At 71.3% G+C, this 57671-nt stretch carries 48 protein-coding genes and 1 pseudogene; 32 read left to right on the top strand and 17 right to left on the bottom strand.

What is annotated here, in order from left to right; translation table 11 throughout:
- Positions 1 to 317 precede the first annotated feature (317 nt).
- Positions 318 to 1226: an RNA polymerase sigma factor SigF gene (locus tag LE548_RS24320; RefSeq protein ID WP_225099071.1), complete on the bottom strand. Its 909-nt coding sequence runs from the start codon at positions 1224 to 1226 to the stop codon at positions 318 to 320.
- A gap of 251 nt (positions 1227 to 1477) precedes the next feature.
- Here LE548_RS24320 and LE548_RS24315 point away from each other — a divergent pair, with 251 nt between their 5' ends.
- The 6 genes from LE548_RS24315 to LE548_RS24290 all read left to right on the top strand — a co-directional run bounded on the left by LE548_RS24315 (position 1478) and on the right by LE548_RS24290 (position 7132).
- The gene (locus tag LE548_RS24315; protein ID WP_225099234.1) at positions 1478 to 1855 is read left to right on the top strand and encodes an STAS domain-containing protein; all 378 of its coding nucleotides are present in this window, start codon (positions 1478 to 1480) and stop codon (positions 1853 to 1855) included.
- A 274-nt stretch (positions 1856 to 2129) separates the two neighbouring features.
- Complete coding sequence (locus LE548_RS24310) at positions 2130 to 2834, top strand: ATP-binding protein (RefSeq protein ID WP_225099070.1); 705 nt, start codon at positions 2130 to 2132, stop codon at positions 2832 to 2834.
- 306 nt (positions 2835 to 3140) lie between these two features.
- Positions 3141 to 3842, top strand: coding sequence for an LPXTG cell wall anchor domain-containing protein (locus LE548_RS24305; protein ID WP_225099069.1), 702 nt, complete (start codon positions 3141 to 3143; stop codon positions 3840 to 3842).
- Positions 3843 to 3915: 73 nt separating this feature from the next.
- Complete coding sequence (locus tag LE548_RS24300) at positions 3916 to 4788, top strand: hypothetical protein (RefSeq protein WP_225099233.1); 873 nt, start codon at positions 3916 to 3918, stop codon at positions 4786 to 4788.
- Complete coding sequence (locus tag LE548_RS24295) at positions 4785 to 5867, top strand: hypothetical protein (RefSeq protein WP_225099068.1); 1083 nt, start codon at positions 4785 to 4787, stop codon at positions 5865 to 5867. Before LE548_RS24300 ends, LE548_RS24295 begins: the two co-directional genes overlap by 4 nt.
- The gene (locus LE548_RS24290) at positions 5864 to 7132 is read left to right on the top strand and encodes a hypothetical protein (RefSeq protein ID WP_225099067.1); all 1269 of its coding nucleotides are present in this window, start codon (positions 5864 to 5866) and stop codon (positions 7130 to 7132) included. Before LE548_RS24295 ends, LE548_RS24290 begins: the two co-directional genes overlap by 4 nt.
- Before the next feature lie 224 nt (positions 7133 to 7356).
- Here LE548_RS24290 and LE548_RS24285 read toward each other — a convergent pair whose 3' ends face one another.
- On the bottom strand, positions 7357 to 8862 hold the full coding sequence (locus LE548_RS24285; RefSeq protein ID WP_225099066.1) for an oligopeptide:H+ symporter: 1506 nt from the start codon (positions 8860 to 8862) through the stop codon (positions 7357 to 7359).
- Positions 8863 to 9353: 491 nt separating this feature from the next.
- Between LE548_RS24285 and LE548_RS24280 the strand changes: the two genes are divergently transcribed.
- Both LE548_RS24280 and LE548_RS24275 read left to right on the top strand, forming a co-directional pair.
- The gene (locus LE548_RS24280; RefSeq protein WP_020940464.1) at positions 9354 to 10031 is read left to right on the top strand and encodes a response regulator transcription factor; all 678 of its coding nucleotides are present in this window, start codon (positions 9354 to 9356) and stop codon (positions 10029 to 10031) included.
- A 40-nt stretch (positions 10032 to 10071) separates the two neighbouring features.
- Positions 10072 to 11343: an ATP-binding protein gene (locus tag LE548_RS24275; protein ID WP_225099065.1), complete on the top strand. Its 1272-nt coding sequence runs from the start codon at positions 10072 to 10074 to the stop codon at positions 11341 to 11343.
- A gap of 32 nt (positions 11344 to 11375) precedes the next feature.
- Here the strand turns inward: LE548_RS24275 and LE548_RS24270 are convergent, their stop codons facing one another.
- Positions 11376 to 11879 (bottom strand): GtrA family protein, encoded by a 504-nt coding sequence (locus LE548_RS24270; protein ID WP_225099064.1) that lies wholly within the window; start codon positions 11877 to 11879, stop codon positions 11376 to 11378.
- 182 nt (positions 11880 to 12061) lie between these two features.
- Here LE548_RS24270 and LE548_RS24265 point away from each other — a divergent pair, with 182 nt between their 5' ends.
- The 3 genes from LE548_RS24265 to LE548_RS24255 are packed head-to-tail and all read left to right on the top strand — an operon-like array spanning position 12062 to position 14922.
- Entirely contained in the window at positions 12062 to 13201 is a 1140-nt protein-coding gene (locus tag LE548_RS24265; RefSeq protein WP_225099063.1) for a 5-(carboxyamino)imidazole ribonucleotide synthase, read from the top strand.
- On the top strand, positions 13198 to 13731 hold the full coding sequence (purE, locus tag LE548_RS24260; protein WP_225099062.1) for a 5-(carboxyamino)imidazole ribonucleotide mutase: 534 nt from the start codon (positions 13198 to 13200) through the stop codon (positions 13729 to 13731). The genes LE548_RS24265 and purE overlap by 4 nt, the downstream gene beginning before the upstream one ends.
- A gap of 6 nt (positions 13732 to 13737) precedes the next feature.
- Positions 13738 to 14922: a dipeptidase gene (locus LE548_RS24255; RefSeq protein ID WP_225099061.1), complete on the top strand. Its 1185-nt coding sequence runs from the start codon at positions 13738 to 13740 to the stop codon at positions 14920 to 14922.
- Here LE548_RS24255 and LE548_RS24250 read toward each other — a convergent pair.
- Positions 14865 to 16010: an alkene reductase gene (locus LE548_RS24250; RefSeq protein WP_225099060.1), complete on the bottom strand. Its 1146-nt coding sequence runs from the start codon at positions 16008 to 16010 to the stop codon at positions 14865 to 14867. The genes LE548_RS24255 and LE548_RS24250 overlap by 58 nt on opposite strands.
- A 61-nt stretch (positions 16011 to 16071) precedes the next feature.
- Here LE548_RS24250 and LE548_RS24245 point away from each other — a divergent pair, with 61 nt between their 5' ends.
- Entirely contained in the window at positions 16072 to 16431 is a 360-nt protein-coding gene (locus tag LE548_RS24245) for a MerR family transcriptional regulator (RefSeq protein WP_225099059.1), read from the top strand.
- Between the two features lie 111 nt (positions 16432 to 16542).
- Entirely contained in the window at positions 16543 to 17652 is a 1110-nt protein-coding gene (locus tag LE548_RS24240) for a dipeptidase (RefSeq protein ID WP_225099058.1), read from the top strand.
- Between the two features lie 123 nt (positions 17653 to 17775).
- Here the strand turns inward: LE548_RS24240 and LE548_RS24235 are convergent, their stop codons facing one another.
- Complete coding sequence (locus LE548_RS24235; RefSeq protein ID WP_225099057.1) at positions 17776 to 19119, bottom strand: UDP-glucose/GDP-mannose dehydrogenase family protein; 1344 nt, start codon at positions 19117 to 19119, stop codon at positions 17776 to 17778.
- A gap of 188 nt (positions 19120 to 19307) precedes the next feature.
- On the opposite strand from LE548_RS24235, the gene LE548_RS24230 reads away from it, so the two are divergent.
- The 3 genes from LE548_RS24230 (at position 19308) to LE548_RS24220 (ending at position 22715) form a co-directional block, all read left to right on the top strand.
- Entirely contained in the window at positions 19308 to 20465 is a 1158-nt protein-coding gene (locus LE548_RS24230; RefSeq protein WP_308030514.1) for an acyl-CoA dehydrogenase family protein, read from the top strand.
- A gap of 242 nt (positions 20466 to 20707) precedes the next feature.
- On the top strand, positions 20708 to 22297 hold the full coding sequence (locus LE548_RS24225) for a PQQ-binding-like beta-propeller repeat protein (RefSeq protein WP_225099056.1): 1590 nt from the start codon (positions 20708 to 20710) through the stop codon (positions 22295 to 22297).
- Between the two features lie 58 nt (positions 22298 to 22355).
- On the top strand, positions 22356 to 22715 hold the full coding sequence (locus LE548_RS24220; RefSeq protein WP_225099055.1) for a four-helix bundle copper-binding protein: 360 nt from the start codon (positions 22356 to 22358) through the stop codon (positions 22713 to 22715).
- A gap of 76 nt (positions 22716 to 22791) precedes the next feature.
- Here LE548_RS24220 and LE548_RS24215 read toward each other — a convergent pair whose 3' ends face one another.
- Positions 22792 to 24120 (bottom strand): LCP family protein, encoded by a 1329-nt coding sequence (locus tag LE548_RS24215; protein WP_225099054.1) that lies wholly within the window; start codon positions 24118 to 24120, stop codon positions 22792 to 22794.
- A 119-nt stretch (positions 24121 to 24239) separates the two neighbouring features.
- Between LE548_RS24215 and LE548_RS24210 the strand changes: the two genes are divergently transcribed.
- Positions 24240 to 24800, top strand: coding sequence for an acyl-CoA thioesterase (locus tag LE548_RS24210; protein WP_225099053.1), 561 nt, complete (start codon positions 24240 to 24242; stop codon positions 24798 to 24800).
- Between the two features lie 68 nt (positions 24801 to 24868).
- Here LE548_RS24210 and LE548_RS24205 read toward each other — a convergent pair whose 3' ends face one another.
- Positions 24869 to 26260 carry an LCP family protein gene (locus LE548_RS24205; RefSeq protein ID WP_225099052.1) on the bottom strand — a complete coding sequence of 464 codons (1392 nt, stop codon included), beginning with the start codon at positions 26258 to 26260 and terminating at the stop codon, positions 24869 to 24871.
- Between the two features lie 251 nt (positions 26261 to 26511).
- On the opposite strand from LE548_RS24205, the gene LE548_RS24200 reads away from it, so the two are divergent.
- The gene (locus LE548_RS24200) at positions 26512 to 27555 is read left to right on the top strand and encodes a glycosyltransferase family 2 protein (RefSeq protein ID WP_225099051.1); all 1044 of its coding nucleotides are present in this window, start codon (positions 26512 to 26514) and stop codon (positions 27553 to 27555) included.
- Between the two features lie 65 nt (positions 27556 to 27620).
- On the opposite strand, the gene LE548_RS24195 is transcribed toward LE548_RS24200, so the two are convergent.
- The 4 genes from LE548_RS24195 to LE548_RS24180 form a co-directional block, all read right to left on the bottom strand.
- A complete protein-coding gene (locus tag LE548_RS24195; protein ID WP_225099050.1) occupies positions 27621 to 29225 on the bottom strand; it encodes an LCP family protein in 1605 nt (534 codons plus the stop codon).
- A gap of 155 nt (positions 29226 to 29380) precedes the next feature.
- A complete protein-coding gene (locus LE548_RS24190) occupies positions 29381 to 31144 on the bottom strand; it encodes an LCP family protein (protein WP_225099049.1) in 1764 nt (587 codons plus the stop codon).
- Positions 31145 to 31375: 231 nt separating this feature from the next.
- Positions 31376 to 32518 (bottom strand): LCP family protein, encoded by a 1143-nt coding sequence (locus LE548_RS24185; protein WP_225099048.1) that lies wholly within the window; start codon positions 32516 to 32518, stop codon positions 31376 to 31378.
- Between the two features lie 111 nt (positions 32519 to 32629).
- A complete protein-coding gene (locus LE548_RS24180; protein ID WP_225099047.1) occupies positions 32630 to 33385 on the bottom strand; it encodes a TIGR03089 family protein in 756 nt (251 codons plus the stop codon).
- A 47-nt stretch (positions 33386 to 33432) separates the two neighbouring features.
- Here LE548_RS24180 and LE548_RS24175 point away from each other — a divergent pair.
- Together LE548_RS24175 and LE548_RS24170 are read left to right on the top strand one after the other, a co-directional pair.
- Positions 33433 to 33751 (top strand): annotated as a pseudogene (locus LE548_RS24175) (N-acetylmuramoyl-L-alanine amidase); the annotation flags it as partial.
- A 187-nt stretch (positions 33752 to 33938) separates the two neighbouring features.
- Positions 33939 to 35021, top strand: a complete 1083-nt coding sequence (locus LE548_RS24170; protein ID WP_225099046.1) for a sugar phosphate nucleotidyltransferase — start codon at positions 33939 to 33941, stop codon at positions 35019 to 35021.
- A gap of 239 nt (positions 35022 to 35260) precedes the next feature.
- On the opposite strand, the gene LE548_RS24165 is transcribed toward LE548_RS24170, so the two are convergent.
- The 4 genes from LE548_RS24165 to LE548_RS24150 all read right to left on the bottom strand — a co-directional run bounded on the left by LE548_RS24165 (position 35261) and on the right by LE548_RS24150 (position 39184).
- Complete coding sequence (locus LE548_RS24165; protein WP_225099045.1) at positions 35261 to 36283, bottom strand: DNA-3-methyladenine glycosylase; 1023 nt, start codon at positions 36281 to 36283, stop codon at positions 35261 to 35263.
- Between the two features lie 90 nt (positions 36284 to 36373).
- Positions 36374 to 37699 carry a coenzyme F420-0:L-glutamate ligase gene (locus LE548_RS24160; protein WP_225099044.1) on the bottom strand — a complete coding sequence of 442 codons (1326 nt, stop codon included), beginning with the start codon at positions 37697 to 37699 and terminating at the stop codon, positions 36374 to 36376.
- Entirely contained in the window at positions 37696 to 38655 is a 960-nt protein-coding gene (gene cofD, locus LE548_RS24155; protein WP_225099043.1) for a 2-phospho-L-lactate transferase, read from the bottom strand. The genes LE548_RS24160 and cofD overlap by 4 nt, the downstream gene beginning before the upstream one ends.
- 34 nt (positions 38656 to 38689) lie before the next feature.
- Positions 38690 to 39184 (bottom strand): cysteine dioxygenase family protein, encoded by a 495-nt coding sequence (locus LE548_RS24150; protein WP_225099042.1) that lies wholly within the window; start codon positions 39182 to 39184, stop codon positions 38690 to 38692.
- Between the two features lie 623 nt (positions 39185 to 39807).
- On the opposite strand from LE548_RS24150, the gene LE548_RS24145 reads away from it, so the two are divergent.
- The 3 genes from LE548_RS24145 (at position 39808) to LE548_RS24135 (ending at position 45565) form a co-directional block, all read left to right on the top strand.
- A complete protein-coding gene (locus LE548_RS24145; RefSeq protein WP_003975777.1) occupies positions 39808 to 40071 on the top strand; it encodes a WhiB family transcriptional regulator in 264 nt (87 codons plus the stop codon).
- Between the two features lie 257 nt (positions 40072 to 40328).
- Positions 40329 to 43991, top strand: a complete 3663-nt coding sequence (locus LE548_RS24140) for a glycosyltransferase family 2 protein (protein WP_225099041.1) — start codon at positions 40329 to 40331, stop codon at positions 43989 to 43991.
- Positions 43988 to 45565 carry a DUF5719 family protein gene (locus LE548_RS24135; protein ID WP_225099040.1) on the top strand — a complete coding sequence of 526 codons (1578 nt, stop codon included), beginning with the start codon at positions 43988 to 43990 and terminating at the stop codon, positions 45563 to 45565. Before LE548_RS24140 ends, LE548_RS24135 begins: the two co-directional genes overlap by 4 nt.
- A gap of 75 nt (positions 45566 to 45640) precedes the next feature.
- Here the strand turns inward: LE548_RS24135 and LE548_RS24130 are convergent, their stop codons facing one another.
- Positions 45641 to 46093: a metallopeptidase family protein gene (locus LE548_RS24130; RefSeq protein ID WP_225099231.1), complete on the bottom strand. Its 453-nt coding sequence runs from the start codon at positions 46091 to 46093 to the stop codon at positions 45641 to 45643.
- 327 nt (positions 46094 to 46420) lie between these two features.
- Here LE548_RS24130 and LE548_RS24125 point away from each other — a divergent pair, with 327 nt between their 5' ends.
- The 8 genes from LE548_RS24125 (at position 46421) to LE548_RS24090 (ending at position 55119) form a co-directional block, all read left to right on the top strand.
- Entirely contained in the window at positions 46421 to 46843 is a 423-nt protein-coding gene (locus tag LE548_RS24125; protein WP_079661865.1) for a DUF3499 domain-containing protein, read from the top strand.
- A gap of 123 nt (positions 46844 to 46966) precedes the next feature.
- Positions 46967 to 48331, top strand: coding sequence for a phosphomannomutase/phosphoglucomutase (locus LE548_RS24120; protein ID WP_225099039.1), 1365 nt, complete (start codon positions 46967 to 46969; stop codon positions 48329 to 48331).
- Between the two features lie 195 nt (positions 48332 to 48526).
- Positions 48527 to 48697 (top strand): Trm112 family protein, encoded by a 171-nt coding sequence (locus LE548_RS24115; RefSeq protein WP_073901335.1) that lies wholly within the window; start codon positions 48527 to 48529, stop codon positions 48695 to 48697.
- A 150-nt stretch (positions 48698 to 48847) separates the two neighbouring features.
- Positions 48848 to 49975: an SIS domain-containing protein gene (locus LE548_RS24110; protein WP_225099038.1), complete on the top strand. Its 1128-nt coding sequence runs from the start codon at positions 48848 to 48850 to the stop codon at positions 49973 to 49975.
- A gap of 90 nt (positions 49976 to 50065) precedes the next feature.
- A complete protein-coding gene (gene manA, locus LE548_RS24105; protein ID WP_225099037.1) occupies positions 50066 to 51217 on the top strand; it encodes a mannose-6-phosphate isomerase, class I in 1152 nt (383 codons plus the stop codon).
- A 131-nt stretch (positions 51218 to 51348) separates the two neighbouring features.
- Positions 51349 to 52329 (top strand): cation diffusion facilitator family transporter, encoded by a 981-nt coding sequence (locus LE548_RS24100; RefSeq protein WP_225099036.1) that lies wholly within the window; start codon positions 51349 to 51351, stop codon positions 52327 to 52329.
- Positions 52330 to 52842: 513 nt separating this feature from the next.
- Positions 52843 to 54300, top strand: coding sequence for an adenosylhomocysteinase (gene ahcY / locus LE548_RS24095; protein WP_225099035.1), 1458 nt, complete (start codon positions 52843 to 52845; stop codon positions 54298 to 54300).
- A 204-nt stretch (positions 54301 to 54504) separates the two neighbouring features.
- Entirely contained in the window at positions 54505 to 55119 is a 615-nt protein-coding gene (locus LE548_RS24090; RefSeq protein WP_225099034.1) for a hypothetical protein, read from the top strand.
- 50 nt (positions 55120 to 55169) lie between these two features.
- Here the strand turns inward: LE548_RS24090 and LE548_RS24085 are convergent, their stop codons facing one another.
- A complete protein-coding gene (locus LE548_RS24085; protein WP_225099230.1) occupies positions 55170 to 56159 on the bottom strand; it encodes an RDD family protein in 990 nt (329 codons plus the stop codon).
- A gap of 151 nt (positions 56160 to 56310) precedes the next feature.
- Here LE548_RS24085 and LE548_RS24080 point away from each other — a divergent pair, with 151 nt between their 5' ends.
- Positions 56311 to 57318 carry a stage II sporulation protein M gene (locus LE548_RS24080; protein ID WP_225099033.1) on the top strand — a complete coding sequence of 336 codons (1008 nt, stop codon included), beginning with the start codon at positions 56311 to 56313 and terminating at the stop codon, positions 57316 to 57318.
- The last annotated feature ends 353 nt before the right edge of the window (positions 57319 to 57671 follow it).

Here is a 57671-nt window from a genome sequence, read left to right as displayed (position 1 = left end):
CGAAGGACGGTCCACGGAGTGCGCATGACGTCGGTTTAGCACGACCGTGTGATGGTTCGCTCGCGGGCTCGCGGCCCCCCTGGGCTGATCGGGTTAACGTGAGGAGGCGCGGGGTGGGACCCTCGGGCCGGCCCGACGGTCTGTCCCGGCACCGCGGGTCCCGGCCCGTCCGCTCCGGCCCCGTCCGCCTCGTCCCCCTGAGCCATCGCCCGCCCTCCTCTGGCGTACCGGCCAGTTTGGTGGGCTCATGGTGGTGGAGGGGGACGAGCGCGAAAAGAGGTTTCCGCGGGTGACTGCACAACGGGTGGAACCCGAGGTCACTCCTCCAGTGTCAGCCCCCTGCGCAGGCGCACCAGGGTCCGGGACAGCAGTCGGGACACGTGCATCTGGGAGATGCCGAGTTCCTCGCCGATCTCGGACTGGGTCATGTTGGCCACGAACCGCAGGGAGAGGATCTTCCGGTCCCGGGGCGGGAGTTCGGCGATCAGCGGTTTGAGGGACTCGACGTACTCGATGCCCTCCAGGCCGTGGTCCTCGTACCCGATCCGGTCCGCCAGCGCGCCCTCGGTCTCGTCCTCCTCGGGCTGGGCGTCCAGCGAGGAGGCGGTGTAGGCGTTCGAGGCGGCCATGCCCTCGACGACCTCGTCCTCGCTCAGGCCGAGCCGCTCGGCCAGTTCCGCGACCGTGGGGGAGCGGTCCAGCTTCTGGGCCAGTTCGTCCCCGGCCTTGGCCAGGTCCAGGCGCAGTTCCTGAAGCCTGCGCGGGACGCGCACGGACCAGGACGTGTCGCGGAAGAAACGCTTGATCTCGCCGATGATCGTCGGCATCGCGAAGGTGGGGAACTCCACCCCGCGCGAGAGCTCGAAGCGGTCGATCGCCTTGATCAGGCCGATCGTGCCGACCTGGATGATGTCCTCCATCGGCTCGCTGCGGGAGCGGAAGCGTGCGGCGGAGAACTTGACGAGCGCGAGGTTCAGCTCGACGAGGGTGTTGCGGACGTACGCGTACTCGTGCGTCCCTTCCTCCAGCGTCGTGAGGCGCTCGAAGAGGGTCTTGGACAGGGCCCGCGCGTCGACCGGGCCGATCTCGTCGTACGGGGGGATCTCCGGGAGTCCCTCGATGGGGTCGAGGGGTTCGATGGGATGATCCAGCTGTTCCGGTGGGGGTGTCGACGTCGCGTTCTGGGTAGGCGATGCGTCGAGCCGGGGTGACATGGTGTCCTCCATCGTTCTCGGCATATGGCTGCCGAAGCCGAGCGTGCACTGCGGTGTGCGGCGCCTCCAAAGCCGACGTGGGCCTGTCCCGGCCCGGTGGGGTCATGTGTGTCCTACTAGCCCTACCGGCTTCCCTCGACCGATCGCAAGTGCGTTCCGTTCAGGTATGTCCGATTATGTGAGGTTGTTCGGGTGTCGGAGTGCGTGAGGAAGGCGTAATGTTCGAGGGCATCAGCGGCCACGACCTCGGGAGAGAGAACGGCATGGACCACGGGATGGTCGGCAGCGCACAGTCGGGCCGGCTTCTGGTGGAGGTCCGGGAAGAGGGCTCCAGCGCCGTCGTGCAACCGGCGGGTGAGCTCGATCACCACACCGCCGATCTGCTGCGCGAGCCCCTCGACGACCTCCTGGCCAAGGGCTTCTCGCGTCTTGTCGTGGACTGCACACGCCTGGAGTTCTGCGACTCCACGGGTCTGAACGTCCTGCTCGGCGCCCGGCTGAAGGCCGAGGCCGCCGGTGGCGGGGTTCATCTGGCGGGGATGCAGCCGGTGGTGGCCCGCGTGTTCGAGATCACGGGGGCCGAGGCGGTCTTCACCGTGCACGACTCCGTGGCGGCGGCCCTGGCGCCCGGCGCCGGCTGAGCCTGCCGACCTCGCCCTTCCTGTTCCTCCCGGTTTCTCCTGGTCCCTCGGCTTCCTCGCATGCCGTCCTGGCGCGGCAACCGCTTCCGGCGCGCCGGGCCCGGGGCCGAAATCGGGGGTGTCCCGCCGAATCGGCCGGGCAGGAGAGGGCAGGGGAGGCGGCGGGAGGCGAGAACGGGAGAAGCAAGCAGAAGCGGGCAGGTGGAGACCGGTCGATGCCGACCGGAGCCGGCCCTTGAGACGTGAACTGGCGGATCGGTGAGGTGAAGCGCTGATGAGCACCACCCGGCCTTGCTCGCCGGGCGACCGCGGCCCGGAGTCCAGCGGCGCTTCCGGGGCGTCCGAGGAGGGCACGCCGGCCGGCGCGCCCACGGAGGCGGCCACGCCGGCCGAGCCCGCGGGCACGACCGCGCCGGCCGGGTCCGCGGGGACGACCGCGCCCGCCGAGTCCGCGGAGGCAGCGGCGACGTCTGCGGCTGCGGAGGGAGCCTCCCGGCGCGCGCCGGCGGAGGGCGTCGCGCCGTCCGGATCCGCCGACGGAGCGGACGGTGCCCAGGACACCGCCGACGGGCGGCGGATCCGCAGGATACGGCTGGAGGGCGAGAGCGGGGTCGTTCCGCTCGCCCGTGACTTCACGCGCCAGGCGCTGTACGCGTGGGGCTGGATGCCCGCCGCCACCGCCGACCAGCGGGCCGCCGCCGAGGACGTGCTGCTCGTCGTGTCCGAACTGGTCACCAACGCCTGCCTGCACGCCGAGGGCCCCGACGAACTCGTCCTCGCCTGCGACGACAAGGTGATCCGGCTGGAGGTCTCCGACCGCGGCACCGGCCAGCCGGCCCCGCGCACCCCGCACCGCGCCGGCCGCCCCGGCGGTCACGGCATGTTCATCGTGCAGCGGCTGTGCCTGGACTGGGGTGTCGTCCGGGTGGCGGGGCGGCCGGGGAAGACGGTGTGGGCCGAGCTCGGCGCTCCGCTGTGAGGGCCGGTCAGCGCCGTCGGGGTCCTGTAGTTCCTTGACCGCGGGCGCGGGCGCGGGCGCGGTTGCGGGCGCGGTTGCGGTTGCTCGCCCCCCAAGTTCTCGGCTTCGCTCCCCCAAGTTCTCGGCTTCGCTCGAACAGGGGGGACCCCCATCGCGGCGGAGCCGCATATCGATACAGCCGCGCGCCCCCTTCGGGGCGTTTGCATCGTCACCAATCCTCCTCCGCACCGTCTCTTCCTTCCTCACGCGCCCCGGCGTACCTTGACGGCTCATCTGATGAACCGTCAGGAATGGGGTGGACCGACCGTGTCGTACCCGAAACGAACCGCCGCGCTCGTGTCCGCCGCGGCCCTGGCCGGCTCGGTGGTGCTGCTGGCGGCGCCGGTGGCCCACGCCGATGTCGTCGACGTCAACTACCAGTGCAAGACCCCGATCGGGATCAAGAGCGCCGTCTCGCCCATCAACGTGACGGGCGTCAAGAGCGGCAGCGGCTACACGATCACCCTGTCCTGGCAGAAGGGTGTCTCGTCCAGCCCGGTCGAGCTGGGCAAGGGGGCGATGAGCCCGAGCGCCACCGTCAAACTGGGCGGCGCGGACAGCGGCACGCTTCCGGTCAGCGGTCCCCCCAACGCGGCCGCGATCCCCGCCAACACTCCCATCAAGATCAGTGACTTGACCGGCACCTACACGCCGAAGAACACCGGCAAGGTCACCTTCACGCCGGGCACGCTCATCATCAAGGCGCTCGATACGACGACGACGTGCACGCCGACCAACAACCCCGGGCCGGGCCTGACGCTCGACGTGACAGCGGCCGGCGGCTCGGGCTCGTCCTCCGGCGGCTCCTCGTCCAGCAACTCCTCGTCGTCCTCCGCCGCCGGGCAGCTCCCGCAGACCGGCCCCGAGGACTCGGCGGTCGCCCTCGGCACACTCGGCGCCACGGTGTTCCTCGCCGGCGCGGCCGGCACGCTGTGGCTGACCCGGCGCGGGCAGTCCGTACGCCGCTGATCCGGTCCACGACGTGCGGTCACGCTGTACGCCGCCGAACCCCTGGCCACCGCTGGAGCCGCCCATGCCGCCCATGCCGTCCGCCGCCCGTGTCCTGCCCGTCGCCCTGTGCCTGCTGTCCGTCGTGCTGGGTGCGGCACCTCATGCCGCTGCCGCGGCGGACACCGGCTGGTCTGTCGCGCCCGTGGGCGGTGGCCGGCCGTCGTTCTACGCCGAGGGCCCGCCCGGTACGGTTCTCCAGGACGCGGTGTCCGTCACCAACTCCGGGCGCGCACCGCTCGTCGTACGGCTCTCCGGCACCGGCCCACGGACCGTGTTCGTCCGACGGTCGCTGAGCATCCCCGCCCGCACCCGCGCCGAGGTGCCCTTCACGCTCACCGTGCCGGCCGGGGCCGCACCCGGCGTCCGCTCCGGCGCCGTCGTCGTACGGGACGCGCACGGGCGTACGGCGACCGTGCCGGTCCGGCTCCGCGTCGGCGGCCCGGCGCTCGCCGCGCTGACCGTCGAGCACCTCGCCGTACACGCCGACAGCATCACGTACGACCTGGTCAACCGGGGTACGACCATCCTCGTACCGAGGCTCGCGGTGCGCGCGGACGGCGTGCTCGGCCGGGTTCTGGACCGCGCCCCGCGCATCCTCCCGGTCCGGCTGCGCCCCGGTGCGCGCGTGCGGCTCGGCGAGCCCTGGCCTGACCGGCCCGCGCTGGACGCCGTCGACGTGACGCTGACGGTCACCGCACCGGGCGGAGCGCACGACACGGCGACCGCGTCGGCCCGGTTCGTGCCGTGGGCGTCGGCGGCGGAGGCGGGCGGCGCGGCGCTGGCGGCTGCGGGCGCGGTGCTCGCCGTACGCCGGCGGCGGGGTCGTACACCGCACGACGTCTCGCCGGGGCCGGCCGAAACTCCGTGTTCCGGCGCGGAATTGACGGGGGGCGTGTCGAGGTGAGGCTTCCGCGGCTGTCCGTGTGCGCGACCGTGCTCGCGCTGCTCCTGCTTCCCCTCGCCCTCCCCCTGGCCGGCCCGGCGAACGCGGCGGACGGCCCCGCGGTGAACCTGTCCGCGACCCAGGCCGGCACCGGCGGCTCGGTCACCGTCAGCGGGACCGGCTGGCGGCCGCGCACGCTGCTGATGCTGCTGGTGTGCGGCCGGGCCACACCGGCCCGGGGTGTGATCGGCGGCACCAACTCCTGTGCCAACGGCGACGGCAGGGCCGTGACCACGGACGCCCAGGGTGCCTTCAGCAAGCAGGTCCCGGTCGCCGAACCGCCCGTGCCCTGCCCCTGCGTGGTCCACGTGGCCACCGTCACCGGGGCGCAGGCGGAGGCGGACGCCGTGCTGGAGGTCGCCGGGCATCCGGTCGCCCCGCTGCCCGCCGACCGGTCCGGCGGGCGCCTCGCGATCCTGTCCGACACCCGGCTGACCGGTTCGAGCGGGCTGCTGACCTGGTTCGGGGCGCCGCCGAGCCGCAGCCTGGTCCTCACCATCGGCAACACCGGCACGAGCACGATCAAGGACCCGGTGTTCCAGGTCGGTTCCGCGCACGGCGTGTTCGCCCCGCAGTGGGACGACCGGCAGTGGCAGGGCACCCTGGCGCCCGGCAGGAAGGCGCAGGTCGAGCTGCCGGTCGAGCTGTCGGCCGGGGCCCACGGGGACTACACCGTGTCCCTGAAGTACGACGGCAAGGTGCTCGCCGAGCAGCCGTGGGGCGTGGCCCGGCCCTGGGGCGTGACCCTCTTCTGGATCCTGCTCTGCCTGGTCGTGCCGGCCGCGCTGTTCCGTATCGGCATGGCCGTCGTGGACCGGGTCCGGCCGCGCCGTCCGGGTGCCGCCCGCCGCACCGGCCCCCTGCGCCTGCCCCGGCTGCCCCGTCCCCGCGGCCGTACTCCCGAACCGACCCCCTCGACCCCGACCCTGCCGTGGTTCACCCCGGACTCCGTCCCGGGCGGCCCGGCCGGCCGGCTCTCCGCACCGCACACCGACAGCCCGACGAGTCCCACGACTCCCACCCCGAAAGGACCGACGTGAGCATCCGAAGGAGAGGTACGGCCGCGGGCGCCGCGCTGGCGCTGAGCGGTGCGGGCGTCCTGCTGGGCCTCGGCGCGACCCCGGCGCAGGCGGCCGAGGTGGCGTACGCCACCCACTGTGTGCCGCCCGCGGGGATCAGTCCCGTCGACGGCACCACGAAGGTCGAGATCGATGCGCCCGCCACCGCGAAGGTCGGCGACACGGTCGACGTCGTCTGGAAGTTCGCGCAGGCCGCGTCCAAGAATCCGGACATCATCGACCTGCCCGCGAACTCGGTCCAGCCGTCCGGGGTGCTGAAGGCGGCCGGCGCGCAGATCGCCGACATCGCGATGCAGGGGGCGCGGCAGAACCCGGCGATCCCCAAGGGCGGCGACATGGTGCTGTCCGACATGAAGGGCAGCCTGAAGCTGACGACGGCCGGCGAGGTGACGCTGACGCCGGACGCGTACACGGTCAACGCGATGTCCACCGACACCAAGTGCACCCCGAAGGAGACCGTCCAGAAGGCGGCGACGATCCAGGTCACGGGCGGCGGTACGGCCAGTACGACACCGACCCCCAGCCAGTCGGCGACCCCGACCCGGTCGGCCACCCCCACCGCCTCGGCCACGGCCACCGGCGGCAGCGGCGGTCAGAGCGACTTCACGGGCAAGGAGGTGCAGATCCCGTACGCCTGCAAGACCCCGATCGGCGACAAGAACGCGACCTCGCCGGTGCAGATCAACGCGAAGAAGAGCGGCGGGGACTTCGGCCTCACCGTGCAGTTCAAGAAGTCCGTCATGAACAGCCCCGCCGACATCCCGGCGAACTCGGTGAAGCCGTCCATGGAGGTGGTGCTGGGCGGCGCCGACAAGGGCACGGTGCATGTGGAGGGGCCCACCAACGCCCAGCCCATCAAGTCCGGCGACCCGATCACCATCCCGGACCTCACCGGCACCTACAAGCCCGGCGCGAGCGGCTCCTCGACGCTGTCGCCCGGCGTGCTGACGGTCAAGGCGCTCGGTACGACCACGACGTGCACACCGACGAAGACGGAGGTCTCCCTCACCCTGGACACGAGCGGGCAGCCGGGCGGCGCGTCCGGTGGAACGTCCACCTCCGGCGGTTCGACCGGCGGCAGCAGCAGCGGCTCGGGCTCCGGCGGCCTCGCCGAGACGGGCGCGAGCGACCACGGCGCCCTGAAGGCCCTTGGCCTGGTGGCGGGCACGGCGATCCTGCTGGGGGCAGCTGTGTTCACGTTCATGCCACGGCGAAGGGCGCGATAGCCGACCCGAGGGGCGTGGGGCCGTATCGACATGCGGCTCCGCCGCGATGGGGGTCCCCCGGTTCGAGCGAAGCCGGGAACTGGGGGAGCGGCCAGCCACGGACGGCCGTCAGCCGCCGACGCGCAACGGCCGCTACGGTGCTCGGCGCTTGCCCGCACACACAGAGGGCCATCACATCCCCGAGGATGCGATGGCCCTCTGTCGGCCAAGCCCAGCGGCAGCGACTAGTGCACGTCGCCCATCAGCTTGTTGACCTTCTTGCGGTACATCCACACCGCGACACCGGCGACCACGGCGAGGACGGCCTCCAGGGCGACGAAGCCCTGCTTGTCGAGGTTGACGCCGGCGATGGCCGGGTTCGACACCAGCGCGGTGATCGAGTCGCCCGCGGTGACCGCGAGGAACCAGACGCCCATCATCTGGGAGGCGTACTTCTTCGGCGCCATCTTCGTCGTCACGGACAGACCCACCGGAGACAGTGTCAGCTCACCGACGGTCTGCACGAAGTAGATCGCGACCAGCCACATCGCCGCTGCCTTGTGACCGCCGTCGGCGATCGACAGCGGGGCGAGGAAGAGGAAGAAGGACGCGCCGATCAGCACGAGGCCGGAGGCGAACTTCACGATCGTGCTCGGCTCCTTGCCGCGCCGGTTCAGCCACAGCCACAGCCAGGCGAAGACGGGCGCCAGCGCCATGATCATGACCGGGTTGACCGACTGGTACCAGGAGACCGGGAAGTTCCAGCCGAGGATCGAGTTCTTGGCGCTGCTGTCGGCGAACAGCGACAGGGTCGAACCGCCCTGGTCGTAGATCATCCAGAAGACGGCGGCGGCGACGAAGAACCAGATGTACGCCGACACCTTCGACTTCTCGTCCGCGGCCAGGTCCTTGTCCCGGCGGATGCGGGCGATGACCAGGATCGGCACGATCAGGCCGATGAGGGTGAGCGGGATCAGCGCCCAGTTCAGGGTGAAGTGGCCGGTGCCGCCGACGACGCCGTAGAACACGGCGGCGATGGCGAGCCAGATCAGGCCCTTGCGCAGGGTGGCGGACTTCTCCGCGGGGGTCAGCGGGGTCGGGACCTCGCTGCTCTTCGCGCTCAGGTGGCGGCCGCCGAGCAGGTACTGGGCCAGACCCAGCGCCATGCCGAGCGCTGCCAGCGCGAAGCCCAGGTGCCAGTTGACGTTCTCACCGACGGTGCCGATGACCAGCGGCGCGGCGAAGGCGCCGAGGTTGATGCCGATGTAGAAGAGGGTGAAGCCACCGTCCCGGCGCGGGTCGTCCGGGCCCTTGTAGAGGTGGCCGACCATCGTGGAGATGTTGGCCTTCAGCAGACCCGAGCCGATGGCGACGAGACCCAGGCCGACGAAGAAGCTCGCGGCGACGGGCAGGGCCAGGCACAGGTGGCCGAGCATGATGATGATGCCCGCGACGGCGACCGTCTTGCGGGGGCCGAGGAATCGGTCCGCGACCCAGCCGCCCGGCAGGGCGAGCAGGTACACGAGCGACACGTACACCGAGTAGATCGCGGTCGCCGTGCCCGCGCTCAGGTGCAGGCCGCCCGGGGCCACCAGGTACAGCGGGAGCAGGGCCCTCATGCCGTAGTAGGAGAACCGCTCCCACATCTCGGTCATGAAGAGAGTGGCCAGGCCGCGGGGGTGGCCGAAGAAGGTCTTCTCGGTGCCGGGGGTGCCCGGACGGACCGAGTCCTTCGTCAGGCTGGACGCCATGGTCGTTCCTTGCTGGTCGGGACGCGCGTAGAGCGCTGCGCGCCCGGTGGGGGTGCGGCCGGCACCGGCGGGGTCGGCCGTCCACCCCCACGCCCGAGGGGAGTCCGCATCCGGATCACGGAGCGGGGGACGGCGACCACCGGGATCCACGCCCCGACGCGACGATGCGTCCGGAGCCCGGCCAGAGGTCATTCCTTTCAAGGCTGATCTTGATCAGCCCATACACAAAAGAGACCTTCAGCGTCAGATGCCCGCCAAAGGTCCCCTGGTGTACTACAGGCGTTCACGTCACTGTACGGCAGGACACTGCCGGATATGGAAGGACTTGAGACGCGGATCACAGGTGTCGGGGGAACCGCAGGACCGGTTTCGAAGGTCTCCCCTACGATCGCATCTCCGGACCGATGGTTCATACCAGCAGTTCAGCAAGGTAAGAGTTCCTGGAGGCGATCACACCCCAGCAGTGTGTGTGGGCGGTCTACCATCACTCCATGACCCGTGTACTGCTCGCCGAGGACGACGCGTCCATCTCGGAGCCACTGGCCCGCGCCCTGCGCCGCGAAGGTTACGAGGTCGAGGTGCGCGAGGACGGACCCACCGCGCTCGACGCCGGCATGCAGGGCGGCGTCGATCTGGTCGTACTGGACCTGGGGCTGCCCGGCATGGACGGCCTGGAGGTCGCCCGCCGGCTGCGGGCCGACGGCCACACCGTGCCGATCCTCATCCTGACCGCGCGGGCCGACGAGGTGGACACCGTCGTCGGTCTGGACGCGGGCGCCGACGACTACGTCACCAAGCCGTTCCGGCTCGCCGAACTGCTCGCCCGGGTGCGGGCCCTGCTGCGGCGCGGTGCCGCCGAGCCCCAGCAGCCGCCGGCCACCCACGGCGTGCGGATCGACGTCGAGTCGCACCGCGCGTGGATGGGTGACGAGGAACTCCAGCTCACCGCCAAGGAGTTCGACCTGCTGCGGGTTCTGGTGCGGGACGCCGGCCGGGTCGTGACGCGCGACCAGCTGATGCGCGAGGTCTGGGACACCACGTGGTGGTCGTCCACCAAGACCCTCGACATGCACATCTCCTGGCTGCGCAAGAAGCTCGGCGACGACGCGGCGAACCCCCGCTACATCGCCACCGTACGAGGCGTGGGCTTCCGCTTCGAAAAGAGCTGAGCCCCTCCCGGGGGCCGGCGATCACCGCAGGTAACGGAACATGCGCCGACGTCTCATCCAGTCCACCCTCGCCGTCGTCCTCGTGGTGATCGCCGTCTTCGGGGTCTCCCTGGTGATCGTCGAGACCCGGACGATCAGCAACAGCGCGCAGGAGCGGGTGGACTCCGAGGCGCTGCGGCTCGCCAGCATCGTGGACAGCCGGATCCTGGCCGCGGAGAACGTCAACGCGAGCGCGTTGCGCAACCCGGTCAGCAAGGACCAGTACGCGGTCATCCGCCTGCCCGGACAGGCGCCGATCGAGATCGGCACCAAGCCGCAGGGTGATGTGATTCACGCCACCCAGCAGGGCGAGGAGGGCGAGACGGTCACCGTGCAGGAGCCGCGCTCCTCGGTGACCCGGGAGGTCGGCCGGACCCTGCTGATCATCGGGCTGGTGGCGCTGCTCGCGGTGGTCGCCGCCGTCCTGCTCGCCATCCGGCAGGCCAACAAGCTCTCCAGCCCGCTGACCGACCTCGCCGAGACCGCCGAGCGCCTCGGCTCCGGCGACCCGCGCCCGCGGCACAAGCGGTACGGCGTCCCCGAGCTGGACCGGGTCGCCGATGTGCTGGACGCCTCCGCCGAGCGGATCGGGCGGATGCTGACGGCCGAGCGGCGCCTGGCCGCCGACGCCTCCCACCAGCTGCGCACCCCGCTGACCGCGCTGTCGATGCGCCTGGAGGAAATCACCCTCACGGATGACCCGGACATCGTGAAGGAAGAGGCGAACGTCGCGCTGACCCAGGTGGAGCGGCTCACGGACGTGGTCGAGCGGCTGCTGACGAACTCCCGCGACCCGCGCACCGGCTCCGCCGTCACCTTCGACCTGGACGAGGTCATCCAGCAGCAGCTCGCCGAGTGGCGGCCCGCCTACCGCAGTGCCGGCCGGGCCATCGTCAGCTCGGGCAAGCGGCATCTGCAGGCCGTCGGCACGCCGGGCGCGGTCGCGCAGGTGCTGGCCGCGCTGATCGAGAACTCGCTCATGCACGGTGGCGGCACGGTCGCGCTGCGTACCCGGGTCACCGGCAACCAGGCCGTGGTCGAGGTCACCGACGAGGGCCCCGGCGTCCCGGCCGACCTCGGCGCGCGCATCTTCGAGCGCACGATCAGCGGCCGCAACTCCACGGGCATCGGCCTGGCCGTCGCCCGCGACCTCGCGGAGGCCGACGGCGGCCGCCTGGAGCTCCTCCAGGCCCAGCCCCCGGTCTTCGGACTGTTCCTGTCCCGCACCCCACCGGCCCGGAAAACAGCGGAGGACCGGCCGACGGTCCGTTGAGATCCGTGCGGCCGGTCCTGCCGGTGGTGCGACTACGGAACGCGCTGCGTCTTGGGCTCTGTCGTGTGCGGCCTGCTGGACTCGGCCGCCAGGATCGACTCCGCCTCCTGCGCCGGCTCCACCCGGAACACCCAGGTGCGGTACGACCAGAAGCGGAACAGGGTCGCGACACCGATGCCCACGAACTTGAAGACGTTGCTCTGCAGCGGGCTGTCCCAGCCGAAGCCGTAGGTCGCCAGGTAGAGCACGCCGTTCTCGATCACGAGACCGATGGCGCTGAAGAACAGGAAGAGCGTCAGCTCCTTGGTGCGCCCGCTCTTCTCACGGTCCCGGTACGTCCAGTAACGGAAACCGATGTAGTTGAACGCGATGGCGACCACGGTGGCGATGATGCTCGCCCGCACCACCTGCAGGTGGGAGGCGTTGCGCACCAGGTTGAAGACGCCGAGATTGACAAAGATGCCCGCGACGCCGACGGTGCCGAACTTGGCCACCTCGCGCACGAGTCGTTGCAGCCCCGAGGAACGAGGTTCCATGACTGGGCAGCTCCCGTCGGTAGGTTTCGTCAGCCCGCCCATGCTAACCACCCGAATCGCCCTATGCCTGTGGAGGGGGCCACAGCTCGGCAACAGTCCGGAAAGAGGCCGGGAAGCCGGCGGTAAGAGGCCGTACGAGGGACGCGATCCGGCTGCCTCGGCGTGGCCGATACGCTATAGGCGTGACGTTCCCGGTAGTCGGCATGGTCGGCGGGGGGCAGCTCGCGCGTATGACGCACGAGGCGGGCATCCCGTTGGGCATCAGGTTCAAGCTTCTCAGTGACACCCCTCAGGATTCCGCGGCGCAGGTCGTGAGCGATGTCGTCATCGGCGACTACCGCGATCTGGACACGCTGCGTGACTTCGCGCGCGGGTGCGATGTGATCACCTTCGATCACGAACACGTGCCCACCGAGCACCTCAGGGCCCTGGAGGCGGACGGCATCCCCGTGCGCCCGGGGCCCGACGCGCTGGTGCACGCCCAGGACAAGGGGGTGATGCGCGCGAAGCTCGACGCGATCGGCGTCCCGTGCCCGCGGCACCGCATCGTCGCCGACCCGGAGGACGTCGTCCGGTTCGCGGCGGAGGGCGACGGTTTCCCGGTCGTCCTGAAGACCGTCCGCGGCGGCTACGACGGCAAGGGCGTATGGGTCGTGGAGTCCGCCGAGGAGGCCATGGACCCGTTCCGGGCCGGCGTCCCGGTCCTCGCCGAGGAGAAGGTCGACTACGTCCGCGAGCTGGCCGCCAATGTCGTACGGTCCCCGCACGGCCAGGCCGTCGCCTACCCGGTGGTCGAGTCCCAGCAGGTGAACGGCGTCTGCGACACCGTGATCGCGCCCGCCCCCGACCTGCCCGAGGCCCTCGCCCTGCAGGCGGAGGAGATGGCGCTGCGGATCGCCAAGGAACTCGGCGTCGTCGGGCATCTCGCGGTGGAGCTGTTCCAGACCCGCGACGGCCGCATCCTCGTCAACGAGCTCGCGATGCGCCCGCACAACTCCGGCCACTGGTCCCAGGACGGCGCGATCACCTCGCAGTTCGCCAACCACGTCCGCGCCGTCCTCGACCTCCCGCTCGGCGACCCCCGGCCGCGCGCGAAGTGGACGGTCATGGTCAACGTCCTGGGCGGCGACTACCCGGACATGTACTCCGCGTACTTGCACTGCATGGCCCGCGACCCGAAGCTCAAGATCCACATGTATGGCAAGGACGTGAAGCCCGGCCGCAAGGTCGGACACGTCAACACCTACGGCGACGACCTGGACGACGTGCTGGAGCGCGCCCGTCACGCTGCCGCCTACCTGAGAGGCACGATCACCGAATGAGCACCGCTGCCGGCCCCGTCGTGGGCATCGTCATGGGGTCGGACTCCGACTGGCCCGTCATGGAGGCCGCCGCCAAGGCGCTGGACGAGTTCGAGATCGCCTACGAGGTCGACGTCGTCTCCGCGCACCGCATGCCCCGCGAGATGATCACGTACGGTGAGCAGGCCGCCGACCGCGGTCTGAAGGTCGTCATCGCCGGTGCGGGCGGCGCCGCCCACCTGCCCGGCATGCTCGCCTCGGTCACCCCGCTCCCGGTGATCGGCGTCCCGGTCCCGCTGAAGTACCTCGACGGCATGGACTCGCTGCTGTCCATCGTGCAGATGCCGGCCGGCGTCCCGGTCGCCACCGTCTCCGTCGCCGGTGCCCGCAACGCGGGCCTTCTCGCGGCCCGGATCCTGGCCACGCACGACGAGGACCTGCTGCACAAGATGCGCGACTTCCAGCAGGACCTGAACGACCAGGCCACCGAGAAGGGCAAGCGGCTGCGCTCCAAGGTCGAGGGGTCGAGCGGCTTCGGCTTCGGGAAGTAAGACGCAATGACCTCACTGGACGAAGCACGGTCCCTGCTGCGCGAGTTCCCGGTCGTCGACGGCCACAACGACCTGCCGTGGGCGCTGCGCGAGCAGGTCCGCTACGACCTCGCCGCCCGCGACATCGCCGTACACCAGAACGAACACCTGCACACCGACATCCCGCGGCTGCGCGAGGGCGGGGTCGGTGCGCAGTACTGGTCGGTGTACGTGCGCTCGGACCTGCCCGGGGCGGCGGTGGCGACGCTCGAACAGATCGACTGCGTACGGCAGTTGATCGCCCGGCACCCCACCGATCTCCAGGCCGCGCGGACGGCCGCCGACATGGAGGCGGCGCGCGCGGACGGCCGTATCGCCTCCCTCATGGGCGCGGAGGGCGGGCACTCGATCGAGAACTCCCTCGGCACCCTGCGCGGTCTGTACGAGCTGGGCGTGCGCTACATGACGCTCACCCACAACGACAACAACGACTGGGCGGACTCCGCGACCGACGAGCCCAAAGTCGGCGGTCTGTCGGCGTTCGGCCGCGAGGTCGTCCGGGAGATGAACCGCCTCGGCATGCTCGTCGACCTGTCCCATGTGGCGACCACGACGATGCGGGCCGCGCTGGACACCTCGTCCGCGCCGGTGATCTTCTCGCACTCCTCCGCGCGGGCCGTGTGCGACCACCCCCGCAACGTCCCCGACGACGTCCTGGAGCGGCTGCCCGCCAACGGCGGCATGGCGATGGTGACGTTCGTGCCGAAGTTCGTGCTCCAGGCGGCCGTGGACTGGACGCTGGCGGCCGACGAGAACATGCGCGCTCACGGACTGCACCACCTCGACACCAGCCCGAGGGCGATGGAGATCCACCGCGCCTTCGAGGAGCGCCACCCGCGCCCCATCGCCACGGTGGCCACGGTCGCGGACCACCTGGACCACATGCGCGAGGTGGCCGGCATCGACCACCTGGGCATCGGCGGCGACTACGACGGCACCGCGTTCACCCCGGACGGCCTGAACGACGTCTCCGGCTACCCGAACCTGCTCGCCGAGCTGCTGGAGCGCGGCTGGTCCAAGGCCGACCTGGCCAAGCTGACCTGGAAGAACGCGGTGCGGGTGCTGGGCGCGGCGGAGGACGTGGCCCGCGAGATTCAGGCGACGCGGGCGCCCTCCAACGCCACGATCGAGTCGCTCGACGGCGACGCCTGACCGTCCAGGGCGGGGTAGTCGTTGTACCCGGCGGCCCCGCCCACGTACATGAAATACCGGTCCCGGACCGGGTTGAGAGGCGCGCCGGTGCGCAGCCGCTCGACCAGGTCCGGGTTGGCGAGGAAGGGCCGGCCGAGCGCGACCAGGTCGGCGCCGGCGGCCAGCATCGCGCGGGCGGCCCGGGTGACGGCCTCGGTGGTGAGGCCGGTCAGGTCCGGGTTGCCGATCAGGACACCGGGCCAGTCGGCGCGGATCCGCCGGTACCAGCCGGCCTCCGGGTCGGAGCGCACCAGGTGCAGATAGGCGAGGTCCAGCCCCTTCAGCCGGTCCAGGAGGGCCGCGTAGAGACCGTCGGTGTCGTCCTCGCGGACGCCGTTGACGGTGGAGGCGGGGGAGATCCGGATGCCCACCCGGTCCGCGCCGATCGCATCGGCCACCGCCTCGGTCACCTCGGACGCGAACCGCACCCGCCGCTCCACCGAGCCGCCGTAGGCGTCGGTGCGGCGGTTGGTGTTGTCCGCGAGGAACTGGTGCAGCAGCATCCCGTTGGCCGAGTGCACCTCCACGCCCTCGAAGCCCGCGTCGACGGCCCGGCGCGCGGCGGCCGCGAAGTCGGCGACCGTGGCGCGGATGTCGTCCGCCGTCATCTCCCGGGGTACGGCAGCCGGCCGGTGGCCGCCGCGCGTGAAGATCGTCTCCGGCAGCGGTACGGCGGAGGGGGCTACTGGGGTCAGCCCGGTGGTCGCCGGGTGGCTCACCCGGCCGCCGTGCTGGAGCTGGAGGAACATCCGCCCGCCGCCCGCCCGCACCGCGTCGGTGACCCGCCGCCAGCCCTCTTGATGCCGGTCGGTGTGGATCGCGGTGATGTCCGGGTACGTCTGCCCGACCGGGTTCGGCGTCGAGCCCTCGGCGATGATCAGCCCGGCCGAGGCCCGCTGGGCGTAGTGCGTGACCATCAGGTCGGTGGGGGTGCCGTCGGCCGCCGCGCGGTTGCGGGTGAGCGGCGCCATCACGAGGTGGTGGGGGAGGGCCAGCCGGCCGAGCCGGGCGGGGGCGAGGAAGTCCGTGGAGTCCGTTGTCTGCGTCATGCCGGCACGGTAGAACTTGACACCGATGTGAGATTCAAGCCCTCTTCCGGCGGAGGCGGACATGCGGATCGGCGAACTGGCCCGGCGCACCGGGGCGAGCGAGCGGTCGCTGCGCTACTACGAGACCCAGGGGCTGCTCCTCGCCGGGCGCACCCCCGGCGGCCATCGCGACTACCCCGAGCCGGCCGTCGACCGGGTCATCAGGATCCAGGAACTGTACGCGGCCGGGCTGCACAGCGAGAAGATCCGGCAGCTGCTGCCCTGCATGCGCGACCAGGACGGCGGGCCCTCCGCGATCGCCACGCCGAAGCTGGTCGCCGACCTGAGCGCCGAGCGGGACCGCATCGACCGCATGATCGCCGACCTGGTGCGCTCCCGGGAGACGCTCGACGAGGTGATCCGGGCGGCCCGCGACACCTGACCTGCCGTACCCCCGAACGCCCCACTCACCAGGAAGCCTCCCCGCCCTCCGTGCGACCGTGGCCACTACGCCCCACCACGACGTAGCTCACGACGACGTACGGAGCCCGCCATGGCCGACCTCCAGCACGACATCTCCACGACCGGCGAGGTCGGCGTGGACGGCGGCCTGCCGGACGACCCTTTCAGCAAGGAGCCGCACACTTCTGACGGCGGACTCCTGGCCCAGGCCCATGCCCTGCTCGCCGATCACCCGGTCGCCGACGGCTACAGCGGCCTGCCCTGGGCACTGCGCCATCTGCCCTGGTACGACCTGGAGCTGGGCGAGGCCGCCGTCGACACCGATGTGCCCCGGATGCGCGAGGGACATGTGGGGGTGCTGTTCTGGTCGCTGCACCTGCCCGAGGACGCCGACGGACGGCGGGCGACGGCGGCGACCCTGGAGCAGCTGGACCAGGTCCGCGCGGTGATCGAGACGCATCCGGAGGGGCTGCGTCTGGTGCGCACCGCCGGGCAGATCATCGACGCCCGCAACTGCGGCCGGGTCGCCGTGGTGCCGGGCCCCGCGCACGCCGCCGCACTCGACGACTCCCTCGGCATCCTGCGCATCCTGCACGCCCTCGGCCTGCGCGTCCTCACCCTGTCGGGGACGGCGTGGGCGGGCGCGGACGGGCTGTCGCGCTTCGGCGAGGAGGTGGTCCGCGAGCTCAACCGGCTCGGTGTGCTGGCCGACGTCTCCGGTGCCTCCGCCGCCACCGCCGAACGCGCCCTCGCCCTGTCCAAGACACCCGTGCTGTGCACCCGCTCCGCCGCCCGCGCGCTGCGCCCGCACCCGGCCAACCTGCCCGACGAGCTGCTCACGGCGCTGGGCGAGGCGAAGGGGCTGTGCATGGTGCCGCTGACCGCCGAGCAGACCGGGCCGACGGTCCGGGACGTCGCCGACCACCTCGACCACGTCCGCGACGTGGCCGGCCCGGAGTGCGTCGGCCTGTCCGGCACCTACGACTCCGGCGCCGTCCACCCCCGCGACCTCGCCGACGCCTCCCGCTACCCCCACCTGATCGCCGAACTCCTCCGCCGCGGCTGGTCCGAGGCCGAGCTGTCCCTGCTGACCTGGGGAAACGTCCAACGGGTGCTGCGCAGCGCGGACTTCACGGCCCGCGCGGCCCAGCACCGCAGGGAGGCGCCGCACGCGAGGATCACGGAGCTGGACAACTCCTGACCGGTCCCAGGGCGCGTGCGACACCGGGAGTTCACCGGCCAGGTATGTGTCCGGTGGTGCAGAATGCGGAAAGACGCCGGTTCGGCCGACTGAGCCTCGGCCGAACCGGCGTCACCCGGTGGTCTACGCGGTCGGCCGGCCCATCGCGCGGTACGTCCAGCCCGCGCGGCGCCACAGCTCCGGGTCCAGGGCGTTGCGGCCGTCCAGGACCAGACGGGTCGACGCGACCTTGCCGAGCGTCACCGGGTCCAGCTCGCGGAACTCGCGCCACTCGGTCAGATGCAGCACGGCGTCGGCGCCCCGCACGGCCTCCAGCGCCGAGCGGGCGTAGCCGAGGGTCGGGAAGACCTTGCGGGCGTTGTCCATGCCCTTCGGGTCGTACACGGTCACCTGGCCGCCCTGGAGGTGGATCTGCCCGGCCACGTTCAGTGCGGGCGAGTCACGGACGTCGTCCGAGTCGGGTTTGAAGGTGGCGCCGAGCACCGCGACGCGCTTGCCGAGGAAGGAGCCGCCGCCCAGCGCCTCCCGGGCCATCTCGACCATCTGACCGCGCCGGCGCATGTTGATGGAGTCGATCTCGCGCAGGAAGGTCAGCGCCTGGTCGGCGCCCAGCTCACCGGCGCGGGCCATGAACGCCCGGATGTCCTTGGGCAGACACCCGCCGCCGAAGCCGATCCCGGCGCGCAGGAACTTCCGCCCGATCCGGTCGTCGTACCCGATGGCCTCGGCGAGCTGCACCACGTCACCGCCGGCGGCCTCGCACACCTCGGCCATCGCGTTGATGAAGGAGATCTTGGTCGCGAGGAAGGAGTTCGCCGCCGTCTTCACCAGCTCCGCGGTCGGGAAGTCGGTCACGACGAACGGCGTGCCCTCGCCGACCGGGGTCGCGTACACCTCGCGCAGCAGCTTCTCGGCGCGCTCGCCGCGCACGCCCACCACGATCCGGTCCGGGTGCAGGGTGTCCTCGACGGCGAAGCCCTCGCGCAGGAACTCCGGATTCCAGGCCAGCTCCGCCTCCGCGCCCGCCGGTGCGTTCTCGGCCAGGTAAGCGGCCAGCCGCGCGGCGGAGCCGACGGGCACGGTCGACTTGCCGACGACCAGGGCCGGACGGTGCAGATGCGGGGCGAGAGAGGCGATGGCGGAGTCGACGTACGACATGTCGCAGGCGTACTCGCCGTGCTTCTGCGGCGTGTTGACGCACACGAAGTGGACGTCGCCGAAGGCCCCGATCTCGGCCCAGTCCGTGGTGAACCGCAGCCGCCCGGTCGACCCCTCGAACCCCGCGACATGCTTGCGCAGCAGCTCTTCCAGCCCCGGCTCGTACATCGGGGTCTCGCCGCGCTCCAGCATGGCGATCTTCTCGGGGACGACGTCGAGCCCGAGCACCTCGAAGCCGAGTTCGGCCATGGCCGCGGCGTGCGTGGCGCCGAGGTAGCCGGTGCCGATCACGGTGATCTTCAGGCTCATGGGGTGCGCTCCAGCTCGGACTCGGGTGCGTCGGTGATGCGGCCCCTGAGCATAGTCGGGCGCTTCGCCGGGCAGCTTCACCGCTGTCGTGTAGCTCACGTAGGCGTCATGCGGACGGACCTCTAAAATTTGAGTTACTTAACGGTAATTAGCGTCAGTATCACTGCGTCTTTGGAGCGTGAGAGACCGTGGCCGGATCGGCTGACTTCGACCTGTACCGCCCGTCCGAGGAGCACGACATGCTCCGCGACGCCGTCCGCTCCCTGGTCGAGGCGAAGATCGCGCCGTACGCCGCGGCGGTGGACGAGGAGGCCCGCTTCCCGCAGGAGGCCCTCGACGCCCTCGTCGCCAACGACCTGCACGCCGTGCACGTCCCCGAGGAGTACGGCGGCGCCGGCGCCGACGCGCTCGCCACGGTCATCGTGATCGAGGAGGTGGCCCGCGCCTGCGTGTCCTCCTCCCTCATCCCGGCCGTGAACAAGCTCGGCTCCCTCCCGGTGATCCTCTCCGGCGGCGAGGAGCTGAAGAAGAAGTACCTGACCCCGCTCGCCAAGGGCGACGCGATGTTCTCGTACTGCCTCTCCGAGCCGGAGGCGGGCTCGGACGCGGGCGGCATGAAGACCAAGGCCGTGCGCGACGGCGACCACTGGGTGCTCAACGGCGTCAAGCGCTGGATCACGAACGCGGGCGTGTCGGAGTACTACACGGTCATGGCGGTGACGGACCCGGAGAAGCGCACCAAGGGCATCTCGGCGTTCGTCGTCGAGAAGTCGGACGAGGGCGTCTCCTTCGGCGCCCCGGAGAAGAAGCTCGGCATCAAGGGCTCCCCGACCCGCGAGGTCTACTTCGACAACGTCCGCATCCCCGCCGACCGCATGATCGGCGAGGAGGGCACCGGCTTCGCCACCGCCATGAAGACCCTGGACCACACCCGCATCACCATCGCCGCCCAGGCGCTCGGTGTCGCGCAGGGCGCCTTCGACTACGCCAAGGGCTACGTCCAGGAGCGCAAGCAGTTCGGCAAGGCGATCGCCGACTTCCAGGGTATCCAGTTCATGCTCGCCGACATGTCCATGAAGATCTCGGCGGCCCGCGCCCTCACCTACCAGGCCGCCGCCGCCTCCGAGCGCGGCGACGCCGACCTCACCTACCTGGGCGCCGCCGCCAAGTGCTTCGCCTCGGACGTGGCCATGGAGGTCACGACGGACGCCGTCCAGCTGCTGGGCGGCTACGGCTACACCCGTGACTACCCGGTGGAGCGCATGATGCGCGACGCCAAGATCACGCAAATATACGAGGGCACCAACCAGGTGCAGCGCATCGTCATGGCCCGCAACCTGCCGTAACGGCAAGGGAGTTCACGGCTCTTGGGAAGGCGCCCTGCGGGGCGCCTTCCGGCTTTCACCGCTCAGCGACTCGTCCGGCGGTAGCCGTGGGCCGCCTGGGGCGGATTGCTCACCCGCTCGCCTGATCTGCGCGGCATGGGTGGGCGGCGCGGTCAGTCTGCGCGGTACTGGTTGATCGCGACCTGCCGGGTCGTGGCGCTGCCCTTCCCGGCTTGCCCCCTCGCCGACGTGGAGTGTGCTTCATGCGTACCTTCTCCAGGCTCAGACGGACCGCCGTCGCGGTGGGCGTGGTGAGCGCCGTGCTCGGTGCGGCGGTCCCGCCCGCCGTCGCGAGTGCGACGGCCGCCCTGTCGCCCCACCCCGTGCCGCACACCGAATGGCCCTCAGCGGGCCAGAACATCCACGACACCCGGAACGCCGCCGATGAGCACATCCTGACCACGCGGAACGTGAAGAACCTGAAGCCGCGTTGGATCTACACCGCGGCGGGCAGCGTTTCGGCGACGCCGACCGTGGCCCACGGGGTGGTGTACGTGCCGGACTGGGGCGGACAGCTGTCGGCGGTGAACACGGCCACCGGGAAGGCGTTGTGGTCGAAGCCGATCAGCACGTACAGCGGTGTCCCCGGGGACATCTCGCGGACCAGCCCCGCGTACGCGGACGGCAGGCTGGTGTTCGGTGACGGGTGGCTGTACTCCTCCACCAGGGCGGGTGCCTCCGTCATGGGCGCCGACGCCGCGACCGGCGCGCCGCTGTGGCGCACCAAGGTGGACGACAACCCCTACGCGATCATCACCGGTTCGCCGGTGATCGACCGCGGCGTCGCCTACGTGGGAGTGTCTTCCGTGTCCGAGGTCCATCAAGGGCCGTACACCTTCCGCGGCAGCGTTGTCGCACTCAGCGTGGCCACCGGAAAGGTGCTGTGGAGGACTCGCACCGTTCCGCTCGGCTACACGGGTGGTTCGGTGTGGTCCAGCACCCCGGTGGTGGACCACGAGACCGGACTGCTGTACGTGGACACCGGCAACAACTACTCCGTGCCGCCCGGCGTCTGCACAAGGCCGTTCCAGACCGGGTGCACCCCGCCGTCGCCGGACGACCACATCGACTCGATTCTGGCCCTGCGCCTGAAGACCGGCCGGATCGCCTGGTCCCGCTCCAGCCTGAGTGCCGACTCCTGGACGTTCCCGCACCCGGAAGGACCGGACTACGACTTCGGCTCAGGACCGAACCTCTACACCACGAAGGTCAAGGGCAAGCGCACCCGGCTGCTCGGCGCCGGGCAGAAGAGCGGCGTGTACTGGGCGGTGGATCCGGCCACCGGCAAGGTCGTGTGGCAGACGCAGGTCGGTCCGGGCGGCATCATCGGCGGCATCGAGTTCGGCACCGCGGTGGACGGCAAGCGTGTGTACGCGGCAATCACCAACTCCGAGCACGTGCCCACCACCATCACCTCGGTCACCGGCCAGAAGTCGACCGTCACCAGCGGGTTCTTCGCCGCGCTCGACGCCTCCACCGGGAAGATCCGCTGGCAGACCGCGGACCCCAAGGGGGATTCGATTCTGGACCTGGGCCCCGTCTCCAGCGCCAACGGCGTGGTCTATGCCGGCTCCACGTCCGGAGACATGTACGCACTGGACGGCGCCACCGGGACCGTCAAGTGGAGCTTCGCCAGCGGTGCGCCGGTGGCCGGCGGCGCCGCCATCGTGGGCGGTTCGGTCTACTGGGGGTCCGGCTATTACGTGCCCGGTACCACCAACAACAAGCTCTACGCCTTCTCTCTGCCCGGCTCCATCCGACCGGTCGGTCACATGCGGGACCCCGCCCCCTGACATAGGACGGAAGCACGCGGGGACCCGTCGAGCATCCCCCCTTCCCCCAGGAGGAGCCATGGCCCAGCCCACGATGACACCCATGACCCAGCAGATGCAGGACTGCGTCGACGCCTGCATGACCGCGCACAGCATGTGCGAGGAGACCATGAGTTCCTGCATGCAGATGGGCGGTCAGGCCCAGATGCAGATCATGCGGGCGCTCATGGACTGCTCCGAGACCACTCGGATGTGCGCCGACATGATGATGCGCCGCTCGCCCATGTCGGGCGAGATGTGCGCGATGTGCGCCACGGCGTGCGACATGTGCGTCGAGGCGTGTATGCGGATGCCGGACGACCCGCAGATGAAGCGGTGCGCGGACGCGTGTCGCCGCGCGTCGGAGATGTGCCGCGCCATGGCGGGCGCCGGCATGTGAGCCCCGGACCCGCCTGAAATGCGTCGAGGGCACCCGCACGGAAACGGGTGCCCTCGGCCCTCGTACGACGACCGGCTCAGTTGCCGGAGACGGTGACCTTCTGGTCGTTGTTCAGCTCGTCCACCAGGGTCTTGACCTTCGCCTTGTCCCAGACGAGGTTGCCGCCGACGGAGCCGGAGATCGGCATGTTCAGCGACGTGCCGCCGCCGCCCTGGACGCCCTTCATCGCCCAGAACATCGAGGCCAGGTCCCACAGGGACATGTCCTTGTCGACGATCAGGGAGTCCAGACCCGCGCCCATCACCGGGTAGAACGTGAAGGGGTTCAGGACCGTCGACGGGGTGGCCACCTGGTGGGCCAGTGCCGACAGGAACTTCTGCTGGTTCTTGGTGCGCTGCAGGTCGGACGCGGCGAAGGCGTGCCGGGTGCGGACGAAGGCGAGGGCCTGCGCGCCGTTCAGCGTCTGCTTGCCCGCCTTGAAGTTCGCGCCGGACCACTTGTCCGAGAAGCCCTTGTCGATGTTGATCTCGACACCGCCGACCGCGTCCACGATGTTCGCGAAGCCCTGGAAGCCGATCTCCACGTAGTGGTCGATGTGCAGACCGGTGTTGGCCTCGATCGTGCGCACCAGCAGCGTCGGTCCGTCCTCGGCATAGGTCGCGTTGAGCTTCTCCTGCCGGCCCCTGGCGGGATAGACCTTCCCGGACGTCGAGCCCTTGTACGACGGCACGGTCACGTTCGAGTCGCGGGGCAGCGAGACCAGCGTGTCCCCGTTGTCGCCGACGTGCAGGATCATCATCGAGTCCGTGCGCTTGCCCTCGGCGGAGCCGGTGTGCAGCTTCTGCTCGTCCGCCTTGGACATGCCCTCGCGGCTGTCCGAGCCGACGATCAGGTAGTTCGTGCCCGAGCCCGACGCCGGGCGGTCGATCACCTGGGACAGATCGACCTCGCGGCGCAGCTTGGAGTCGGCCCAGAAGTAGGTCGCGACCGAGGTGATGACGATCACGCTCGCCAGCGTGATCGCGGTCCACTTGATCCGCCGCCGCCAGTTCGGACGCGGCCGGTACCGGTCGAGCTCCGGGTCCGGGTCGTTGTCGTTGGGTACGAAGCCGCCGCCGCGCCGGCCGCCGCCGTAGACCTGCCCGGTGTTGTAGCCGCTGTCGTAGCCGGCCCCCTCGTCGTGTCCCTGCCCGTCCACGTACGACGGCTGCTGCGGGACACCGGCCCCGTACGGCGGCGCCGCCGGGCCGGGGTCGCCGTACGCCGAGCGCTGCCCGGGCGGTACCGCCGGGCCACGCCGCACCTGACGCATCACCTGGGCGCCGTCCGGCTGCGCGCCGGCACTCCCGCGTCCGTAGCGGGGTCCGCGGTTGTCGTCGGACCATCCCTCGGGCCAGTCATTCATGCGCCCCAGTGTGCAGGGCGCCGCCATGTGGCTTACAAGGGATGTCGGAAAATCAGGGCGGCGCTGTTGCGAAGCTGACACAAATTCCGCGAAAGTCACATCGGCATAAGGTGGAGGGCATGACAGACCAGGCCACGGGCGCGGAACCGGACATGGAAGTGGACATTCCGGGTAAGCCGACGTCCGCCTCGCGCACCACCCTCAGCCACATCATGACCCACAACGACACCAACCTCCTGGGCACGGTGCACGGCGGGGTGATCATGAAGCTGGTCGACGACGCGGCGGGCGCGGTGGCCGGCCGCCACTCCGGCGGTCCCGCCGTCACCGCGTCCATGGACGAGATGGCCTTCCTGGAGCCGGTCCGCGTCGGCGACCTGGTCCATGTGAAGGCCCAGGTGAACTGGACCGGCCGCACCTCCATGGAGGTCGGTGTCCGCGTCCTCGCCGAACGCTGGAACGAGTCCGCCCCGCCCACCCAGGTCGGCTCGGCCTACCTGGTCTTCGCGGCCGTCGACGCCGACGGCAAGCCACGCCGCGTCCCGCCGGTGCTCCCGGAGACCGACCGGGACCGGCGGCGGTACCAGGAGGCGCAGATCCGCCGTACTCACCGGCTGGCGCGGCGGCGGGCGATCAGGGAGCTGCGGGAGCAGAGGGCGGCCGAAGGGTTCGAGGACTAGCACTCCAGCCGACGGGCACTCCAGCCGACCGGCACCCCAGTCACCGGGCGGCCGGCGCCTCCAGGGTGCTAACACACCACCTCGTTGCCGCGCACCGGCGCCGGCTGGGGCTGGCCCGGATCCTCGAACCGAACCCTGTGCACGTCCTTGAAGTCCGCCCCGGCCGTCACCCTCAGCAGCTGCCCCTGGCCGGGAACGGCCCGCAGCTCGGACCCGGGCAGCGCGGCGGCCAGCGCCCGCGCTGACTTGTCGAACCGGGGGTCGTAGGAGATCACGGTGTGCGGCACATGAGATGCGGCCGTCGTCGGCCGGTGCGTCGTCGCGAACCCCGCCCCCGCCAGCGCGGCGTCCACCCGCCTGGCCAGCCCGGAGGTCCCCGCGCCGTTCTCCACCTGGACGCGGACCTGCCCCGGATCCACCTCCACCGGGGTCGCCGGCGCCGGCGGGGCCGACGCCGGGCCGGTGTGATGCTGGGGCGAGGGCTGGTCCTTGGTGAGCGGTTTGTCGTCACGCAGGGACGCGAACAGCTGGTCCGCCTTCGCCGGGTCCCACTTCAGGGTCGAGCCGAGGCCCTTGACGTCGTAGTTCAGCTGCCCGATGGGCACCGTGGTGAACTCGGACGAGGAGGGCGAGAAGTCCCGCATGGCCCGGCCGAGGTCGAGCAGCTCGTCGGTGCCGAAACCCTCGTCGGCGCGGACCGAACCGAGCACCGCCCGGGTCACGTCCCGGAACCGCATCGGGTTCAGCAGCACCCCGGAGGAGGCGGTCTTCTCGATCAGCGCGGCCAGGAACCTCTGCTGCCGCTTCATCCGCCCCAGGTCGCTCGTGCCGTCGACGTGCCGGGCGCGTACGTACTGCAGCGCCTGCCCGCCCGTGAGGCTGTGCGTGCCGGGTGTGAGGTCGAGGCCGCTGTACGCGTCCTTCAGCGGGTTCGGCGTGCAGATCTTCACTCCGCCGAGGACGTCCACGGTCTTCATGAAGCTCCTGAAGTCGACCTCCAGATAGTGGTCGATCTTCACATGGGTCATGTTCTCGACCGTGCGGATGGTCAGCTGGGGGCCGCCCTCGGCGTACGCGGCGTTCAGCCTGATGGCGTGTGCCGGGTGCTGCTGCCCGGTGGCCGGGTCGGTCCGCGCGGGTACCTCGGCGTAGGAGTCGCGCGGCAGGCTCACCACGGTGGCCCGATCCCGGTTCTCCGAGATGTGCACGATCATCATCGTGTCCGTGCAGTGACAGGCCGCCCCGCCCAGCCGGAACGCGCGCCGCTCCTGCTCGGTGATCCGGTCGCGGCCGTCGGTGCCGACCAGCAGCACGTTCATGCCGTGACCCGCCCGGGGCCGGTTCTTCATGTCCTTGAACGCGTCGACCCGGGCGATGCCCGCGTCCAGGCTGCTGATCACCGCGTGCCCGATCCCGGCCGAGGCGAGCACCACCACGGACAGGGTGGACACCGCCCGCATGGCCCAGCGCGGCCGACGCGGTCCGCGAACGGAGCGCACGGGCCGCTCGGGCGGGCGCGGCACACGGCGGGGCGGCTGTGGTCGGCGCTGCGGACGCGCGGGGGACCGGGGCGGGCTGGCCAAGGGGGACACCTCCGGACGAGGCCGTACGTGGGATCCGTGAGCACGGTAGGCCGATACGATCTCCAGCCCGGTCCCACACCCCGGTGACGCGCACCGGTGTCCCCCGTTCGCGGTAACGTGAGGCCCCTATGAACGCCAAGCCCGACGTGCGACTCCCCGCTGTTTCCGTGATCATGCCCGTCCTCAACGAGGAGCGGCATCTGCGCGGAGCCGTCCAAGCGATCCTCGCGCAGGAGTACGCCGGCGAGATGGAGGTCGTGATCGCCCTCGGTCCGTCCACGGACCGCACGGACGAGATCGCCGCCGAGCTGGTGAAAGAAACTGCGTCCAATGAAAGCAAGCGCGTCCACACCGTCCCGAACCCCAGCGGCCGCACGCCCGCCGCGCTGAACGCGGCGATCAAGGCCTCCCGGCACCCGATCGTGGTCCGGGTCGACGGCCACGGCATGCTCTCGCCGAACTACATCGCCACCGCCGTCCGCCTCCTGGAGGAGACCGGCGCGCAGAACGTCGGCGGCATCATGCACGCCGAGGGCGAGAACGCCTGGGAGCAGGCGGTCGCGGCCGCCATGACCTCGAAGATCGGGGTCGGCAACGCCGCCTTCCACACGGGAGGGGAAGCCGGACCCGCCGAGACCGTCTATCTCGGTGTCTTCCGGCGCGAGGCGCTGGAGCAGCAGGGCGGCTACAACGAGGAGTTCATCCGTGCCCAGGACTGGGAGCTGAACTTCCGCATCCGCGAGGCGGGCGGGCTGATCTGGTTCTCGCCCGAGCTGAAGGTGTCGTACCGGCCCCGGCCGAGTGTGAAGGCGCTGGCCAAGCAGTACAAGGACTACGGCCGCTGGCGGCACGTCGTCGCCCGCTACCACTCCGGCTCCATCAATCTGCGTTACCTCGCCCCGCCGGTCGCGGTGTGCGCGATAGCGGCCGGGATCGTCGTCGGCGCCCTGGTGAGCCCCGTGGGCTTCGTGATCCCCGTCGGCTACCTCGCGGCGATCGCCGCCGGCTCCGTCCCGGCGGGCAAGGGCCTGTCGGTGACGGCCCGGCTGCAGATCCCGGTGGCTCTCGCCACCATGCACATGTCGTGGGGCTGGGGCTTTCTGACCAGCCCGAAGGCGCTGGCGAAGAAGGTCATCGCCTCCCGGCGGCCCGCGGTGCTCAGCTCGCACTGAACCCATCCGAAAAGGCCCCTCCCAGACCGCTGGGAGGGGCCTTTTCGGCTACTGCCCGCAGGGCTTCACCACCGGTAGGGCCCGTACACGTCCATGCACTTCGACGTGTCCGCGCCGTTGACGGCGTCGGTGCCGTCCGGGATGTCCCCGGCCTTCGGCTTCGACTCCTTGGGATACGACGTGCCGGTGCGCCAGTCCGCGCCGACGACGACCGTGACTCCGGACACGTCGGTCGACTGCTTCACCGAACTCGTCGGGATCCCGAGGGCCTTGGCGACGGCCTCGGCGTCGCCCTGCAGGTCCGCGCTCGGGTACTGCACGACCGTCTTGTTTGCCGACTGCGCGCCCGAGGTGTCGGCCGCCGCCCTGGCGTAGCCCGCCTGTACGAGGACGTCGCTGATCGCCGACGCCCGGTGCTGCACGGCGGCCTCGGTCGAGGTCTGCGTGCCGTTCTGCACCAGCACCCCGAGCCGGCCCGGCTCCGTCGAGGGCGTCTTGGCCGGGGCGGGCTTGGCCGAGACCTGCTTCGTACCGGAGTCGCTCGTGCCGCCGTTCTTGTCGAGCGGCACGTCGTCGCGGAGCATCTGCCACAGCTTGTCGGCGTCCGTGGCGTTCGGCACCACGTGGTTCCTGGGGTCCTGCGGGTCCGGGAGGTTGGGCATCGTCACCGACGTGATGCGGTCGGACGGCACCGACTTCATCTCCATGCCCAGGTCGTACAGCTTCTTGACGGTGCCGATCTCCTCGGACACCTTCAGGGACTTGGTGGCCGCCTCGGCCAGGTTCATCAGGCGCCCGGTGTCGGTGAAGATGTTCTGCTGCCGCAGCGTGCGCATCATCGAGTTCAGGTACATGTGCTGGGCGCGGGCCCGCAGGGGGTCGCTGCCCCAGGCGTGCCGGGTGCGCAGCCACTGCAGTGCCTGCTCGCCCTTGACCTTGTGCGTGCCGGCCGTCATCTTCAGCCAGGAGCCGCCGGGCTGGGCCGGGGTCGGGTGGTCCCACACGTTCTGCTTCACACAGACGTCGACCCCGCCGATGGCGTCCGCCATCCGCACCACACCCGAGAAGTCGATCGTCATCCAGTGGTCGATGTAGACCCCGGTGAGGTTCTCCCAGGTGGACAGCGTGCAGCCGGCCCCGCCCCGGCCCAGGGTGGTGTTGATGATGTCGTTCGTCGCCGGGTACGACTTGCCGGTGTCGGGGTCCTTGCACGGGGGGATGTCGACACGGGTGTCCCGGGGGATGCTCACCATGGCGGCGCTCTTGCGGTCCGCCGAGAGGTGGATGAGCATCTGCACGTCCGCGTTCGGGGGGCCGCCGACGCTGGACCTGCTGCCGCCGAGCCTCAGGTTCTCGGCCGAGTTACGGCTGTCCGAGCCGATCAGCAGGATGTTCAGCGGCGTCTGCCCGGCGGCGTTCGGCGCGGTCTTCTGTGCCTTGCCGTCGCCGCTGCTGCGCGCGCCCTTCTGGATGTTGCCGTTGAGGTGCTCGTAGTACAGATAACCGGCGCCCGCCGTACCGAGTATGACCACCGCGAGCACGGTCGCCGACCAGCGCAGAGCGCGCCGTCTGCGCCGCGGCCGGTCGGTCTGCACGCCGCCTCCGCCTCGTCCGCCGCCATGCCGGCCGGAGCCCTCCGCCGCTTCCGAGGACCGCGGCGTGAGCGACATCGTGTCGTCCCCCGCGGGAGCCTCGCCCCGCATGTCTCCCCGCGCGTCTTCCCACACATCGCTCTGCGCCAAAGCTTCCTGCCCTCCCCACCCTCGCGCCATGAAACGGGCCCGTCCCGCGTCGGGTTAGACGCACGACGGGCCCGAAGGGTTACCTATGAGGCGCACTTGGCCTCGCTGGCCGTGGACGCCCCGTCGACCTTCGGTGCCTTCGCCGGAGCGGTGAGCGAGACGCCCGCGCCCTTGAAGTCCTTGCCCAGGGTCAGTGTCATCGCCGGCAGGCCCTGGGAGTTGATCACGCTCTTGCCGGGCTTGAGCGCCGAGCCGGGCAGCCCCATCAGCGCGGCCAGTTCCCGCGCCTGGGCGGCCTGGTCGGGGGCGTACTCCAGCGTGGTGTTCTTCAGTTCCGCCGGTGCGTTGCCCGCGTTCTCCGACTTCAGCACGCCCTTGGAGGTCTGCAGCCAGGACAGGGTCTCCTGCGCGCTGCCCGGCTGGGCACCGCCGTTGAGGATCCGCACCCGTACGTCGGACGGCGCGGACCTGGCGCCGTTGAGCTGCGCGGCCTGGGCGTCCTTCGCCTGCTTCTGCTGCTTCTTCACCTCGGTGAAGGAGACGTCGCTCTTGATGGCGTCGAAGACCTGAGGGGCGGCGGTCTGGTTGACGATGACCGTCTTGTGGACGGCGCCGTCGGCCGGGTTGTCGAGCACGGGCACGGTCACGAAGGAGATGTTCTTCGTCGGGACCTTCTTGATCTCCAGCGCCATGTCCTTGAGGGTGCTGATGCTGTCGATGCCGGTGTCGACGGTGAGCGCCTTGGTCGCCGCCTCCGCGAGGTCCAGCAGCTTCGAGGGGTTGGTGAGGGTGTCACTGGAGGACATCTCACGCATCAGCGAGCCCAGGAACTGCTGCTGGACCTTGATGCGGTCCAGGTCGCCGTGGTTGCCGAAGCTGTGCCGGGTGCGCACGAAGGCCAGGGCCTGCTCGCCCGACACCCGCGACTTGCCCGCGGGCAGCTTCAGATGGGACTCCTTGTCGTTCACCGGGTGCGTGACGCACACCTCGACGCCGCCGACCGCGCTCGACAGGGTCTTCACCGCGTTGAAGTCGGCCATCATGAAGTGGTCCACATGGATGCCGGTGACCTCCTCCACGGTGCGCATGGTGCAGCCCGGGTCGCGGCCGTCCTGGCCGAGGCTGGTGTTGAAGCGCACGTTCTCCGTGCCGGGGATCACCTTGGTGCTGCCGTCCGGCTGCTTCGTCGGACAGTCCGGGACGTTGACGATGAGGTCGCGCGGGATGCTCATCGCGGTGGCGTTCGTCCGGTCCTTCGACACGTGCAGCAGGATGTCGGTGTCCGCGTGCCCGACGCTGCCCTTGTCGCCGTAGCCCTCGTTGCCCTTGCCGGTGCGCTTGTCGGTGCCGATGACCAGCAAGTTGAAGGCCTCGTCCTTGCTGAAGCCCTTGGAACCCGCGTCACCGACGTCGGTCGAGCTGATGTTGCCCTCAAGGTGCTTGAGGTACAGATAGCCGGCGGTGCCGACGGCGACCAGCACGAACGCCGTGCCGCCTGCCGTCCACGCCAGTATTTTCTTCGCCTTCGACTTCTTCTTCGCCGGCCGCCGCGCCGCCCGCCGCCCCTGCGGGGCCTCCGGCTCGCCGCCGCGGCGCCGGGCCGAGCGCGGCGGCGGTACGTTCCCGGCGCGCACCGCGCTCATCTCCCGGGTCTCGCCGGGTTTGGAGTCGTCCCGCCGGCGCGGCGCACCGGTGCCGCCCCGGGAGGCGGGTCTGCGGGGGCCCGGGACCGACGACTGCGGTGCGGAAGTGCTCAGTCGCAGTTCGTATTCGCCGGTGTTCGGATTGAGTACCCACTGGTCGGCGGGGTCGATGTTGTCCGCCCGCCCACGGCCTTGCGCGTCCACGGTTGTCCGAATCCTCCGTCGGGGGCACGCGGCGCCTTCCCCCTCAAAGGCGCTCGGGTCTCGGTGAATCGGTGCACGACCCCCACAGGGACCTCGCGGCGAGGTGCACCGGGTCGCTCACACTATCCGCCCAGTTCAGCGTCGAGCGACGCCGGTGACAAATTCCGCCCCCCTACAACTGGGCAATCCCCCTCATTTTCTGAACGGAAGTCCGGCGCGCCGAGGTGCGCCTCACGCGCAGTCGTGCTCGGCGGCGGTACTGCCGCGGAAGGTCGGCGCGGGGGAAGGCGCACCCCCCGTCCCATTTGTCACCACCACGGGCTGATCGGCCCGCAACCGCGCGAACAGCTTCTCGGCCTCCGGCTCCACGAGTTGGTCACGATTGGTGTCGTAGACGTACGACTCCCTCGGCACCGTCAGGAACTGCACCCGTTCGATGGGGATCGTGCGCAGCCCGCGCACCAACTGGTACAAGCCGCGCAAACTCGCCAGTTCCGGATCGGCGGTCAGCGAGGAGGTCGCCGCGTCCAGCACCGGGTACAGCTTCCCCGGGTTCAGCAGGACGTCACCGCTCTGCATCTTGTTGACGAGCGCGCCGAGGAATCGCTGCTGGCGCTCCATCCGCTCGGTGTCGCTGCCGTCGCCGAGCGACTTGCGGGCCCGCACATACCCGAGCGCCTTTTCCCCGTTCAGCATGACCTTTCCCGCGGGCAGCTTCAGCCGGGCGGCCTTGTCGTCGATGGGTTCGTTCAGACAGACCTGCACCCCGTCGACGGCGTCCACCATCTTCTTGAACCCGCGGAAGTCCACGACCACGTGATGGTCGACGCGGATGCCGGTCAGCTTCTCGACGGTTCGGATCGAACATGCCGAACCGCCCACCGAGAAGGCGCTGTTGAACATCGCGAACACCGGCTCGCTCCGGCTCCCGTCCGCCCGCAGACACGCGGGGATGTCCACCATCAGATCCCTGGGCAACGACACGGCGGTGGCGCTGCGCCGGTTCGCGGCCAGATGCAGCAAGATCGTCGTGTCCGACCGCGCACTGCCCAGATCCCGCCCGTACTCCGCGTTCCCGTCACCGGCCCGGGTGTCGGACCCGATCAGCAGAATGTTCTGCGCGCCCCGCACCAGCGCGCTGGGCCGCTCGGCCTCGTACCGGGCGAGTTCCCGGGCGGCCGGGTCGTCCGGGGTGATGTTGGCATCGAGCTTGGCGTACAGCGCCCAGCCGGTCCCGCCGGCCACCGCGACGGCCCCGGCCAGCCCGAGCGCCACTCCCTGCGCCCACCGCCGCCGACGCCGCCGCACCAGCCCGTCCCCGGTGGCCGAGGCCCCGAGACCGGGACCGGGGGCCCTGTCTACGGTGTCGGTCACGGGCGGGGCACCCCCTCATCGGCGTACGAGCGGAACGTGCTGCTCCTACGACGATGGCGGGAGGAGGGGCGGGTGGCGCCCTCAGCTACTCCAAGTGGGTTACGACGGCGATCACCGCCGTACCGACGTCACCCGCTCGCTCTCGATCCGCTTGGCGAGAGCCTCCTCGTCCAGACGGTCCAGATTCCGGCACAGCACCACGGACCCGCCGGAGGCGAGCGGCGAGAAAAGCCCCGCGCTGAGCCCCTCCCATGTGTCGTACGGCAGCCCCGACAGCATCCGCGACCCGGGCCCCGTCAGCTCCAGCCCCGCCGCGTCGGCGACAGCCTTCTGCGTGACCTCGGCCCCGCTGAACTCCGCCCCGGCGACGATGAGCGCGGGCTCCTCCGGGTCCACCGGAGCGAACGGCGCGAACCGGTCCCCCTGCGCCGGCACTTCCACGGCGTAGTCGACGAACCCGTCCGGCGTCTGCGGAAACCGCCCGCCCAGCGGCCGTAGCGCGAGAGCGACCCGCTCTCCCCGGCACGCCCGCGCCGCGTCCAGCGCGTCCGGCCCGCTGACCACGACGTCGGCCACGGAGGGCTCCCCGCCCACATCGGCGACGGCCCCCACCGACGAACACGCCAGCAGCCACACCGCCGTCTGCCAGTGCGCCGGCAGCAGCAGCGCGACCCGGTCGCCGGGCTCGACGGCGAGGTCGCCCTGAAGGAGGTTCGCCGTCTTGGCCACCCAGTTGGCGAAGGTGGCCACGGACAGTTCGACGCGTTCGCCCGTGGCGTCGTCGTAGAAGGTCACCAGCGGGCGGCCGGGGTCCGCGGCGAGCGCGGAAGCCAGCAGGTCGGCAGGGGTGCGATCGGTGGCGTTCACCCGGAAAAGGGTACGTGCTGCCCTGCGTTCCGCGCCTGGAACCGGTCTCGGACAACAAGTACAGCTGCTCCCGGGCCCCCTCCGCCATTCGCGGTACCCACCGCTACCGCGTCACGAGCATGGGCCGGCGGGACATCGGCTGCAACGCCCTCGTCAACACGTGCGGAACCCTCTACGAGGGCCGGGCGGGTGGTGTGGCGAAGCCGGTCCGCGGGGAAGGACATATCTCACGTCGGGCGGTGGCAACCTCTCCCCGAAGACAAGAGCGTACGACTGAATGTGATCTCCGGCCATCGGGGCGGATTTGCCACTGAGTGCCCGGGCAAGTCCCTTTATACGCAGCTCGGTTCGGCCCCTTCCGCCGCGGAGGATAAAGTTCACCCCTGTCGGCCGGGCGCGCCGGTCTCACACCGTCCTTTTACCGATCTCGTGGAAAACCGCGCGGTCGTCAAGGGCGCCGTCGCTACGGTCTGCATACACTGACCGGCCGAAACCGAAACGAGTGGTACGAGTAGTTCGACCGGTCCCGGCAGGAAGAAAGCAGAGACGACAGGTGACAGAAGCGATCCTCCTGGTCGGTGGCAAAGGCACCCGGCTGCGTCCGCTGACGGTGCACACACCCAAGCCCATGGTTCCGGCCGCCGGCGTGCCGTTCCTCACGCACCAGCTGGCGCGGGCCAAGGCGGCGGGCGTGGACCACATCGTCCTCGCCACCAGCTATCTGGCCGAGGTCTTCGAGCCGTACTTCGGCGACGGCTCCTCCCTCGGCCTGAGCATCGAGTACGTGACGGAGGAGGAGCCCCTCGGCACCGGCGGCGCGATCCGCAACGTCGCCTCGCGGCTGCACTCCGGTCCGGACGAGCCGGTCCTGATCTTCAACGGCGACATTCTGACCGGCCTCGACATCAAGGCCCTGGTCGACACCCACCAGTCCACGGGCGCGGACGTGTCCCTGCACCTGACGAAGGTGGCGGACCCGCGCGCCTTCGGTCTGGTCCCGACGGACGAGACGGGCCGTGTCCTGGCCTTCCTGGAGAAGCCGCAGACGCCCGAGGAGATCGTCACCGACCAGATCAACGCGGGGGCGTACGTCTTCCGCCGCTCGGTCATCGACACGATCCCGCTGGGCCGCCCGGTCTCGGTGGAACGCGAGACGTTCCCGGACCTCCTCGCCGCCGGTGCCCACCTCCAGGGCATGGTCGACTCCACGTACTGGCTGGACCTGGGCACCCCCGGGGCCTTCGTCCGCGGCTCGGCGGACCTGGTCCTGGGCCGTGCCCCGTCCCCCGCCGTCCCCGGCCGCTGCGGCGACAGCCTCGTCCTCCCCACGGCCACGGTGGCCCCCGACGCCAAGCTGACGGACGGCACGGTGGTGGGCGAGGGCGCGTTCGTGGCCGAGGGCGCTCGCGTGTCCGGCTCCACGATCCTCCCGGGCGCCGTCATCGAAGCGGGCGCGGTCGTCACCGACTCCCTGATCGGCAGCAAGGCCCGCGTGGGCGAACGCTCCGTCCTCACCGGCACGGTCGTCGGCGACGGCGCGGTCGTCGGCCCTGACAACGAGCTCCGCGAGGGCGTGCGGGTGTGGTGCGACGCCCACATCCCGGCGAAGGCGCTCCGCTTCTCGTCCGACCAGTAGCTCAGGGGAACCTGGGGGCCGCCCTTGAGGGCTGCGCCCCCAGCCCCCGATTTCCGTCGGGGTCCGCCGCGTGCGTTGTCGTCTGCGGCCGCGCGGGGGCTGCTCGCGCAGTTCCCCGCGCCCTGGGGGGTTGTGCCCCCAGCCCCCGATTTCCGTCGGGTTCCGCGGGCGCGTTGTCGTCTGCGGTCCGGCGGGTGCTGTTCGCGCAGTTCCCGCGCCCCTTCGGGCGCGGGAACTTCTCAGAGCAACCCGATGTCCACCCGGGGCATCTTCGGGGCACGCCGAGCCGGTACCTGACCGCTCAGCAGGATCAACCGAGCCGCACGATGCCGCTGCCCGGCATACGGCTCAAGCAAGCGCAGCATCTCCGTGTCGTCGGCATGCCGGTCCCCCGCCAGCGCCCACCCCACGATCCCCGGCAGATGCAGATCCCCGACGGTCACCTCGTCCGCCGCCCCATGACTGCGCTGCACCACCTCCGCCGACGTCCACGGCCCCACCCCCGGCACGACCTCCAACCGCGCCCGCGCCTCGACCGCCGGCATCCCCACCGCCTGCTCCAGCCGCGCAGCGACCCGTACGGCCCGCAGAATCGTGGAAGCCCGCTTGTCGTCGACCCCCGCCCGGTGCCACTCCCAGGAGGGAATCAGGGCCCACGTCCGCGCCGCCGGCATGACCCACATCGGCCGCTCGAACGCCCCGGCGGGCCCCGGCGCCGGCTCCCCGAACCTCCGCACGAGCAACCGCCACGCCCGGTACGCCTCGTCGGTCGTGACCTTCTGCTCCAGCACCGACGGGATCAACGACTCCAGCACCAGCCCGGTCCGCGTCAGCCGCAGCCCCGGCCGCCGGTGCCGCGCCAGCGCCACCACCCGGTGCCGGGGCACGAACGCCTCCGGATCGTCGGCCGCGCCCAGCAACTCGGGCAACTGGTCCAGCAGCCACTCGGCCCCCGGCCCCCAGGCCGCACCGCACACCTCACCGCCGTACGCGCGCACCCGCAGCGTCCCCGGCCCGGCGGGCGTGCGGCAGGCCCGCCACACGGAGCCGTCCGGTGTGGCCCGGAACGTGGGGTCGGCCGGCCCGCGCCGCAGCGGTCCGAGCACCAGCCCGAGATCGAGCGGCCCGTCCGGCACCCACCGCCGTACCCGCGCGGGCGCCGCCGCCTGCCGGGGTATCCCGGCGGCTGCCCCCGTCGGCACGCCGACATGCCCGCCGCGCACGGTCGTGCGGGTGGGCCGCTGAGGGAAACGTCCTGCCACGAGTGAGGTCCAGAGAGAGAAGAGGGACAGGGAGCCGAGGGATGCGTCCCTACGAGACTAGGCGTTCGCGGCGGAACGCATACGGCGAACTCACCGCACCTCGATGAACGCCGCCGCGTCCCGCTCCGGCCGAGGACGCGGTTCCTCCGCCGGATGCCCGACGGCTACCGCACCCATCGGCTCCCACTCCGCCGGCAGGTCCAGCACCTCGCGCACCACGTCCCGGCAGAACATCGTGGACGACACCCACGCCGACCCCAGCCGCTCCCCGGCCAGCGCGACAAGGAGGTTCTGCACGCCCGCGCCCGTCGCGACGACGAACATCTCCCGCTCGGCGCTGTCCCGCCGCGCGTCCCCGTAGTGGTGCGAGCCGTCCATGACCAGGCACGGCACGACCAGATACGGCGCGCCCCGCAGCACGTCGCCGCGGCGCACCCGCTTCGCGATGGACTCCTCGCTCTTGCCGTCCCGTCGCAGATCGGCGATCCAGGCGTCCTGCATCGCGTCCAGCAGCCGGGTGCGGGACTCCGCCGACTCCAGCAGCACGAACCGCCACGGCGTGGTGTGGTGCGGCGCCGGTGCGGTCGCCGCCGCCGCCACCGCGCGCCGTACCGCCCCGGGGTCCACCGGCTGGTCGGTGAAGGCCCGGACCGTACGCCGCTGGGTCACCGCCTCGCGGACCGCCTCGGAGGTGCCGAGCCGGAACATGTCGCTGTGCGGGTCGCGCACCAGCGCCCGCGCGCCCTCCTCCTGCTCCCCGCCGACGACATGGGGCAGTCCGCGCACCACGGCCACCGGCAGGCCCGTCGCCTTGCCCTTGACCAGGTCTCCCGCGGCGGCCAGTTCGTCCGCCGTGGCCACGATCGTCGCGCTGAGCGGATTGCCGTACGCGTCCGTGCCCCCGCGCAGATCGTCCAGCACGCGCACGCCGGCGGCGCCGATCGCCACGTCCGTGAGCCCCGAGCGCCAGGGTCGCCCGAAGGTGTCGGTGACGAGCACGCCCACGTCGACACCGAGAGTGGCGCGCAGGCCGTCGCGGATGGCGCGCGCGGACGCGTCCGGGTCCTCGGGCAGCAACAGCACCGTGCCCGCGGGGGTGTTGGAGGCGTCGACCCCGGCAGCGGCCATGACCAGGCCCTGCCGGTTCTCCACGATGCGCAGCGTGCCGCGCCGGGCCACCACCCGGACCGTCTCGGCGTCGATGGCCGCCTCCCGGTCGGCGGCCTCCATGATCCGGCCCTCGGCCTTGGAGACGATCTTGGAGGTGACGATCACCACGTCCCCGTCGGCCAGGCCCGGCTCGGTGGCGGCGATCAGCTTGGCGAGGTCGTCGCCCGGCTGCACCTCGGGGATGCCGGACAGGGCCCGGACCGTGTACTGCGGATGCGCCGTGGGTTCCGGGCGGTCCTCGCTCACGCTCCCCGCACCTCCTCGGCCAGCGCCAGCGCCTCCCGCGCCATCTGCGCGGCCGCTTCGACGTCGGTCATCATCAGCGGTACGGCCCGGCAGCGGATGCCGTCCGCCTCGACCCGCTCGACCGCGCCCGCGTCCACGGTGTCGACCAGCCAGCCGTCCAGCAGGCCGGAGCCGTAGTGCTCGGCGACCGCGGCGGCCGTGGACTCCACACCGACCGCGGCGAGCACCTTGTCCGCCATCCCGCGCACGGGCGCGTCCCCGACGATGGGGGACAGGCCCACCACCGGCACGCCCGCCTCCGCGATCGCCTCCCGGATGCCGGGCACGGCGAGGATGGTGCCGATGGACACGACCGGGTTGGACGGCGGGAAGAGGATGACGTCCGCCGCCGCGATGGCCTCCAGCACGCCGGGCGCCGGCTTGGCCTGCTCGGCGCCGACGGGCACGATCGCCTCAGCCGGGACCTCGGCGCGCAGCCGTACCCAGTACTCCTGGAAATGGACCGCCTTGCGCTCGCCGTCCACGTCCACGGCCACGTGGGTCTCCACGCGGTCGTCGGTCATCGGGATCAGCTTCACGCCCGGCTGCCAGCGGTCGCACAGCGCCTCGGTGACCGCGCTGAGCGGATAGCCCGCGCCGAGCATCTGCGTCCGCACGATGTGCGTGGCGAAGTCCCGGTCGCCTAGGCCGAACCACTCGGGTCCGACGCCGTAGGCCGCCAGCTCCTCCTTGAGACGGAAGGTCTCGTCGGCCCGCCCCCAGCCCTGCTCCTCGTTGATGCCGTCGCCCAGCGTGTACATCACCGTGTCGAGGTCCGGGCAGACCTTCAGCCCGAAGAGGTGGATGTCGTCGCCGGTGTTGCCGATCACCGTGATCTCCGCGTCCGGCACGGCCCGCTTCAGACCGCGCAGGAAACGGGCACCGCCGATGCCGCCTGCCAGAACCACAATGCGCATGGGGCCAAGTGTCGCAGGCGGGTACGACAACGCGTCAGGCAGTCACCGGACGAGCTTCGCAGTGCGGGGAGGTGTGCATCGGCATCTGGGTCAGGCCCGGGTGGTACACGTGCAGGCTGACCGCCGGCTCCAGTGCGTCGTTGACGACCTCGTGGACGTACCCCGGCGCGAACACCCTCTGTGCGCCCGCCGCCAACGCGCGCGTGCCGCGTTCCGTGCGCTCGGTCAGGGTGCCCTCCAGGACGGTGAGGACACCGGAGGAGCGGCCGTGGTCGTGCAGCCCGCTGCCCTGACCGGGCACCCAGCTCAGCAGCCACACCTCGTAACCGGGACCGGTGCGCAGCCGGTGGTACCAGCGGGTCGTGGCGTCGTAGCGGACGAGATGGGCCCACTGGGAGCGGTCGGCGGCGATCGCGCGCGCGAGGCCCACGAACTCGGCCACCGTGACAGGGTGCTCGCGCGGCGGCTGGAGCAGGTGCGGGACTTCGAGGATGTCGCCGGCGATCTGGAGGTCGTTGTCGCTGTTCATGGGGTGCGGTGGTTCCTCAGTGAAAGAAGGCCAGAGGGAACGGAGAACACGAACCGCGTCACGGGGGACACGGCTCACAGCCGGAGCGAGGTGTGGCTCAACAGCTGCAACAGCGACAACAGCTACAGCGGGACCGGGCAGCACCGAGGGACCCGGCGGTGCGGGTCGAGGTGAATGCCAAGTTCGCGAGCATGCCCACTAGGACAGCGGTTCACACCTGGGCTGTCAACTCGGAGCCCGGTATGTGGGACACGTTTCACCCCATCCGGTTCTTCTGTCAGGTGAAAGGTTTGCTCACCGAGATCATCGGACACATGCGGCACAACCGGGCATTCAAGCCTCGTGCAACTCGATCGAACGCGGAGCCGTCTTTCTCCGTACAGAGATCTGACAGAGGTCTGTACGGGCTCGGCCGACCCCCGGGCCCTCGCCTGCGTGTCAAGGTTTATGGCGATTTGAACACTTTCCGCTCGGCCTTGGTTCCGCAGAGTGAATAACGGGCCCAATAGCAGATCTCGGCTTGACTCGCCCGGAGCAGCACACTTGTAATTTCACTCGTGTCGTTCAGCCGAAATCGGTAACGGCTGACACACGGGGACGCGAAAGACAGACGAGGGGCGCACATGACCGAGCTGGTGCAGCAACTGCTGGTCGACGACGCGGACGAGGAACTCGGCTGGCAGGAGCGCGCGCTGTGCGCCCAGACCGACCCCGAGTCCTTCTTCCCCGAGAAGGGCGGCTCCACCAGAGAGGCGAAGAAGGTCTGCCTCGCCTGCGAGGTGCGCTCCGAGTGCCTTGAGTACGCCCTCGCCAACGACGAGCGCTTCGGCATCTGGGGCGGCCTGTCCGAGCGGGAGCGCCGCCGCCTGAAGAAGGCAGCCGTCTGAAAGGCTGCCGTCAGAAGAAGGGTGTCGTCCGACCGCACATACACACCGAATCGTCACGAACGGCCCGTCGCCGGTGGGTTATCCACAGGCGGCGGGCCGTCATCGCCCACCCGTCTCCCGACCACCGCCCCTCATCGAGGCGCTGCGCGCCGCCCCAATCGGACTGCCGATAGTGTGGGCGCTCGTCCGAGACGCCCCGCTGTCCCCGCACGGCACGGGTGTCCACCGCAGTCCATCGAACCGGGGCCCGTACCTCGATGTCCGTGCACAGCCACACGGCAGCCCAAGACCCTGCTGCCACACCTGAGTTCCCGCGCCACGTGGTGACCGCGGTCCTCGTCTCCCACGACGGTGCCCGCTGGCTGCCCGACGCCCTCGCCGGGCTGCTCGGCCAGGAGCGCCCCGTCCAGCACGCGGTCGCGGCCGACACCGGCAGTGCGGACGACTCCGCCCGGCTGCTCACCGAAGCCCTCGGCGACGGACACGTCCTGCACCTGGCCCGCCGCACCGGCTTCGGCCAGGCCGTCGAGGAGGCGAGCCGCACCGCCCCGGTCCTCACCCCGGAAGAGCTGCCGTACCTCAAGCGCCCCAGTGGCTGGGACCCGGTCACGCGCACCTGGCGCGACGACGCCTACGACCTGCCCGAACTGCCGCACGGCGAGCCCGTCCAGTGGCTCTGGCTGCTGCACGACGACTGCGCCCCCGAACCCGACGCCCTCGCCCAGCTGCTGCGGGTCGTCGAGAACGAACTGGAACTGGGCCGCGACGACGTCGCGGTCGTCGGCCCCAAGCTGCGCGGCTGGTACGACCGCCGGCAGCTGCTGGAGGTCGGTGTCTCCATCGCCAACTCCGGCCGCCGCTGGACCGGCCTGGACCGCCGCGAACAGGACCAGGGCCAGCACGACCACGTCCGCACCGTGCTGTCCGTGTCCAGCGCCGGCATGCTCATCCGGCGCGACGTCTTCGAACAGCTCGGCGGCTTCGACCGCAGACTGCCCCTGATGCGCGACGACGTCGACCTGTGCTGGCGCGCCCACAGCGCCGGCCACCGCGTCCTCGTCGCCCCCGACGCGGTCGTACGGCACGCCGAGGCCGCCTCCCGCGAGCGCCGCACCGTCGACTGCGCCGGCCGCACCGCCGCCTCCCCGCACAAGGTCGACAAGGCCGGCGCCGTCTACACCCTGCTCGTCAACATCCGCGGCGCCGCGCTGCCCTGGGTCCTGCTCCGGCTCGTCCTCGGCACCGTCCTCAGGACCGTCGCCTACCTCGTCGGCAAGGTCCCGGGCCAGGCCGTCGACGAGATCCGCGGCCTGCTCGGCACCCTGCTGCGCCCCGAGCGGATCATCGCCGCCCGGCGCCGCCGCGGCCCCTCGCGGATCGACAAGGGCGAGCTGCGCCAGCTCCTGCCGCCGCCCGGCGCCACCGTCCGGGCCACCGTCGAGCAGGTCGCGGGCAACTTCACCGGCCGCAGGGACAGCGACACCTCCTCGGCCGGCCGGCACGGCGGCGCCATGGAGTCCGGCCCCGGCGGCGACGACGCCGACTTCCTGCAGGTCGAGCAGTTCGCCCGGCTCAAGCGCATCGCCCGCAACCCCGGCCCGGTGCTCTTCCTGGCCCTGCTGCTGATCTCCCTCGTCGCCTGCCGCGCCCTGCTCGGCGGCGGCGCGCTCGCGGGCGGCGCCCTGCTGCCCGCCCCGGACGGCGCCGGCGAGCTCTGGTCCCGCTTCACCGACGCGTGGCACCCGGTGGGCGCGGGCGGCACCCCGTCCGCCCCGCCCTACCTCGCGATCGTCGCGACCTTCGCCACACTCCTGTTCGGCTCGACCGGACTCGCGGTCACCGTCCTGCTGGTCGCCTCGGTGCCGCTCGCCGGGTTCACCGCCTACTTCGCGTCCCGCCCGCTCGTCACCTCCCGGCTGCTGCGCGCGTGGGCCGCCATCGCCTACGCCTTCCTGCCCGCCACCACCGGCGCCCTGGCCGGCGGCCGCATCGGCACCGCCGTCCTCGCCGTGCTGCTGCCGCTCATCGCGCGCGCGGGCATCGCCGCGAGCGGCCTCGCGAACCGCTCCGGCGCGCGCGGCAGTTGGCGCGCCACCTGGGCGTACGCGCTGCTGCTGACCATCACCACCGCCTTCACGCCGATCGTCTGGCCCATCGCGCTGCTCCTCGGCCTCGGCGTGCTCGCGCTGCGCCGCGCCGACCTCGTCGCTCACGGCCTGCGCTTCCTCGCCCAGGTCGGCACCCCGCTGCTGCTCCTCGCCCCCTGGTCGCTGACCCTGCTCCCGACCGGCTTCTTCACGGAAGCCGGCCTGGACTACGGCCCCTCGACCGCCTCCGCGCTCGACCTGCTCGGCGCCAGCCCCGGCGGCGCGGGCACCGTGCACGGCCTGATGCTCCTCGGCATCGTCCTCGCCGCGCTCGCCGCCCTCCTGCGCTCCGAGCGCCAACTGGGCATCCGCACCGCCTGGGCCGTCGCCCTCGTCGCCCTCGTCTTCGCCGTCCTGTCCAACAAGTCCACCTGGGCCGGGCCGGCCACCCTCGTCTACGGCATCGCCCTGCTGGCCGCCGCCACCCTCGGCGCCGACGGCGCACGCGCACGCGTGGCCGAGCAGAGCTTCGGCTGGCGCCAGCCCGTCGCCGCCCTGATCGCCTTCGCCTCGGCCGCGGGCCCGCTGCTCGTCGCCGCCGGCTGGATGCTCGGCGGCGCCGACGGTCCCCTGGAGCGCCGCGACCCCACCCAGGTGCCCGCGTTCGTCGCCGAGGACTCCACCACCGGCGACCGGGCGCGCACCCTGATCCTCGACAGCGACTCCACCGCGCGCGTGCGCTACACCCTGGTCCGCGGCTCGGGCGCCCGCATGGGCGACGCCGAACTCAGCGCCGCCGACGGCGCGAACACCCGGCTGGACAAGGTCGTCGCCAACCTCCTCGCCGGCTCCGGCGCCGACCAGGCGAACGAACTCGGCGGCTTCGCCGTGCGCTACGTCCTCGTCCACAAGGGCGCGCCCCGCGACTTCACGCGCGTCCTCGACGCCACGCCCGGCCTGAGCCGGCTCAGCCAGCAGGGCGGCAGCGCCCTGTGGCGCGTCGACCAGGAGGTCTCCCGCGCCACCATCGTCCCCGCCGGCGGCTCGGGCACGGCCCAGCCGGTCAGTGCGGGACCGGTGGAGATCCACACGACCGTCCCGTCCGGCGCGGACGGCCGCGTCCTGCGCCTCGCCGACACCGCCTCCGACGGCTGGACGGCCACCCTGGACGGCAAGCCGCTCACCCGCACCACGGTCGACGGCTGGGCCCAGGGCTTCCAGCTGCCCGCGAGTGGCGGCCGGCTCGACGTCACCTACGACGACCCGATCACCCACACCGCCTGGCTGTGGGCCCAGGGCGTACTCGCCGTCGTCCTGGTCGTCCTCGCCCTGCCCGGCCGCCGCCGCGACGTCGACGACGACCTGCCCGAGGCGGAGCCCCTCCCCGCTCAGGCCACGACGGGTGAGGGCCGCCGCGCCCGCCGCCTGCGCGCCCAGGCCGAGGAGCAGAGCGAGGGGCGGACGGGGGAGGAGCCCATGGCCGCCCCACCCCTGCCCGAGGAGCCCCCGGCGGCGGCCGTACCCCACCAGCAGGCCTACGGCGACTGGGACCAGTCCTCCTACACGAACACCGGATACGCCGGCGGCTACGCGGCCGACCAGTTCCAGTCCGGCGCCCCGTACCAGACGCCCGCCTACGACCAGCAGGGCTACGCGCAGGACCCGTACCAGAACGGCCAGTACGACCCGTACGCCTACAGCGGTACGGCGGACCAGATGCCGTACGACCCGACGGCGTACCAGCAGCAGGGCTACGACCCGGCGTACGACCCCGCCCACCAGGGCTACGACCACGGCACCGGCAGTGAGCGCCCCGACGGGAGCCAGCAGTGAACCGCACGACTCTGTCCCTGATCGCCGGCACCGCCGCGCTGGCTGCCGTCACCGCGTTCGCCGCGTTCGACGGCCCGTCCGCGGCCGGGGCCTCCGCCCCCAAGGCGGCCGCCGACCTCCCGGTGCAGCGGACGAGCCTGCTGTGCCCGGCGCCGAGCATCTCGGACATCGCCGACACGTCGTACACCTCGTTCACACCCGTCACCCAGGGCGCCGCGAGCAGCGGCAAGGCCCAACTCCAGGCGGCATCCGAGCAGTCGGCGGACGGCACGGCCAACTCCCAGACGGGCGGCTCCCAGACGGGCAAGGGCGCCAAGGGCGCGAAGGGATCGAAGGGGGCGAAAGACTCCAAGGGCGGGCAGAAGGCATCGGGGACGTCCGGTCAGCCGGTGCTCACCCCCAAGGCGCCCGGCACCCCCGCCACCGGCGACAGCTCCGGTGCCGACGCGCCCGCGCTCATCGGCACCGCCGACGGGCAGTTCGCGCCCGGCTGGACCGTCCAGGAGACCACCGAGGTGGCCGCCGGCACCGGCCGCGGCCTCCAGGGCGTCACCTGCGGCCCCGCGGACACCGAATTCTGGTTCCCGGGCGCCGGCACCGCCGCGAGCCGCACCGACTACGTCCATCTGACCAACCCCGACGACTCCGCCGCCGTCGTCGACATCGAGCTGTACGGCAAGGACGGCGCGATCAAGTCCCCGCTCGGCGAGAACCTCACGGTCCCGCCGCACGCGAGCAAGCCGATCCTGCTCTCCACCCTCACCGACACACAGCAGCCCGACCTGACCGTGCACGTCAGCGTCCGCAGCGGCCGGGTCGGCGCGGCCGTACAGGCCCTGGACGACAAGACGGGCGGCGACTGGCTGGCCGCCGCCGCCGACCCGGCCCCCAGCCTGGTCCTGCCCGGCATCCCGAAGGACGCCACCGACGTCCGGCTGATCGCCTTCACCCCCGGCGGCGACGACGCCGACCTCAAGGTCCGCCTGGCCTCGCCCGACGGCCTGATCACCCCGGCCGGCAACGAGACCCTGCACGTGAAGTCCGGCATGACGACAGCGGTCGACCTCGGCGCCGTGACCCGTGGCGAGGCGGGTTCCCTGGTGCTGACCCCCACCGACCGGTCGGTCCCGGTCGTGGCGGCGCTCCAGGTCGTCCGCGGCAAGGGCGACAAGCAGGAGACGGCCTTCATCCCGGCCACGGCCCCGGTCGGCACGCGCGCGACGGTGGCCTACAACAGCGCCACGGGCACCACCCTGGCCCTGACCGCGCCGACCGCCACGGCCACGGTCAAGGTCACCGCCTCGGCGGGCAGCGACGGCGGCACGGCGGCGACGAAGACGTACACGATCAAGTCCGGCACGACCCAGAACGTCGACGCCCCCGTCCCGTCCGGCCTCCAGGGCGCCTACGCCCTCACCGTGGAAACCACCTCGGGCGGCCCGGTCTACGCCTCCCGCACCCTGGCCGCCACCGAGGCCGGAGTCCCGGGCTTCACCATCCAGACCCTGGCGAACGACCGGGGGATGGTGGCGGTGCCGGAGACGACGGAGGACCTGGCAGTGCTGCAGAAGTAGGCGAGCGGGGTGGCGGGGCAGCGGGGACGACGGCGCTTTCCGCCCGCCCCGCCGACCCTCCGCCGGCGTTCCCCGTCAGTCCTCCCCGTACCGGGGATCGACGGTCTCCGGAGTCAGCCCCAGCAGCTCGGCCACCTGCTCCACGACCACCTCGTGCACCAGCGCGGCCCGCTCGTCGCGCCCCTTGGTGCGGATCTCCACCGGCCGCCGGTACACGACTACGCGCGCCCGTTGCCCGTCCCGCGCGGGCACGACTCCGCCCAGCGGCACGGCCTCGTCGCTCCACACCTGCTCGGCACGCGCGTCCAGCCGGGGCACCTCCAGCACGAGGAAATCGATGTCGGCCAGCTGCGGCCACCGCCGTTCGAGACGCTCCACGGAGTCCTGCACCAGGTCCGCGAACGCGTCGGCACGGCTGGCCGCGAGCGGCACCTGCGGCGGTGCGATCGGCCCCCGCATGCCCCGCCCGTGGCGATCACGGCGTCGAGGCCCGGGGCCGGTGGCACGGGGCGGTACACGGTTGTCCATCACTGGTGAAGCGTAGTCCTCGCCCCCGCCCCCCGCCCGGCTCCACACGACAACGACCCCGGGACGACGGCCACCACCCGCCCCACGGGAAACCGCTCCCTGCCGCCGCCGGCCCATGTCGCAGGCTGACCGTTCCAGCCAACGTCTGGCGCGTTTCCGTAACTCTCCAAGACCGCCGAACTCAAGGCAATTGACGGTGTTTGTACCGAGTCATGACCGGATCCCGCCCCGCCCGGCGCTCACCGAGAACCCGTCCACGCAGGTCAACAGGGGCTCCCTGAAAGGGTATGTGGGGCGTTTCACAGCACGACACGGTGGAGTGACCTGGTGGAGAGTCGTCGCGGCCCGCTCAAGAGTGCGGTACCGTCCAACGTCGTGAGCCCTGTACGTCGCTGTTCGCGCACCGCCTGCGGCCGACCCGCCGTGGCGACGCTGACGTACGTCTACGCCGACTCGACCGCGGTCCTCGGCCCGCTCGCCACCTACGCCGAACCCCACTGCTACGACCTGTGCGCCGAGCACTCCGAGCGCCTCACCGCACCCCGCGGCTGGGAGGTCGTACGCCTCCTCGACGGCTCCGCTCCCGCGCGGCCCAGCGGGGACGACCTGGAAGCGCTTGCCAACGCCGTACGCGAGGCGGCCCGCCCCCAGGAGCGCGCGGCCGGGGCAGGCGGCGGGGCCCGCACGGCGGACCCCATGGAGGTGGCCCGCCGCGGTCATCTCCGGGTTCTGCGCTCCCCGGACAACTGAGCCGGCTCACCTCCCGCTACGGTCGTGGCTGGGTGTCCATCCGGTGTCCGTACACCTCCCCCTTACCCCCAACGGGTAGTTTGTGGGCACCCATAGGACTTTGAACTTTCAGGAGGGTTGGCCGTGGCTGCTGATCTGTCGCAGATCGTGAAGGCGTACGACGTGCGCGGAGTGGTCCCGGACCAGTGGGACGAGTCACTGGCCGGACTCTTCGGTGCCGCCTTCGCGGAGGTGACGGGAGCCTCGGCGATCGTCGTCGGCCACGACATGCGGCCCTCGTCGCCGGGCCTGTCCCGCGCCTTCGCGCGCGGCGCGGCGGACCGCGGTGTGGACGTCACCGAGATCGGCCTGTGCTCCACGGACCAGCTGTACTACGCCTCGGGCGCGCTGAACCTGCCCGGCGCCATGTTCACGGCCTCCCACAACCCGGCCCAGTACAACGGCATCAAGCTGTGCCGCGCGGGCGCCGCCCCGGTCGGCCAGGACACCGGCCTCGCGCAGATCCGCGAACTGGTCGAGGGCTGGCTGGAGTCGGGCGCCCCGGAGCCGGTCGCCGAGCCGGGAACGCTGTCCTCGCGCGAGACGTTGAACGACTACGCGGAACACCTCCGCTCGCTCGTCGACCTGACCTCCATCCGCCCCCTGAAGGTCGTGGTCGACGCGGGCAACGGCATGGGCGGCCACACGGTCCCCTCCGTCTTCGAGGGCCTGCCCCTGACCCTCGTCCCGATGTACTTCGAGCTGGACGGCACCTTCCCGAACCACGAGGCCAACCCGCTCGACCCGGCCAACCTCGTGGACTTGCAGAAGCGGGTTCCCGAGGAGGGCGCCGACCTGGGCATCGCCTTCGACGGCGACGCCGACCGCTGCTTCGTCGTGGACGAGCACGGCGACCCGGTCTCCCCGTCCGCGATCACCGCGCTGGTCGCCGCGCGCGAGCTGGCCCGCAACGGCGGCACGGGCACGATCATCCACAACCTGATCACGTCCCGTACGGTCCCGGAGGTCGTGAAGGAGAACGGCGGCACCCCGGTCCGCACCCGGGTCGGCCACTCCTTCATCAAGGCCGAGATGGCGACGTCGGGCGCGATCTTCGGCGGCGAGCACTCCGCCCACTACTACTTCAAGGACTTCTGGAACGCCGACACGGGCATGCTGGCCGCCCTGCACGTCCTTGCGGCTCTCGGCGGCCAGGACGGCCCGCTGTCCTCCCTCGTCGCCCAGTACGACCGCTACGTCGGCTCCGGCGAGATCAATTCGACGGTCGCCGACCAGGCCGACCGCCTCGCCGCGATCCGCGCCGCGTACGAGAACCGCGCCGACGTCACCCTGGACGACCTCGACGGCCTCACGGTCGCGGCGGCCGACTGGTGGTTCAACGTCCGCCCCTCCAACACGGAGCCCCTCCTCCGCCTGAACGCCGAGGCGAAGGACGAGGCGACGATGACCAAGATCAGGGACGAGGCCCTGGCGATCATCAGGGCCTGACGGCCGGACTTCCGAGCAGCCGGATCCGGGGACAGGGGCTCAGCTCCTGAGCTCCCGGGTCCGGCGCTCGCCCTCGGGCCCTGTCGGGTGACGGCCGCGTCATCGAGCCGGCGGTGCCTGCGGCCCGGCTCAATCCGCTCGGCAGCGGTACGCTGACCAGCGGCCAAAGAAACCTCGCCCTCGAAGGGACACCACATGCCGCTCGAAGCCGGCCTCCTGGAGATCCTCGCCTGCCCGGCCTGCCACGCCCCCCTCAAGGAGCAGGACACCGAGCTGATCTGCACGAGCCAGGACTGCGGCCTCGCCTACCCCGTCCGCGATGGCATCCCGGTTCTCCTCGTGGACGAGGCCCGCCGCCCCGAGTGACGAGGCGCTCCACCTCGTAGACCCTCGTGGACCCGCGGAGGCCCGCACCGCCTTCGCAGGCCCTCGCAGACAGGCGCCCACCGCAGCACGAACCGGCGCCACCCCCTCGAAGGTTCCGCACAGGACCCCGGCGATCGGAGGCTGCCGCCCATGCTGGACGAATCGCTGCTCGACACCCCGGAGGGCCTCTCCGAGGCCGATCGCCGAGGCCTGCTGCGCGGCGCCGCCGAGGCCGGCGCCCGCGTCCGCACCGCCGCCCGGCACGCCGCCGAGGCCGGCATCGCCGACCTCAAACCCGACGGCCGCCCCCGCGCCGTCCTGATCGCCGGCCCCGGCGCCGCCGCCACCCACACCGCCGCCCTCATCGGGGCGCTGGCCGGTGTCGGCAGCCCCGTCGTCCGCCTGGCCCCCACCGGCGTCGCCCCGGCCGCGGGCGCCCTGCGCTGGGAACTGCCGGGCTGGGCCGGTTCCGTGGACCTGCTCCTGATCGTCACCCCGGATGGCACCGAACCGAGCCTGTCCCTCCTCACCGACCAGGCCTACCGCCGCGGCGTCTCCGTCGTCGCCGTGGCCCCGGCCCGCACCCCGCTCGCCGAGGCGGTCACCGGCGCGCACGGCCTGTTCGTACCGATGGCGACGGCACCGTACGACCAGAGCGAACCGCTCGCCGCGTCCTCCCCGGGCGTCTTCTGGGCGCTGCTCACTCCTCTGCTCGCCCTGCTGGACCGCGTCGGCCTGCTCAGCGCCCCGCCGGAGGCGCTGGAGAAGGTCGCCGACCGGCTGGACCACATCGCCGAGCGCTGCGGTCCCGCCATCGTGACCTACAGCAATCCCGCAAAGACCCTCGCCGCCGAACTCGCCGACGCGCTCCCCGTGGTGTGGACGGAAGGCACCTCGGCCGGCCCTGCCGGGCACCGCTTCGCCGCCGCCCTCGCCGAGCTCGCCGGCCGCCCCGCGCTCGTCGCCGAACTCCCCGAGGCGCTCGCCGCGCACAGCGCCCTGCTGGCAGGCCCGCTGGCCGCCAGCGCCGACCCCGACGACTTCTTCCGCGACCGAGTGGAGGAGGCGCCCGCGCTGCACGCGCGCGTAGTGCTGCTCCGCGACCGCCCGAGCCAAGGCCTCACCGCCGCCCCCGCCGCCCGCGACCTGGCCCTCAGCCACGACACACCGATCAGCGAACTCGAACCGGAGGAGGGCGGCGAACTGGAGACCCTCGCGGAACTGATCGCCGTCACGGATTTCGCCGCCGTTTACCTGGCGCTCGCTTCCAGGGCCTGATCTGGCTACGGGCCGGACCGACCGTGCCCCCCTGGGCCGCCGACGGCGGCCCAGCAGCGTACGTACGACAGACAGAGAAGACACGGACACATGGACCGCCTCGACAACACCATCCGCCCCTACGCCTGGGGTTCCCCCACCGCCATCCCGCACCTCCTCGGCGCCGAGCCGACCGGTGAGCCGCAGGCGGAGATGTGGATGGGCGCGCACCCGGGCGCCCCCTCGCGCACCGCGCGCGGCAGCCTCGCCGAGGTCATCGACGCGAACCCGGAGGCCGAGCTGGGCAAGGCGGCCGTGGCGAAGTTCGGCCCGCATCTGCCGTTCCTGCTCAAGATCCTCGCCGCCGGTGCACCTCTCTCCCTCCAGGTCCACCCGAACCTGGAGCAGGCCAAGGACGGGTACACCGACGAGGAGCGCCGTGGCATCCCGGTCGACGCCCCGCACCGCAACTACAAGGATGCCAACCACAAGCCCGAAATGATCTGCGCGCTCACCGAGTTCGACGGCCTGTGCGGCTTCCGCGACCCGGTCCAGGCCGCCGATCTGCTCGCCGGACTCGACGTCGACTCCCTCAAGCCGTACGTCGACCTGCTGCACGCCCACCCCGAGGAGGCGGCCCTGCGCGAGGTCCTCACCGCGATCCTCAGCGCCGACCCGGAGGAGATGGCGCGCACGGTCACCGAGACCACCGCCGCCTGCGCCCGCCTCGGCGGCGACTACGCCCCCTACGCCGACCTCGCCCACCACTACCCGGGCGACCCCGGCGTCATCGCGGCCATGCTGCTCAACCACGTCCGTCTGCAGCCCGGCGAGGCCCTCTTCCTCGGCGCCGGCATCCCGCACGCCTACCTGAACGGCCTCGGCGTCGAGATCATGGCCACCTCCGACAACGTCCTGCGCTGCGGCCTGACCCCCAAGCACGTCGACGTGCCCGAACTGCTGCGCGTCGTCCGCTTCGAGGCCGGCGACCCGGGCGTGCTGCGCCCCGAGGCGTCCCCGGACGGCGAGGAGGTCTACGAAGCGCCGATCGACGAGTTCCGCCTGTCCCGGTACGTCCTCCCCAAGGGCACCGCCGCCCACGACCTCACCCTCGACACCCCGCAGATCCTGCTGTGCACGGCCGGTGCCGTCCGCGCGGGCGAACACGAGCTGAGCCCCGGCCAGTCGGTCTTCGTCCCGGCGGGCGAGCAGGCGGAGGTCTCCGGCGAGGGAACCGTCTTCCGCGCCACTGTGATCGTATGACCGGGGTTGTGGATAACTGACGTGGCGAGGCCCGGCCGGGCTGCAAGAATGGCCCATCGGCAAAGGCCGGGCAAAGCCGGGCACAGGCCTGGACGGCGTACACGTACGAAGGCGAAGGGGCACGCGGACACATGAGCGCGTCAGGCGGTACGAAGGCGATCGTGGCGGCACTCGGCGCCAATCTCGCGATCGCGGCATCGAAGTTCGTGGCGTTCGCCTTCAGCGGCTCCTCCTCGATGCTCGCCGAGGGCGTCCACTCGCTCGCCGACTCCGGCAACCAGTTCCTGCTGCTGATCGGCGGCAAGAAGGCCCAGCGCGAGGCGACCCCGCAGCACCCCTTCGGCTACGGCCGCGAGCGCTTCATCTACGCCTTCCTGGTCTCGATCGTCCTGTTCTCCATCGGCGGCATGTTCGCCATCTACGAGGGCTACGAGAAGATCAGCCACCCGCACGCGGTGGAGAACTGGTACTGGCCGGTGGGCGTCCTCGTCTTCGCGGTCATCGCCGAGGGCTTCTCGTTCCGCACGGCCATCAAGGAGTCCGACGAGCTGCGCGGCAAGCTGTCCTGGGGACAGTTCATCCGCCACGCCAAGGCGCCCGAACTGCCCGTCGTCCTGCTGGAGGACTTCGGCGCGCTCATCGGCCTGGTCCTCGCCCTGCTCGGCGTCGGCCTCGCGGTGGCCACCGGCGACGGCGTCTGGGACGGCGTCGGCACGGTCTGCATCGGTGTCCTGCTCGTCTGCATCGCCCTGGTCCTGGCCGCCGAGACCAAGTCCCTGCTGCTGGGCGAGGCCGCGGGTACCGAGGAGGTCAAGAAGATCGAGACGGCGATCGTCGACGGCGACACCGTCACCGGCGTCATCCACATGCGCACGCTGCACCTGGGCCCCGAGGAACTGCTGATCGCCGCCAAGATCGCCGTCCAGCACGACGACACGGCCACCGAGGTCGCGAACGCCATCAACGCCGCCGAGGCCCGTGTCCGCGCCGCCGTCCCCATCGCCCGCGTCATCTACCTCGAACCGGACATCTACAGCGAGGCCGAGGCCGCCAAGGGCCCGGACCCGGAGGCGACCCCGGGCGGCCCGAACCCCCACGCCGTCGGCCACTGAAGCTCCGGCCGCGCCTTCGTCACCTCCCCATCCAGTGCGTCGGCCACCGCCGACGCACTCCCAGAAGATCCGGTCCCCTGGTCGTACGTCGGCCGCATGCCGCTGCCGCCCTGGCGGAACCCCCGTACACCGCCCGCAGCCAGACGACCCGAAGCTGCGAAACTCCCTGCTCACACCGGTCCGCAAGCTCCCGCTCCACGGCGTTCACACCCCTGCCGAAAGCCCCTCCGCCCCCACCCGGCCACCTCGAAATCGGCTCCCGACTGGCTAGAACCGTGCGGAGGCGGACTGGGGGCGACCGGGTCCTCCGGTGTAGCTTGGGACGAAGCCAGACGTCGCTGCTGATGGCGGTCGGGCGGTCCCGCGCGGACCGGCCGAGGGAGAGAGGGCCTCCGACGGACTGCGCTGCGCGTACGTGGGCATGCCTGTGTCCTTTTCTCGGGCACTCCTGTGTCCGCCGCCGCGCAGACCAGCCGTACCCACCCTCGACCCGATACCGAGGAGCAGCTCTCAATGACGACTGTCGAGAACCGACAGGACTTCAAGGTCGCCGACCTCTCGCTGGCCGAGTTCGGCCGCAAGGAGATCACCCTCGCCGAGCACGAGATGCCCGGTCTGATGGCGATCCGCAAGGAGTACGCCGACGCCCAGCCCCTCGCGGGCGCCCGTGTCACCGGCTCCCTGCACATGACCGTCCAGACCGCCGTGCTCATCGAGACCCTGGTCGCCCTGGGCGCCGAGGTCCGCTGGGCCTCCTGCAACATCTTCTCCACCCAGGACCACGCGGCCGCCGCCATCGCCGTCGGCCCGAACGGCACGCCCGACGACCCGCAGGGCGTTCCGGTCTTCGCCTGGAAGGGCGAGACCCTGGAGGAGTACTGGTGGTGCACCGAGCAGGCGCTGACCTGGCCGAACAGCCCCACCGGCGGCCCGAACATGATCCTCGACGACGGCGGCGACGCCACCCTCCTCGTCCACAAGGGCGTCGAGTACGAGAAGGCCGGCAAGGTCCCCGCCCTGGAGACCGCCGAGTCCGACGAGCACCGCGTCATCCTCCAGCTGCTGCACCGCACCCTGGGCGAGAACGCCCAGAAGTGGACCCAGCTGGCCTCCGAGATCCGTGGCGTGACGGAGGAGACCACGACGGGTGTCCACCGCCTGTACGAGATGCAGCGTGAGGGCTCCCTCCTCTTCCCCGCGATCAACGTGAACGACGCGGTGACGAAGTCGAAGTTCGACAACAAGTACGGCTGCCGCCACTCGCTGATCGACGGCATCAACCGGGCCACGGACGTCCTGATCGGCGGCAAGACCGCGGTCGTGTGCGGCTACGGCGACGTCGGCAAGGGCTGCGCGGAGTCCCTGCGCGGCCAGGGCGCCCGCGTGATCGTCACCGAGATCGACCCGATCTGCGCCCTGCAGGCGGCGATGGACGGCTACCAGGTCACCACGCTTGACGAGGTCATCGACAAGGCCGACATCTTCGTCACGACGACCGGCAACAAGGACATCATCATGGCCTCCGACATGGCCAAGATGAAGCACCAGGCGATCGTCGGGAACATCGGCCACTTCGACAACGAGATCGACATGGCCGGCCTCGCGAAGGTCCCGGGCATCGTCAAGGACGAGGTCAAGCCGCAGGTCCACACCTGGACCTTCCCGGACGGCAAGAAGATCATCGTGCTGTCCGAGGGCCGCCTGCTGAACCTGGGCAACGCCACCGGTCACCCGTCGTTCGTGATGTCCAACTCCTTCGCGGACCAGACGCTGGCCCAGATCGAGCTGTTCACCAAGCCGGACGAGTACCCGGTGGGCGTGTACACGCTGCCCAAGCACCTGGACGAGAAGGTCGCCCGCCTCCACCTGGACGCGCTGGGCGTGAAGCTCACCAAGCTGCGCCCGGAGCAGGCCGCGTACATCGGCGTCGAGGTCGACGGCCCGTTCAAGTCGGACCACTACCGCTACTGAGCCGACGGCTCCGTAGTAGTCCCGTCCGCCGGGGAGCGCGCCAGTGCACTGCCGCGCTCCCCGACAGCAGGTCCCCCGAGGCAGGCCCCCGCACCCCCGTGCCGGGGGCCTGCCCGTCTTTCCGGCCGCATTCGACCATTCGGCCCGCCCGGCCGCGTTCCGCCGACCACTCGGACCGTCACCCCGTCAAGCCCCAGGACCCCCATGCCCCGCGGCCGCTATTCGCTCCACGATCCGCACGATCACACCCCCTTCGCAGAAGAACACTTCCAATGCGCCCCCGGCCCGTCCGGCTGGCGCTACGTCTCCCGGCTGACCGACCCCGCCGGCGACCACCGGGGCTCGGTCGACCTCGCCCTCGACGACCTCGGCCGCCCCATCCGCCTCGAACTACACGCGGGAGGCTGGCAGGTGCGCGGCGCAGCCCTCGACGGCGTCACCTGGGTCCGCACCGACCCCACCGGAACCCATGCCACCGAAGGCAATGTGCGCGCCCACGCCTTCACCGGCACGTCCCCCGCGTTCCTCATCGCCACCGCCCGTCTCCTGCGCCTCACCCCCTCGTCCGCCGCGACCCGCGTACGGCTGGTCGCCTTCACGGATCCGGTCCTCGCCCCCCGCACCGTGGACCAGTCCTGGGCCTTGGTGAACAGCGAAGCACACGCCACTGACAACGGCCCCCTGACCGTGGACGAATACCAGGTCACAGCCCTGGACACGGGCGAACGGCACAGCGTCCACATCGCCGGCGACGTCGTCCTCTCCGCACCGGGGATCGAGCTGGAGGACCTCGACTCACCGCCGTCGACGTTCGTCTGAAGCCGGAGAACCCGACCACCGGGAAACCGGGAGAGACGGACGGACCAGTGCTACGCGGGCGGCGCGAACCCCGTGGACGGACGGTCGGCCGGCGCCTCGTCCCGCCCCGGAGCAGCCGACGGCATGACGGGAGCCTGCGACTGCGGAGTCGTCTGGGCCACCCGAGCCGCCTGACTAGGTTGAGGGGAAGCCTGCGACCATCCCTCTGCAGCAGAGGGAATGGGCGGGGGCGGCTGATACCCGGTCGGCGCGGACGGTGCACGAGGCCCGGCCTCCGCCGGGGCGAAGCCGGCGACGCCGAACGCCTGCCGGGCCTCACGGGACTGCCGTTCGTGCACCACGGCCGCCAGGAAGGCGGCGGCCGGCAGGTCCTGTGGCACCGAAGCGCCGGTCCGCGCCGCGAGGTCGGCCGCGAGCCGCTGCGCCATACCTACGGAAACCTGCGGATCGAGCTGCTGCATCCGCGTCAGGTACTGCCGTACGGCGAGCCACAGCCCGTCCGGCACGGCCGACAGGTCCAGCGCGGCGAAACGCCCGGCGAGCCACGGCGGCGGAGGCGGCACGAACCCGGCCTGGCCGGTGGGTATCCGCTCACGCACGACGAGCGTGCCCGCGAACACGTCGCCGAGCCGCCGGCCCCGCGCGGACACCAGCGAGGCGATGCAGGCGACCACGCCGAACGTCAGCAGGATCTCGACCACGCCGATCGCACCCCGCACCAGCGCATGCCGGAACCGGATCGGCCCGCCGTCGTCCCGCACCACCCGAAGCCCGAAGGCCAGCTTCCCCAGCGAACGCCCGTGACTGAGCGTCTCCACCGCGATCGGCCCGCCGACCAGCACCAGCAGAAACGTCGCGATCGACAGCGCCACCTGCGCGGCCTCGTCCAGAGAAGCCGTCGACATCACCAGCGCCACGGTGACGACGGTGTACGTGGTCACGGCCACCACCAGGTCGAACAACACGGCCAGCGCCCTGCTCGGCAGCTTCGCCGGCCGCAGTTCGAGCGCCACCGCCTCGCCTGTCACCAGCTCGCTCACGCCCGCCGCCCTTCCCTGATCTGCCCCCGGAACCGCAAGTCTGCCAAGCTGTGAACGCATCGCGCCGCAGTACGACAAGCTGACAGCAAACACGAGCATCCACGACGAGCGGACGAGCTGTCGACGACCAGCCGAGGAGCAGGCACACCCGATGGACCTGGACGTCTTCGTCGCCGCCCACCGTGCCGAATGGGACCGTCTCGACGCCCTGCTCCGCCGTCGGCGCCGCCTCAACGGGACCGAGACCGACGAACTCGTCTCGCTCTACCAGCGCACCGCCACTCACCTCTCCCTCATCCAGTCCAGTGCCCCGGACCCGCAGCTGACGGGACGGCTCAGCCAACTGGCGGCACGCGCGCGCAGTGCCGTCATCGGCACCCGCCGCGCCTCATGGCGTGACGTCACACGCTTCCTCGGCCAGGGCTTCCCGGCCGCGGTCTACCGCGCACGCCACTGGTGGGTCCCCACGGCGCTGGTCTCCACCGTCATCGCGATCCTCCTGGGCTGGTGGATCGGCACTCACCCGGACGTGCAGTCGTCCATCGCCGCCCCCAGCCAACTGCGCGAGCTGACCCGCCCCGGCGGCGAGTACGAGACGTACTACTCCAGTCACCCCGCGGCCGCCTTCGCCGCCCAGGTGTGGACGAACAACGCCCAGGCAGCCGCGATGTGCCTGGTCCTGGGAGTCTTCCTGGGCCTGCCCGTCCTCTGGATCCTCTTCGAGAACATGCTCAACCTGGGCGTCGGGTTCGGCCTGATGTCGTCCGCCGGCCGACTCGACACATTCCTCGGACTGGTCCTCCCGCACGGCTTGCTGGAACTGACCGCCGTCTTCGTCGCCGCGGGTACCGGCCTGCGCCTGGGCTGGACTCTCATAGACCCCGGCCCCCGCACCCGGCGCACCGCCCTCGCCGAGGAGGGCAGGGCAGCGGTCGGCATGGCGATCGGCCTGGCCCTGGTCCTCTTCGTCTCCGGCGCCATCGAAGGCTTCGTCACCCCCTCGGGCCTGCCCACCTGGGCCCGCATCGGCATCGGCGTGCTGGCCGAGCTGGCATTTCTGGCGTACGTCTATGTCCTCGGCGGCCGCGCGGTACGCGCCGGCGAGACAGGCGATCTCGAAGCGACGGACCGCAGCGCCACCGTCCCCACCGCCGCCTGATGTGCGTTCGACCCCTCTGAGCTGCTAATCTTCTCTTCGCTCCGCAGACCCGTTGACACGGGTGACGTGGGGAGGTAGATTCAAACAGTTGCCTGGAGCTGGACAAGTTCGGCGGCGAAGGTTAGAATCTACGAGCTTCCACAGGGAACGTCGGAAACGACGCCCCCGAAGAAGCACCTCCCGATTACTCAGAAATGAGCGGCCGGTCAGACTGGCCAAGAACTTCTGATAAAGTCGGAACCGCTGGAAAGGGAAACCGCGAGAAAACGCGGAGGACCTGGAAAGCACCGAGGAAATCGGATCGAGAAAAGATCTGATAGAGTCGGAAACACCGAAGGGAAGCCCGGAGGAAA

The organism is Streptomyces sp. CoH27, assembly GCF_020181035.1.
Classification (GTDB): Bacteria; Actinomycetota; Actinomycetes; order Streptomycetales; family Streptomycetaceae; genus Streptomyces; species Streptomyces camelliae.
This window is presented reverse-complemented; position numbering and strand designations above follow the sequence as displayed.

Excerpts from the sequence above, each read along its gene's own strand:
- manA (WP_225099037.1), top strand. The coding sequence starts at position 50,066 with ATGGACCGCCTCGACAACACCATCCGCCCCTACGCCTGGGGTTCCCCC.
- LE548_RS24275 (WP_225099065.1), top strand. The coding sequence starts at position 10,072 with ATGCGCCGACGTCTCATCCAGTCCACCCTCGCCGTCGTCCTCGTGGTG.
- LE548_RS24240 (WP_225099058.1), top strand. The coding sequence starts at position 16,543 with ATGGCCGACCTCCAGCACGACATCTCCACGACCGGCGAGGTCGGCGTG.
- LE548_RS24145 (WP_003975777.1), top strand. The coding sequence starts at position 39,808 with ATGACCGAGCTGGTGCAGCAACTGCTGGTCGACGACGCGGACGAGGAA.
- LE548_RS24255 (WP_225099061.1), top strand. The coding sequence starts at position 13,738 with ATGACCTCACTGGACGAAGCACGGTCCCTGCTGCGCGAGTTCCCGGTC.
- LE548_RS24285 (WP_225099066.1), bottom strand. The coding sequence starts at position 8,862 with ATGGCGTCCAGCCTGACGAAGGACTCGGTCCGTCCGGGCACCCCCGGC.
- LE548_RS24205 (WP_225099052.1), bottom strand. The coding sequence starts at position 26,260 with ATGCGGGCGGTGTCCACCCTGTCCGTGGTGGTGCTCGCCTCGGCCGGG.
- LE548_RS24310 (WP_225099070.1), top strand. The coding sequence starts at position 2,130 with ATGAGCACCACCCGGCCTTGCTCGCCGGGCGACCGCGGCCCGGAGTCC.
- LE548_RS24270 (WP_225099064.1), bottom strand. The coding sequence starts at position 11,879 with ATGGAACCTCGTTCCTCGGGGCTGCAACGACTCGTGCGCGAGGTGGCC.
- LE548_RS24220 (WP_225099055.1), top strand. The coding sequence starts at position 22,356 with ATGGCCCAGCCCACGATGACACCCATGACCCAGCAGATGCAGGACTGC.
- LE548_RS24320 (WP_225099071.1), bottom strand. The coding sequence starts at position 1,226 with ATGGAGGACACCATGTCACCCCGGCTCGACGCATCGCCTACCCAGAAC.
- LE548_RS24140 (WP_225099041.1), top strand. The coding sequence starts at position 40,329 with ATGTCCGTGCACAGCCACACGGCAGCCCAAGACCCTGCTGCCACACCT.
- LE548_RS24080 (WP_225099033.1), top strand. The coding sequence starts at position 56,311 with ATGGACCTGGACGTCTTCGTCGCCGCCCACCGTGCCGAATGGGACCGT.
- LE548_RS24215 (WP_225099054.1), bottom strand. The coding sequence starts at position 24,120 with ATGAATGACTGGCCCGAGGGATGGTCCGACGACAACCGCGGACCCCGC.
- LE548_RS24090 (WP_225099034.1), top strand. The coding sequence starts at position 54,505 with ATGCCCCGCGGCCGCTATTCGCTCCACGATCCGCACGATCACACCCCC.
- LE548_RS24315 (WP_225099234.1), top strand. The coding sequence starts at position 1,478 with ATGGACCACGGGATGGTCGGCAGCGCACAGTCGGGCCGGCTTCTGGTG.
- LE548_RS24130 (WP_225099231.1), bottom strand. The coding sequence starts at position 46,093 with ATGGACAACCGTGTACCGCCCCGTGCCACCGGCCCCGGGCCTCGACGC.
- LE548_RS24210 (WP_225099053.1), top strand. The coding sequence starts at position 24,240 with ATGACAGACCAGGCCACGGGCGCGGAACCGGACATGGAAGTGGACATT.
- LE548_RS24245 (WP_225099059.1), top strand. The coding sequence starts at position 16,072 with ATGCGGATCGGCGAACTGGCCCGGCGCACCGGGGCGAGCGAGCGGTCG.
- LE548_RS24100 (WP_225099036.1), top strand. The coding sequence starts at position 51,349 with ATGAGCGCGTCAGGCGGTACGAAGGCGATCGTGGCGGCACTCGGCGCC.
- LE548_RS24280 (WP_020940464.1), top strand. The coding sequence starts at position 9,354 with ATGACCCGTGTACTGCTCGCCGAGGACGACGCGTCCATCTCGGAGCCA.
- ahcY (WP_225099035.1), top strand. The coding sequence starts at position 52,843 with ATGACGACTGTCGAGAACCGACAGGACTTCAAGGTCGCCGACCTCTCG.
- LE548_RS24300 (WP_225099233.1), top strand. The coding sequence starts at position 3,916 with ATGCCGTCCGCCGCCCGTGTCCTGCCCGTCGCCCTGTGCCTGCTGTCC.
- LE548_RS24150 (WP_225099042.1), bottom strand. The coding sequence starts at position 39,184 with ATGAACAGCGACAACGACCTCCAGATCGCCGGCGACATCCTCGAAGTC.
- LE548_RS24200 (WP_225099051.1), top strand. The coding sequence starts at position 26,512 with ATGAACGCCAAGCCCGACGTGCGACTCCCCGCTGTTTCCGTGATCATG.
- LE548_RS24225 (WP_225099056.1), top strand. The coding sequence starts at position 20,708 with ATGCGTACCTTCTCCAGGCTCAGACGGACCGCCGTCGCGGTGGGCGTG.
- LE548_RS24250 (WP_225099060.1), bottom strand. The coding sequence starts at position 16,010 with ATGACGCAGACAACGGACTCCACGGACTTCCTCGCCCCCGCCCGGCTC.
- LE548_RS24195 (WP_225099050.1), bottom strand. The coding sequence starts at position 29,225 with ATGTCGCTCACGCCGCGGTCCTCGGAAGCGGCGGAGGGCTCCGGCCGG.
- LE548_RS24235 (WP_225099057.1), bottom strand. The coding sequence starts at position 19,119 with ATGAGCCTGAAGATCACCGTGATCGGCACCGGCTACCTCGGCGCCACG.
- LE548_RS24115 (WP_073901335.1), top strand. The coding sequence starts at position 48,527 with ATGCCGCTCGAAGCCGGCCTCCTGGAGATCCTCGCCTGCCCGGCCTGC.
- LE548_RS24110 (WP_225099038.1), top strand. The coding sequence starts at position 48,848 with ATGCTGGACGAATCGCTGCTCGACACCCCGGAGGGCCTCTCCGAGGCC.
- cofD (WP_225099043.1), bottom strand. The coding sequence starts at position 38,655 with ATGCGCATTGTGGTTCTGGCAGGCGGCATCGGCGGTGCCCGTTTCCTG.
- purE (WP_225099062.1), top strand. The coding sequence starts at position 13,198 with ATGAGCACCGCTGCCGGCCCCGTCGTGGGCATCGTCATGGGGTCGGAC.